Annotated in this window: 60 protein-coding genes and 3 pseudogenes (2 of these 63 only partly in view); 35 read left to right on the top strand and 28 right to left on the bottom strand. The window is 50.7% G+C overall.

Translation table 11 applies throughout. The features are described 5' to 3' along the window. Positions 1 to 2,483 carry the 5' portion of a transcription-repair coupling factor gene (gene mfd, locus AC27FC_RS07090; protein ID WP_094935718.1) on the bottom strand. It extends 964 nt beyond the left edge of the window, so the window shows 2,483 of its 3,447 coding nt (coding positions 1–2,483); it begins with the start codon at positions 2,481 to 2,483; its stop codon lies off the left edge, out of view. 149 nt (positions 2,484 to 2,632) lie between these two features. Continuing rightward, positions 2,633 to 3,706, bottom strand: a complete 1,074-nt coding sequence (locus AC27FC_RS07085; protein WP_094935719.1) for an acyltransferase family protein — start codon at positions 3,704 to 3,706, stop codon at positions 2,633 to 2,635. Positions 3,707 to 3,962: 256 nt separating this feature from the next. Between AC27FC_RS07085 and lolC the strand changes: the two genes are divergently transcribed. The 5 genes from lolC to cobB are packed head-to-tail and all read left to right on the top strand — an operon-like array spanning position 3,963 to position 8,901. Further along, positions 3,963 to 5,162, top strand: a complete 1,200-nt coding sequence (gene lolC, locus AC27FC_RS07080) for a lipoprotein-releasing ABC transporter permease subunit LolC (protein WP_032668182.1) — start codon at positions 3,963 to 3,965, stop codon at positions 5,160 to 5,162. Beyond that, the gene (lolD, locus tag AC27FC_RS07075; protein ID WP_094935720.1) at positions 5,155 to 5,856 is read left to right on the top strand and encodes a lipoprotein-releasing ABC transporter ATP-binding protein LolD; all 702 of its coding nucleotides are present in this window, start codon (positions 5,155 to 5,157) and stop codon (positions 5,854 to 5,856) included. Before lolC ends, lolD begins: the two co-directional genes overlap by 8 nt. Continuing rightward, complete coding sequence (gene lolE, locus AC27FC_RS07070) at positions 5,856 to 7,100, top strand: lipoprotein-releasing ABC transporter permease subunit LolE (protein WP_032657985.1); 1,245 nt, start codon at positions 5,856 to 5,858, stop codon at positions 7,098 to 7,100. Before lolD ends, lolE begins: the two co-directional genes overlap by 1 nt. 53 nt (positions 7,101 to 7,153) lie before the next feature. Continuing rightward, on the top strand, positions 7,154 to 8,065 hold the full coding sequence (nagK, locus tag AC27FC_RS07065) for an N-acetylglucosamine kinase (RefSeq protein WP_181594838.1): 912 nt from the start codon (positions 7,154 to 7,156) through the stop codon (positions 8,063 to 8,065). A gap of 14 nt (positions 8,066 to 8,079) precedes the next feature. Continuing rightward, positions 8,080 to 8,901, top strand: coding sequence for a Sir2 family NAD+-dependent deacetylase (gene cobB / locus AC27FC_RS07060; RefSeq protein WP_045888802.1), 822 nt, complete (start codon positions 8,080 to 8,082; stop codon positions 8,899 to 8,901). Between the two features lie 45 nt (positions 8,902 to 8,946). On the opposite strand, the gene AC27FC_RS07055 is transcribed toward cobB, so the two are convergent. Further along, positions 8,947 to 10,830, bottom strand: a complete 1,884-nt coding sequence (locus AC27FC_RS07055) for a methyl-accepting chemotaxis protein (protein WP_487159866.1) — start codon at positions 10,828 to 10,830, stop codon at positions 8,947 to 8,949. 283 nt (positions 10,831 to 11,113) lie between these two features. On the opposite strand from AC27FC_RS07055, the gene AC27FC_RS07050 reads away from it, so the two are divergent. Next, entirely contained in the window at positions 11,114 to 12,343 is a 1,230-nt protein-coding gene (locus tag AC27FC_RS07050; protein ID WP_094935723.1) for an EAL and HDOD domain-containing protein, read from the top strand. A gap of 46 nt (positions 12,344 to 12,389) precedes the next feature. Here AC27FC_RS07050 and potD read toward each other — a convergent pair whose 3' ends face one another. The 4 genes from potD to potA are packed head-to-tail and all read right to left on the bottom strand — an operon-like array spanning position 12,390 to position 16,198. Continuing rightward, positions 12,390 to 13,424 carry a spermidine/putrescine ABC transporter substrate-binding protein PotD gene (potD, locus tag AC27FC_RS07045; protein WP_094935724.1) on the bottom strand — a complete coding sequence of 345 codons (1,035 nt, stop codon included), beginning with the start codon at positions 13,422 to 13,424 and terminating at the stop codon, positions 12,390 to 12,392. Continuing rightward, positions 13,421 to 14,212, bottom strand: a complete 792-nt coding sequence (gene potC / locus AC27FC_RS07040; RefSeq protein ID WP_094935725.1) for a spermidine/putrescine ABC transporter permease PotC — start codon at positions 14,210 to 14,212, stop codon at positions 13,421 to 13,423. Before potC ends, potD begins: the two co-directional genes overlap by 4 nt. Next, a complete protein-coding gene (gene potB / locus AC27FC_RS07035) occupies positions 14,209 to 15,066 on the bottom strand; it encodes a spermidine/putrescine ABC transporter permease PotB (protein ID WP_033145229.1) in 858 nt (285 codons plus the stop codon). The genes potC and potB overlap by 4 nt, the downstream gene beginning before the upstream one ends. Next, the gene (gene potA / locus AC27FC_RS07030) at positions 15,050 to 16,198 is read right to left on the bottom strand and encodes a spermidine/putrescine ABC transporter ATP-binding protein PotA (RefSeq protein WP_172620541.1); all 1,149 of its coding nucleotides are present in this window, start codon (positions 16,196 to 16,198) and stop codon (positions 15,050 to 15,052) included. Before potA ends, potB begins: the two co-directional genes overlap by 17 nt. 237 nt (positions 16,199 to 16,435) lie before the next feature. Between potA and pepT the strand changes: the two genes are divergently transcribed. Next, positions 16,436 to 17,659, top strand: a complete 1,224-nt coding sequence (pepT, locus tag AC27FC_RS07025) for a peptidase T (protein WP_032665021.1) — start codon at positions 16,436 to 16,438, stop codon at positions 17,657 to 17,659. Between the two features lie 41 nt (positions 17,660 to 17,700). Here pepT and AC27FC_RS07020 read toward each other — a convergent pair whose 3' ends face one another. The 8 genes from AC27FC_RS07020 to rluE form a co-directional block, all read right to left on the bottom strand. After that, positions 17,701 to 18,822 carry a ribosomal protein uL16 3-hydroxylase gene (locus tag AC27FC_RS07020; protein ID WP_487159865.1) on the bottom strand — a complete coding sequence of 374 codons (1,122 nt, stop codon included), beginning with the start codon at positions 18,820 to 18,822 and terminating at the stop codon, positions 17,701 to 17,703. A 91-nt stretch (positions 18,823 to 18,913) separates the two neighbouring features. After that, positions 18,914 to 20,377, bottom strand: coding sequence for a two-component system sensor histidine kinase PhoQ (phoQ, locus tag AC27FC_RS07015; RefSeq protein ID WP_033145232.1), 1,464 nt, complete (start codon positions 20,375 to 20,377; stop codon positions 18,914 to 18,916). Beyond that, complete coding sequence (gene phoP, locus AC27FC_RS07010) at positions 20,378 to 21,049, bottom strand: two-component system response regulator PhoP (RefSeq protein ID WP_028019015.1); 672 nt, start codon at positions 21,047 to 21,049, stop codon at positions 20,378 to 20,380. A gap of 123 nt (positions 21,050 to 21,172) precedes the next feature. After that, the gene (gene purB / locus AC27FC_RS07005) at positions 21,173 to 22,543 is read right to left on the bottom strand and encodes an adenylosuccinate lyase (RefSeq protein WP_008500757.1); all 1,371 of its coding nucleotides are present in this window, start codon (positions 22,541 to 22,543) and stop codon (positions 21,173 to 21,175) included. Positions 22,544 to 22,562: 19 nt separating this feature from the next. After that, positions 22,563 to 23,192 carry a high frequency lysogenization protein HflD gene (gene hflD, locus AC27FC_RS07000; RefSeq protein WP_032657965.1) on the bottom strand — a complete coding sequence of 210 codons (630 nt, stop codon included), beginning with the start codon at positions 23,190 to 23,192 and terminating at the stop codon, positions 22,563 to 22,565. Positions 23,193 to 23,218: 26 nt separating this feature from the next. Continuing rightward, a complete protein-coding gene (gene mnmA, locus AC27FC_RS06995) occupies positions 23,219 to 24,331 on the bottom strand; it encodes a tRNA 2-thiouridine(34) synthase MnmA (RefSeq protein ID WP_032657963.1) in 1,113 nt (370 codons plus the stop codon). Positions 24,332 to 24,371: 40 nt separating this feature from the next. Further along, positions 24,372 to 24,845: an NUDIX hydrolase gene (locus AC27FC_RS06990; protein WP_033145233.1), complete on the bottom strand. Its 474-nt coding sequence runs from the start codon at positions 24,843 to 24,845 to the stop codon at positions 24,372 to 24,374. A 9-nt stretch (positions 24,846 to 24,854) separates the two neighbouring features. After that, positions 24,855 to 25,508, bottom strand: coding sequence for a 23S rRNA pseudouridine(2457) synthase RluE (rluE, locus tag AC27FC_RS06985; RefSeq protein ID WP_094935561.1), 654 nt, complete (start codon positions 25,506 to 25,508; stop codon positions 24,855 to 24,857). Between the two features lie 117 nt (positions 25,509 to 25,625). Between rluE and icd the strand changes: the two genes are divergently transcribed. Continuing rightward, positions 25,626 to 26,876, top strand: a complete 1,251-nt coding sequence (gene icd, locus AC27FC_RS06980) for an NADP-dependent isocitrate dehydrogenase (protein ID WP_032657958.1) — start codon at positions 25,626 to 25,628, stop codon at positions 26,874 to 26,876. Positions 26,877 to 26,997: 121 nt separating this feature from the next. After that, positions 26,998 to 27,846: a putative phage abortive infection protein gene (locus AC27FC_RS06975; protein ID WP_023315826.1), complete on the top strand. Its 849-nt coding sequence runs from the start codon at positions 26,998 to 27,000 to the stop codon at positions 27,844 to 27,846. A gap of 27 nt (positions 27,847 to 27,873) precedes the next feature. On the opposite strand, the pseudogene AC27FC_RS06970 reads toward AC27FC_RS06975, so the two are convergent. The 3 genes and pseudogenes from AC27FC_RS06970 to AC27FC_RS06960 all read right to left on the bottom strand — a co-directional run. After that, positions 27,874 to 28,827 (bottom strand): annotated as a pseudogene (locus tag AC27FC_RS06970) (tyrosine-type recombinase/integrase); the annotation flags it as partial. A 21-nt stretch (positions 28,828 to 28,848) separates the two neighbouring features. Beyond that, the gene (locus tag AC27FC_RS06965; protein WP_010433050.1) at positions 28,849 to 28,971 is read right to left on the bottom strand and encodes a hypothetical protein; all 123 of its coding nucleotides are present in this window, start codon (positions 28,969 to 28,971) and stop codon (positions 28,849 to 28,851) included. Between the two features lie 270 nt (positions 28,972 to 29,241). Next, complete coding sequence (locus AC27FC_RS06960) at positions 29,242 to 29,622, bottom strand: helix-turn-helix domain-containing protein (protein WP_048961968.1); 381 nt, start codon at positions 29,620 to 29,622, stop codon at positions 29,242 to 29,244. A gap of 106 nt (positions 29,623 to 29,728) precedes the next feature. On the opposite strand from AC27FC_RS06960, the gene AC27FC_RS06955 reads away from it, so the two are divergent. Genes AC27FC_RS06955 through AC27FC_RS06935 form a run of 5 tightly spaced genes read left to right on the top strand, consistent with a single transcriptional unit; the run spans position 29,729 to position 32,587 of the window. Then, positions 29,729 to 29,944 carry a helix-turn-helix transcriptional regulator gene (locus AC27FC_RS06955; protein ID WP_075210529.1) on the top strand — a complete coding sequence of 72 codons (216 nt, stop codon included), beginning with the start codon at positions 29,729 to 29,731 and terminating at the stop codon, positions 29,942 to 29,944. A 3-nt stretch (positions 29,945 to 29,947) separates the two neighbouring features. Further along, positions 29,948 to 30,502 (top strand): toxin YdaT family protein, encoded by a 555-nt coding sequence (locus AC27FC_RS06950; RefSeq protein WP_048962506.1) that lies wholly within the window; start codon positions 29,948 to 29,950, stop codon positions 30,500 to 30,502. Between the two features lie 54 nt (positions 30,503 to 30,556). Then, positions 30,557 to 31,363: a DUF1376 domain-containing protein gene (locus tag AC27FC_RS06945; protein WP_248175686.1), complete on the top strand. Its 807-nt coding sequence runs from the start codon at positions 30,557 to 30,559 to the stop codon at positions 31,361 to 31,363. A 2-nt stretch (positions 31,364 to 31,365) separates the two neighbouring features. Beyond that, on the top strand, positions 31,366 to 32,106 hold the full coding sequence (locus AC27FC_RS06940; RefSeq protein WP_048962510.1) for an ATP-binding protein: 741 nt from the start codon (positions 31,366 to 31,368) through the stop codon (positions 32,104 to 32,106). Positions 32,107 to 32,125: 19 nt separating this feature from the next. Continuing rightward, entirely contained in the window at positions 32,126 to 32,587 is a 462-nt protein-coding gene (locus AC27FC_RS06935; protein WP_196354583.1) for a PerC family transcriptional regulator, read from the top strand. Between the two features lie 209 nt (positions 32,588 to 32,796). Here the strand turns inward: AC27FC_RS06935 and AC27FC_RS06930 are convergent, their stop codons facing one another. The 4 genes from AC27FC_RS06930 to AC27FC_RS06915 all read right to left on the bottom strand — a co-directional run bounded on the left by AC27FC_RS06930 (position 32,797) and on the right by AC27FC_RS06915 (position 36,064). Beyond that, positions 32,797 to 34,920 carry a KAP family P-loop NTPase fold protein gene (locus AC27FC_RS06930; protein WP_048962514.1) on the bottom strand — a complete coding sequence of 708 codons (2,124 nt, stop codon included), beginning with the start codon at positions 34,918 to 34,920 and terminating at the stop codon, positions 32,797 to 32,799. Between the two features lie 207 nt (positions 34,921 to 35,127). Beyond that, the gene (locus tag AC27FC_RS06925; protein WP_157845156.1) at positions 35,128 to 35,274 is read right to left on the bottom strand and encodes a hypothetical protein; all 147 of its coding nucleotides are present in this window, start codon (positions 35,272 to 35,274) and stop codon (positions 35,128 to 35,130) included. 27 nt (positions 35,275 to 35,301) lie between these two features. Further along, the gene (locus AC27FC_RS06920) at positions 35,302 to 35,442 is read right to left on the bottom strand and encodes a hypothetical protein (protein ID WP_157845155.1); all 141 of its coding nucleotides are present in this window, start codon (positions 35,440 to 35,442) and stop codon (positions 35,302 to 35,304) included. Further along, positions 35,435 to 36,064, bottom strand: coding sequence for a DUF6338 family protein (locus tag AC27FC_RS06915; RefSeq protein WP_048962517.1), 630 nt, complete (start codon positions 36,062 to 36,064; stop codon positions 35,435 to 35,437). Before AC27FC_RS06915 ends, AC27FC_RS06920 begins: the two co-directional genes overlap by 8 nt. A gap of 224 nt (positions 36,065 to 36,288) precedes the next feature. Here AC27FC_RS06915 and AC27FC_RS06910 point away from each other — a divergent pair, with 224 nt between their 5' ends. From AC27FC_RS06910 to AC27FC_RS06890, 5 genes are all read left to right on the top strand, one after another. Beyond that, positions 36,289 to 36,522 (top strand): DinI-like family protein, encoded by a 234-nt coding sequence (locus AC27FC_RS06910; protein WP_048962519.1) that lies wholly within the window; start codon positions 36,289 to 36,291, stop codon positions 36,520 to 36,522. Positions 36,523 to 36,937: 415 nt separating this feature from the next. After that, positions 36,938 to 37,138, top strand: a complete 201-nt coding sequence (locus AC27FC_RS06905; protein WP_048962521.1) for a hypothetical protein — start codon at positions 36,938 to 36,940, stop codon at positions 37,136 to 37,138. Next, positions 37,129 to 37,497 (top strand): RusA family crossover junction endodeoxyribonuclease, encoded by a 369-nt coding sequence (locus tag AC27FC_RS06900; protein WP_023343840.1) that lies wholly within the window; start codon positions 37,129 to 37,131, stop codon positions 37,495 to 37,497. The genes AC27FC_RS06905 and AC27FC_RS06900 overlap by 10 nt, the downstream gene beginning before the upstream one ends. Continuing rightward, positions 37,497 to 38,516, top strand: coding sequence for a DUF968 domain-containing protein (locus tag AC27FC_RS06895; protein WP_196354806.1), 1,020 nt, complete (start codon positions 37,497 to 37,499; stop codon positions 38,514 to 38,516). Before AC27FC_RS06900 ends, AC27FC_RS06895 begins: the two co-directional genes overlap by 1 nt. Positions 38,517 to 38,525: 9 nt before the next feature. Further along, positions 38,526 to 38,873, top strand: coding sequence for an antiterminator Q family protein (locus AC27FC_RS06890; RefSeq protein WP_121425926.1), 348 nt, complete (start codon positions 38,526 to 38,528; stop codon positions 38,871 to 38,873). A 568-nt stretch (positions 38,874 to 39,441) separates the two neighbouring features. Here AC27FC_RS06890 and AC27FC_RS06885 read toward each other — a convergent pair. Continuing rightward, positions 39,442 to 40,368 carry a hypothetical protein gene (locus AC27FC_RS06885; protein ID WP_121425927.1) on the bottom strand — a complete coding sequence of 309 codons (927 nt, stop codon included), beginning with the start codon at positions 40,366 to 40,368 and terminating at the stop codon, positions 39,442 to 39,444. Positions 40,369 to 40,602: 234 nt separating this feature from the next. On the opposite strand from AC27FC_RS06885, the gene AC27FC_RS06880 reads away from it, so the two are divergent. From AC27FC_RS06880 to AC27FC_RS06850, 7 genes and pseudogenes are all read left to right on the top strand, one after another. Next, a complete protein-coding gene (locus AC27FC_RS06880; protein WP_023292747.1) occupies positions 40,603 to 40,818 on the top strand; it encodes a class II holin family protein in 216 nt (71 codons plus the stop codon). Continuing rightward, positions 40,818 to 41,354, top strand: a complete 537-nt coding sequence (locus tag AC27FC_RS06875) for a lysozyme (RefSeq protein ID WP_110973589.1) — start codon at positions 40,818 to 40,820, stop codon at positions 41,352 to 41,354. Before AC27FC_RS06880 ends, AC27FC_RS06875 begins: the two co-directional genes overlap by 1 nt. Next, a complete protein-coding gene (locus AC27FC_RS06870) occupies positions 41,351 to 41,869 on the top strand; it encodes a hypothetical protein (RefSeq protein WP_121425929.1) in 519 nt (172 codons plus the stop codon). The genes AC27FC_RS06875 and AC27FC_RS06870 overlap by 4 nt, the downstream gene beginning before the upstream one ends. 863 nt (positions 41,870 to 42,732) lie before the next feature. Further along, on the top strand, positions 42,733 to 42,960 hold the full coding sequence (locus tag AC27FC_RS06865; protein WP_487159859.1) for a hypothetical protein: 228 nt from the start codon (positions 42,733 to 42,735) through the stop codon (positions 42,958 to 42,960). 582 nt (positions 42,961 to 43,542) lie between these two features. Continuing rightward, positions 43,543 to 43,746, top strand: coding sequence for a hypothetical protein (locus tag AC27FC_RS06860; protein WP_023292741.1), 204 nt, complete (start codon positions 43,543 to 43,545; stop codon positions 43,744 to 43,746). Positions 43,747 to 44,178: 432 nt separating this feature from the next. Beyond that, a pseudogene (locus AC27FC_RS06855) lies at positions 44,179 to 44,541 on the top strand (terminase small subunit); the annotation flags it as partial. Positions 44,542 to 44,662: 121 nt separating this feature from the next. Continuing rightward, positions 44,663 to 45,019, top strand: a complete 357-nt coding sequence (locus AC27FC_RS06850; RefSeq protein WP_048979566.1) for a hypothetical protein — start codon at positions 44,663 to 44,665, stop codon at positions 45,017 to 45,019. Between the two features lie 179 nt (positions 45,020 to 45,198). On the opposite strand, the gene AC27FC_RS06845 is transcribed toward AC27FC_RS06850, so the two are convergent. After that, positions 45,199 to 45,639 carry a hypothetical protein gene (locus AC27FC_RS06845; protein ID WP_065419809.1) on the bottom strand — a complete coding sequence of 147 codons (441 nt, stop codon included), beginning with the start codon at positions 45,637 to 45,639 and terminating at the stop codon, positions 45,199 to 45,201. 379 nt (positions 45,640 to 46,018) lie between these two features. Here AC27FC_RS06845 and AC27FC_RS06840 point away from each other — a divergent pair. The 3 genes and pseudogenes from AC27FC_RS06840 to AC27FC_RS06830 form a co-directional block, all read left to right on the top strand. Beyond that, positions 46,019 to 46,189: pseudogene (locus tag AC27FC_RS06840) on the top strand (NADP-dependent isocitrate dehydrogenase); the annotation flags it as partial. 77 nt (positions 46,190 to 46,266) lie between these two features. Beyond that, positions 46,267 to 46,614, top strand: coding sequence for a DUF1304 domain-containing protein (locus AC27FC_RS06835; protein WP_094935562.1), 348 nt, complete (start codon positions 46,267 to 46,269; stop codon positions 46,612 to 46,614). Positions 46,615 to 46,688: 74 nt separating this feature from the next. Continuing rightward, positions 46,689 to 46,934, top strand: coding sequence for a DUF2543 family protein (locus AC27FC_RS06830; protein ID WP_058840812.1), 246 nt, complete (start codon positions 46,689 to 46,691; stop codon positions 46,932 to 46,934). A 290-nt stretch (positions 46,935 to 47,224) separates the two neighbouring features. On the opposite strand, the gene AC27FC_RS06825 is transcribed toward AC27FC_RS06830, so the two are convergent. After that, the gene (locus tag AC27FC_RS06825) at positions 47,225 to 48,724 is read right to left on the bottom strand and encodes an EAL domain-containing protein (RefSeq protein ID WP_033145235.1); all 1,500 of its coding nucleotides are present in this window, start codon (positions 48,722 to 48,724) and stop codon (positions 47,225 to 47,227) included. Positions 48,725 to 48,959: 235 nt separating this feature from the next. Between AC27FC_RS06825 and AC27FC_RS06820 the strand changes: the two genes are divergently transcribed. From AC27FC_RS06820 to AC27FC_RS06810, 3 genes are all read left to right on the top strand, one after another. Next, positions 48,960 to 50,480 (top strand): EAL domain-containing protein, encoded by a 1,521-nt coding sequence (locus tag AC27FC_RS06820; RefSeq protein ID WP_487159856.1) that lies wholly within the window; start codon positions 48,960 to 48,962, stop codon positions 50,478 to 50,480. Between the two features lie 113 nt (positions 50,481 to 50,593). Next, a complete protein-coding gene (locus AC27FC_RS06815) occupies positions 50,594 to 52,078 on the top strand; it encodes a sensor domain-containing diguanylate cyclase (RefSeq protein WP_370642431.1) in 1,485 nt (494 codons plus the stop codon). A 286-nt stretch (positions 52,079 to 52,364) separates the two neighbouring features. Continuing rightward, entirely contained in the window at positions 52,365 to 52,613 is a 249-nt protein-coding gene (locus AC27FC_RS06810) for a GlsB/YeaQ/YmgE family stress response membrane protein (protein WP_006174788.1), read from the top strand. A gap of 130 nt (positions 52,614 to 52,743) precedes the next feature. Here AC27FC_RS06810 and AC27FC_RS06805 read toward each other — a convergent pair whose 3' ends face one another. Beyond that, a complete protein-coding gene (locus tag AC27FC_RS06805; protein ID WP_029739841.1) occupies positions 52,744 to 52,842 on the bottom strand; it encodes a YoaK family small membrane protein in 99 nt (32 codons plus the stop codon). A gap of 45 nt (positions 52,843 to 52,887) precedes the next feature. After that, entirely contained in the window at positions 52,888 to 53,916 is a 1,029-nt protein-coding gene (locus tag AC27FC_RS06800; protein WP_196354805.1) for a sensor domain-containing diguanylate cyclase, read from the bottom strand. Positions 53,917 to 54,226: 310 nt separating this feature from the next. Between AC27FC_RS06800 and AC27FC_RS06795 the strand changes: the two genes are divergently transcribed. Beyond that, entirely contained in the window at positions 54,227 to 54,481 is a 255-nt protein-coding gene (locus tag AC27FC_RS06795) for a putative hemolysin (protein WP_023311246.1), read from the top strand. An 80-nt stretch (positions 54,482 to 54,561) separates the two neighbouring features. Further along, on the top strand, positions 54,562 to 54,867 hold the full coding sequence (locus AC27FC_RS06790) for a nuclear transport factor 2 family protein (protein ID WP_087822386.1): 306 nt from the start codon (positions 54,562 to 54,564) through the stop codon (positions 54,865 to 54,867). On the opposite strand, the gene AC27FC_RS06785 is transcribed toward AC27FC_RS06790, so the two are convergent. Then, complete coding sequence (locus AC27FC_RS06785; RefSeq protein WP_058840809.1) at positions 54,868 to 55,212, bottom strand: DUF488 domain-containing protein; 345 nt, start codon at positions 55,210 to 55,212, stop codon at positions 54,868 to 54,870. Positions 55,213 to 55,313: 101 nt separating this feature from the next. Here AC27FC_RS06785 and AC27FC_RS06780 point away from each other — a divergent pair, with 101 nt between their 5' ends. Continuing rightward, positions 55,314 to 55,618 carry the 5' end (the start) of a CTP synthase C-terminal region-related (seleno)protein gene (locus AC27FC_RS06780; RefSeq protein WP_048975694.1) on the top strand. Its footprint extends 403 nt past the window's final position, so only the first 305 of its 708 coding nucleotides appear in the window; the start codon lies at positions 55,314 to 55,316; its stop codon lies beyond the right edge, outside the window.

The raw sequence follows: 55,618 nt of genomic DNA, 5'->3' as shown, positions 1-55,618 counted from the left end.
CTGTCCGCGGCTTTCTGGATGTTTTCCACGTCATTGTAGAGGTAGTAGACCTGACCTCCGCGCAGCACTTCACGCAGAATGGCCTCCCGCACCACCAGATTATCGTACTCGCGAACAAAGGTTTTCACCGCCAGACGGCGCGCCGGCGGCGTGGCAATAATCGACAGATCGCGCATGCCGCTCATCGCCATGTTGAGGGTTCGCGGGATTGGCGTTGCGGTCAGGGTGAGGATATCGACGTCGGCGCGCATCGCTTTGATTCGCTCTTTATGACGCACCCCGAAGCGGTGCTCTTCGTCGACGATCAGCAGCCCCAGATCTTTCCACTTCACGTCGCTTTGCAGCAGCTTGTGGGTGCCGATCAGAATATCGATTTTGCCTTCGCTGGCCTGCTCCAGGATCTGCGTCTGCTCTTTAGTGCTGCGAAAACGCGAGAGCATCTCGATACGTACCGGCCAGTTGGCGAAACGGTCGCGGAAGTTATCGAAGTGCTGCTGAGCGAGCAGGGTGGTCGGCACCAGCACCGCCACCTGCTTGTTGTTTTCCACCGCAAGGAAGGCGGCGCGCATCGCCACTTCGGTTTTGCCGAAGCCGACGTCGCCGCAGACTAAGCGGTCCATGGCCAGCGGCTGGCACATGTCGCTCAGCACGGCGTTGATGGCCTGGGCCTGATCCGGCGTGGTTTCAAACGGGAAGCTGTCGCAGAACAGCTGGTACTGTTCTTTATCGTGCTTAAAGGCGAAGCCCTGTTTGGCCGCGCGCTGGGCGTAGATATCCAGCAGCTCGGCCGCCACGTCGCGCACTTTTTCCGCCGCCTTCTGGCGCGCGCGCGCCCAGGCATCGCCGCCCAGCTTGTGCAGCGGCGCATTCTCTTCGGCGCCGCCCGCGTAGCGGCTGATCAGATGCAGGGAGGAGACCGGGACATACAGTTTGGCGTCGTTGGCGTAGGTGAGCATCAGGTATTCACCTTTGATGCCGCCCGCTTCCAGCGTGGTCATCCCCTGATAGCGCCCAACGCCGTGTTCCAGGTGAACAATCGGCTGGCCCGGGTGCAGCTCGGCCAGGTTACGGATCAGCGTGTCCGGGTTGATGGTCCGACGGCTGTCCTGACGGCGGCGCGCGACGCGCTCGCCCAGCAGGTCGCTTTCGCAAATCAGCGCCAGGTTGTTGAGCGTGTCGATGAATCCGTGCTCGGCGGCGCCAATCATCAGATAACGACCGTTTCCGGTCGCTTCGCTCAAACGCAGGATGCGCTTCGGCGCCACCTTGATGCGTCCCAGCAGTTCACCTAACGCTTCGCGGCGGCCTTCACTCTCAACGGAGAACACCACCGGGCCGGTGAAGGACTCCAGGAACTTGCGCAGATTATCCAGCGGGGATTTCTGCTGCGCCTGAACGGCCAGGTCCGGCAGCGTCCGGAAGGCGAGGTTGGTATTGGCGGCCTTGTCGGCAAGCGAATCGGTTTTCAGCTGCATGCGCGGCCAGCGCTTCAGCTCGGCGTTGAGCTCGTCGGTGCGCAGCCACAGCGCTTCCGGCGGCAGCAGCGGACGCATTGGGTCAACGCCACGGTTTTCAAAACGGGCGCGGGTTTCGCTTTCAAAGCGGCTGGCGCTGGCGTCGATATCCCCGGTGTTGACAATCAGCGTGTTCGCCGGGAAGTAGCTGAACAGGGCAGGCAGCGGCTCGTTGAAGAACAGCGGCTGCCAGTATTCGATCCCGGCTGGAAGCGTGCCTTTACTGACCTGCTGATAAATATGTTCCGCGTCGCGCTTCACCTCGAACTTATCGCGCCACTGGCTGCGGAACAGCTCGATAGCGGTTTTGTCCGTGGGGAACTCATGCGCGGGCAGTAAATTGATCGACTCGACTTCCTCCAGCGTGCGCTGCGTGTCGGCGTCGAATACGCGCAGGCTGTCGATTTCATCATCAAAGAAATCCAGACGATACGGCTGGTCGCTGCCCATCGGGTAAAGGTCAAGCAGCGCGCCGCGGGTCGCGTATTCCCCGTGCTCCATCACCTGGTCGACGTGGCGATAGCCGGCACCGTCAAGCTGCGCGCGCAGGGCATCACGGGAGAGGCGCTGGCCTTTTTTCATCACCAGCGCGTGACCGTGCAGATAGCTGTGCGGACAGACGCGCTGCATCAGGGTGTTCACCGGCACAATCAGCACGCCGCGCTGCATGGTCGGCAGCTGATAGAGCGTCGACAGGCGCGAGGAGATGATCTCCTGATGCGGAGAGAAGCTGTCATACGGCAGCGTCTCCCAGTCGGCCAGGCTGAATACCAGGCTATCGGTGAACTGGCGAATTTCGTCGTGCAGGCGCAGGGCGTTTTGCATATCCGGGGCAACCAGAATCACCGGGCCTGGGTGACGCTCGGCGATTTCCGCCACCAGCGTGGCGCACGCCGCGCCCGTGAGTTCACCCAGCTGGCGCTGGTCGCCCGCTTTGACAGGCAAGGAATAACGATAGTGTTCAAGCATGGCTATGTCAGAGTCTCTTATGGATATACCAACAGTATTGGGGCATATCACTGATACGCAATGTCTTTATTATCCTCGATCGTTTTACATAAGCAAATCGTAACCGCACGGCGGGGCTAAACGCCCCCGAAACGGGGGCGGAGAGGGCATTAACGCGTTGAAGGTGACAGGGGCAGCGTAGACGGAGGAGAGAAGAAAACGTCTCCAAAAAGCGCGGTGGAGATTTTACGCACTCCGAGCCCGGCAAGGGTACAGATAAGCAGGCTGGCAAACGGGTAGACCAGCATCAGGGTGAGCTCTGCCCAGACCGGCCAAGAGGCGGCATTCATTTCGCCAATCAGGAACAGGCTAAAGGCCTCAATCAGGATGCGGTGGGTGGTATAAATCGCAATGGTATTGGAGCCAATCACATTCAGCAGATTGTTCGGGTTAACGGCGTAGCGCTGCTCAAGGCTGTAGAATAGCTTCATGATCAGCACAATCGACAGCAATGAGAGCAGCAGCGGAACGTTAGCAAACCACAGCACCACGGAGACGGCGGCGAAAGCCCCGGTTGCCAGCCAGATGCGGCGCAGGTTGACGCTTTTCATCCACGCCATCAGCGCTGCGCCATACCACGCCCCGAGGCTGTAGTAGATCATGTTGCGGACCACGCTGTTCATCCCCCACCACGGCAGCGGCATGAAGTTAATCGCGATGCTCGCCAGCGCCAGCAGTCCCAGAACCGGCAGCTTCCAGCGGCTCAGCAGTTTACACAGCGTGAAGTAGACCACCAGGGCATACAGATACCACAGGCTGGTGCTGGCGGTGATCATCCCCAGCACAAAGCCTGAGAACGAGTCGGCGTAGGCCGCGTTCGACGCGGTGGCAAGCTCACGCTCGGGCGCCAGCCAGGCGTTCAGGTGGGTCAACGCCTGCCATTGCAGGACGCCCCACAGCGCCAGGACCCAGACAATGCTCCAGATCCGCTTGTCGAGACTGGTTCGCCAGTCCACTTCGTCAATATAACGACGGATCAGATAGCCGGAGATAAAGAAGAAGACCGGCATACGAAACGGTGCGAGATAGAGGTTAAAATAGACCCAGCATTTGGCGAGAAGGCCGGAGAGCGGGTGTTGTAGCCCGATCAGATGCGGATAAAACGTGATAACCGAATGATAGATAACCACCAGGCAGATACACAGCCCTTTTATCTGGTTAATCCATAATGCTTTTTGCTTCATTATTCGCCACTACCTTATTGCCATAAACGAACGAGCAATTGTTGTAAAACGAAGCCGGGATGTAATGGGTAACAGTCTGTATCCGGTGGTTTTTCGGAAAAGGTGGAGGTTGCGAGGTGAGTATTCAGACAATAGCACTCTGATTTATCTGAATTTTTCGGAAGAATGATTACCAAAGCTTACTGTTTCAGTCATTTACGCTTAAAGGATTCGCTTATATACTCGTGGGTCTGCTATCAGCAAACAGACGGATTTCATGTATCAACCTGTCGCACTCTTCATAGGCTTACGTTACATGCGTGGGCGCGCCGCGGACCGCTTCGGTCGCTTTGTCTCCTGGCTTTCGACTATTGGCATTACGCTTGGCGTGATGGCACTGGTGACGGTGCTTTCCGTCATGAATGGCTTCGAACGCGAGCTGCAAAACAACATCCTGGGGCTGATGCCGCAGGCCGTTCTCTCATCATCCAACGGTTCGGTTAACCCGCAACAGCTGCCGGAAAGCGCGGCGAAGTTACAGGGCGTCACGCGCGTCGCGCCGTTGACGACCGGCGACGTGGTGCTGCAAAGCGCCCGCAGCGTGGCGGTCGGCGTGATGCTGGGTATCGACCCGGCGCAAAACGATCCGCTGACGCCGTATCTGGTTAACGTGAAGCAGACCGATCTGGAAGCCGGGAAATACAACGTGATTCTGGGTGAACAGCTTGCCGGACAGCTTGGCGTCAACCGCGGTGACCAGCTGCGCGTGATGGTACCTTCTGCCAGCCAGTTTACGCCGATGGGGCGCCTGCCAAGCCAGCGCCTGTTCAACGTGATTGGTACCTTTGCAGCCAACAGCGAAGTCGATGGTTACCAGATGCTGGTTAACATTCAGGACGCTTCACGCCTGATGCGCTACCCGGCAGGGAATATCACCGGCTGGCGCCTGTGGCTCGACGCGCCGCTGAAGGTCGATACCCTCAGCCAGCAAAAACTGCCGGACGGCACCAAATGGCAGGACTGGCGCGAGCGTAAAGGCGAACTGTTCCAGGCCGTGCGGATGGAAAAAAATATGATGGGGCTGCTGCTGAGCCTGATCGTGGCCGTGGCTGCATTTAACATCATTACCTCGCTGGGCCTGATGGTGATGGAGAAGCAGGGCGAAGTCGCCATTCTGCAAACCCAGGGGCTCACGCCGCGCCAGATCATGGCGGTGTTTATGGTGCAGGGGGCCAGCGCAGGCATCATCGGCGCGCTGCTCGGCGCCGTACTGGGGGCCTTGCTTGCCAGCCAGCTTAATAACTTAATGCCGATCATCGGCGCGCTGCTCGACGGCGCGGCGCTGCCGGTGGCTATCGAGCCGCTGCAGGTGGTCGGTATTGCGCTGGCCGCGATGGCCATTGCGCTGCTTTCTACGCTTTATCCTTCCTGGCGCGCTGCCGCCACTCAACCCGCTGAGGCTTTACGTTATGAATAAGATCCTGTTGCAATGCGACAACCTGTCCAAACGCTATCAGGAAGGCACTGTGCAAACCGACGTGCTGCACAATGTGAGCTTCAACGTGGGCGAAGGCGAGATGATGGCGATTGTTGGCAGCTCCGGCTCGGGCAAAAGTACGCTGCTGCACCTGCTGGGCGGGCTGGATACGCCAACCGAGGGCGACGTGATTTTCTCCGGCCAGCCGATGAGCAAAATGTCCTCCGCGGCGAAGGCCGAGCTGCGCAACCGCGAGCTGGGCTTTATCTACCAGTTCCACCACCTGCTGCCGGATTTCACGGCGCTGGAAAACGTGGCGATGCCGCTGCTGATTGGCAAAAAGAAACCGGCAGAAATTAACGCCCGCGCCAGCGACATGCTGAAAGCGGTAGGGCTGGGCCATCGCGGTAACCATCGTCCCTCTGAGCTTTCCGGCGGCGAGCGCCAGCGCGTGGCGATTGCCCGCGCGCTGGTCAACAACCCGCGTCTGGTGCTGGCGGATGAGCCTACCGGTAACCTGGATGCCCGCAATGCGGACAGTATTTTCCAGCTTCTGGGCGAGCTGAACGCCTCGCAGGGCACCGCGTTTCTGGTCGTAACCCACGATCTGCAGCTGGCAAAACGCATGGGGCGTCAGCTTGAGATGCGCGACGGCCATCTGAACGCGGAACTGACCCTGATGGGAGCAGAGTAATGGCGTCACCGTTATCGTTACTCATCGGTTTACGTTTTAGCCGCGGCCGCCGTCGCGGCGGCATGGTGTCGCTGATCTCCGTCATCTCGACCATCGGTATTGCGCTCGGTGTGGCGGTGCTGATTGTCGGCTTGAGCGCCATGAACGGCTTTGAGCGCGAGCTGAATAACCGCATTCTGGCGGTAGTGCCGCACGGGGAGATCGAGCCGGTTAACCAGCCGTGGACGAACTGGAGCGATGCGCTCGCCAAAGTCGAAAAGGTGCCGGGCATTGCCGCGGCCGCGCCCTACATTAACTTTACCGGGCTGGTGGAGAGCGGGGTAAACCTGCGCGCCATTCAGGTAAAGGGGGTTAACCCCGCCCAGGAAGCGCGTCTCAGCGCGCTGCCAAACTATGTGCAGAACGGCGCGTGGGCCAACTTTAAGGCCGGCGAGCAGCAGATCATCATGGGTAAAGGCGTGGCCGATGCCCTGAAGGTGAAGCAGGGCGACTGGGTGTCGATCATGATCCCGAACGCCAGCGCCGACCACAAACTGCAGCAGCCTAAGCGCGTGCGCCTGCACGTCACCGGTATTCTTCAGCTGAGCGGTCAGCTTGACCATAGCTTTGCGATGGTGCCGATGGAGGATGCGCGCCAGTATCTCGACATGGCCGACAGCGTGACGGGCATTGCCATTAAGGTGAACGACGTCTTTAACGCCAACAAACTGGTTCGCGACGCGGGCAGCGTGACCAATAACTATGTCTACATCAAAAGCTGGATCGGCACTTACGGCTATATGTACCGTGATATCCAGATGATCCGCGCCATCATGTATCTGGCGATGGTGCTGGTGATTGGTGTCGCGTGCTTTAATATCGTCTCGACGCTGGTGATGGCGGTCAAGGACAAGAGCGGCGACATCGCCGTGCTGCGTACGCTGGGGGCGAAAGACGGTCTTATTCGCGCCATCTTCGTCTGGTACGGTTTGCTGGCGGGGCTGTTCGGTAGCCTGTGCGGCGTGGTGATTGGCGTGGTGGTTTCCCTGCAGCTGACGCCGATTATCAACGGGATCGAAAAGCTTATTGGTCACCAGTTCCTGTCGGGTGATATCTACTTTATTGACTTCCTGCCGTCGGAACTGCACTGGCTGGACGTTTTTTATGTGCTGGTTACAGCACTTTTACTGAGTCTGCTGGCAAGCTGGTATCCGGCGCGTCGCGCAAGCCGAATTGATCCGGCGAGGGTATTAAGTGGCCAGTAATTACGTCATGATCTAGCGGCTTTCGGGCCGCCAGGTTAAAAGAGGAATGCGTTATGTATTACGGATTTGATATTGGCGGCACCAAGATTGCGCTCGGCGTGTTTGATAAAGACCTCAGGCTACAGTGGGAAACCCGCGTTCCCACGCCGCGCGAAAGCTACGACGAATTTTTAACCGCGATTGCCGCGCTGGTGGCTCAGGCCGATGAACGCTTTGGCGTGAAAGGCAGCGTCGGCATCGGCATTCCGGGTATGCCCGAAACCGACGACGGCACGCTGTATGCCGCCAACGTGCCTGCCGCCAGCGGTAAACCGCTCCGCGCCGATCTCTCTGCCCTCCTTGAACGCGACGTGCGTTTAGACAATGATGCTAACTGCTTTGCGCTCTCCGAAGCCTGGGACGATGAGTTCCGTCAGTATCCGCTGGTGATGGGGCTGATCCTCGGCACCGGCGTCGGCGGGGGAATTGTGATCAACGGGAAGCCAATCACCGGGCGCAGCTACATCACCGGCGAGTTTGGTCATATCCGTCTCCCGGTGGATGCCTTGGAAGTCGTGGGGCGCGATTTCCCGCTGACCCGCTGCGGCTGCGGCCAGCACGGCTGTATTGAGAACACCCTCTCCGGTCGCGGGTTTGCATGGCTTTACGAACACTTCTATCATCAGAAACTTGAGGCCCCTCAAATCATTACCCTGTGGGAGCAAGGGGATGCGCAGGCGTGCGAGCACGTCGAGCGTTATCTGGATCTGCTGGCGGTGTGTCTGGGAAATATTCTCACCATCGTCGACCCGGATCTGCTGGTGATCGGGGGAGGGCTGTCAAACTTTACCGCGATTACGGAACGGTTGTCCGGGCGTTTGCCCCGACATTTATTGCCGGTTGCCCGTGTGCCGCGTATTGAACGCGCGCGACACGGGGACGCAGGAGGCATGCGCGGAGCCGCATTCCTTCATCTCACCGATTAGTTTACGAGGTTTCTATGCTGTCGCGTCGCCAGGGTCGACTCAGCCGTTTTCGCAAAAACAAACGCCGCTTGCGTGAGCGCTTGCGCCAGCGGATTTTTTTCAGAGACAGAATAATGCCAGAAGCGATGGATAAACCCAGAGTGGTGGTGCTGACCGGGGCGGGGATCTCCGCCGAGTCAGGAATTCGAACCTTCCGCGCGGCGGACGGGCTGTGGGAAGAGCACCGCGTGGAGGATGTAGCCACGCCGGAAGGCTTTGCCCGCGATCCGGATCTCGTCCAGGCGTTTTACAACGCCCGCCGTCGTCAGCTTCAGCAGCCTGACGTCGCGCCGAATGCGGCGCATCTGGCGCTGGCGAAGCTCGAAGAGGCGCTCGGCGATCGTTTTCTGCTGGTGACGCAGAATATCGATAACCTGCACGAGCGGGCCGGTAACAAGAACATCATCCACATGCACGGCGAGCTGCTCAAGGTTCGCTGCGCCTGGAGCGGTCAGGTGCTGGACTGGCAAGAGGACGTGCTGCCTGAGGATAAGTGCCACTGCTGCCAGTTCCCGTCGCGCCTGCGTCCGCACGTGGTCTGGTTCGGTGAAATGCCGCTGGGAATGGATGATATCTACAGCGCGCTGGCGATGGCCGACGTGTTTATCGCCATCGGCACATCCGGTCATGTTTATCCGGCGGCGGGATTTGTCCACGAAGCGCGACTGCACGGTGCGCATACGGTAGAACTCAATCTTGAGCCAAGCCAGGTGGGCAGCGAGTTTGAAGAGAAACACTACGGTCTGGCAAGCACGGTCGTCCCGGAGTTTGTCGACAAGCTGCTGAAAGGGCTATAACGGCAATCGCGTGAAAAGGCACCCGTCCAGCGGGTGCCTTTTTATTTATGAATGGAAGAACGCCAGCGTCTTCTCGAGCGATTTAGCCTGCTCATCCAGCGAGAGCGCCGCCGCAGAGATCTGCTGAACCAGAGAGGCGTTCTGCTGGGTCGTGCTGTCCATCTGGTTAACGGCGGTGCTGACCTGGCTAATCCCGCGATTTTGCTCGTCCAGCGCCTGAACGATATCGTTGATGACCAGATGCACATGCGACACCGCTTCAATCACCTGTTTCATCATCACCCCGGTTTCATTGACCAGCTCAACGCCTTTGCTGACGCGCCCTGAGGACTCGGCAATCAGCTGAGAGATCTCTTTTGCCGCGTTAGCGCTTCGCTGGGCAAGATTGCGCACTTCCCCAGCGACTACCGCGAAACCGCGCCCCTGTTCGCCAGCCCGTGCCGCTTCAACGGCAGCATTCAGCGCCAGGATATTGGTCTGGAAGGCGATGCCGTCGACGATGCTGTTAATCTCGCCGATCTTACGCGCGCTCTCATCAATTTCCCCAATCACCACGACCACGTCGTTCACCAGCGTTTCGCCATGCCCGGCGAGGCTCGCGGCGCGATCGGTCAGCGTGGTCGCCTTGTGGGCGTTGTCGGCGTTATTCTTCACCGTGACCGAAATCTCTTCCATGCTGGCTGCCGTTTCAACAATCGCAGCCGCCTGTTCCTCGGTTCGCGAGGCGAGGTCCAGGTTGCCCGCCGAAATTTCGCTGGTGCCGCCGTGTACGGAGTGGCTGGCTTCGCTGATATTGTCGACGATGCGCTTGAGCTGCATCTGCATGGTGTGCAGGGCATAAAAAATGCTGTGGGTATCTCCGGAACGCACCGGGATGGTGTTGTTCAGATCTCCCCTGGCAACGGCCAGAGCGATCCCGGCGGCCTCCGAAGGTTCGCCCCCAACCGGACGGTCAACTTTGCGGGTGAAGATCTGTGCCATGACCAGGCTAACCGCCACGATGCTTAACACCATCATGATGATGGCTTTCAGTAAAAATGCGCGCGCTTCGGCCATCACTTCGCTGACCGGCGTGATAATGGCGAGTTTCCACGGCGTCTGGCTGTTACCGACGGCGATGTCCTGCCAGGTGATGAACACGTCCTCCTTCAGCAGCGGATCGTTGATGCGGGTGACGTCATGACCGGCAATCTGACCGGCGTAAGGCTTGCCCGCCGCGCGCTGGTCCGGGCTGGACACCACGTTATTACCCGCTGAGAGGAGCAGGGCATAGCCCGTGCCGTTCCACGGTTTAATCGCGCCGATCGTCGACTGCAGCGTGGCGAGAGAGAAGTCAGAGGTGACCGAGCCCAGAAACTGACCGTCACGCATGATGGGGGCGGCAATCGAGGTGAGCATCACGTCCACGCCGTTGTAGGGATAGATATAGGGCTCGATGATCACATCTTTATGGCGTTGTTTCGGCAGCAGATAATAATCGCCGCTGCCGGGCATTTCGATATCCGTCAGCAGGTGTAATGCCGGTTTGCCGGTGGCGTCCCGGTCAACGTAGCGGGCGTAGCGCCCGGCAGGATCTTCACCGCTTTGACCGGCCCAGACGGCATCTTTATCGTCGAACGCGTTAGGCTCAAAGGCCATCGACATGGAGAGAAACTGCGGGTGAGCCGAAAGGTAGTGGATGAGCAGCTGGTTCAGGCTCTGGCGATCGGTTACGCCCGCCTCGCGCAGCGCCAGGGCGCTGTTGCCCATATCCCGGGCGGCAGTCAGGGCAGAATCCAGCTGTTTACTGACCTGCAACGCTTGCACCTCGGCAATCTGGCGGATATGCTTTTTGGCCAGAACCTCCTGCTGGGCCATCCACTGCCACATCATAAACCCGATCGTTGCCGTAAAGCCCACCGTTACGGTGAGGAAAATGGACAATAGCATCAACGTCTTGACTCTTATTTTTTTCTTTGGACCACGGCGTCTTTCATTCTCATCTCCCGTAATATCGTGCATGTCGGGCAGGCACATATTCCTTATCGGATATTTTCTTTTCTTTCTGTAGAGCGCCAGGGATATTTAATTTAAATTTTGATTTGTAAATCCAGTTAATTAGTGTGGATGCTTTTATTTTGTGCATTCAATCAAAATAGTGCTCGATAAAGCTCGTTATCGTCGTGTAGAAAGAGGATGCTAATAAATATAAAGTTGTAGAGGAGGATGGGATATGTACGGATTTATTGCGCGACAACCCATTTTTAACCCTGAGATGAAGACGGTGGCCTATGAGCTGCTCTTCAGAGATGGGATGACAAACCGTTTTCCGGATGTGTCGGCGGAATATGCCACCTCCAGGATGATATCAGATCAGTTTTTATGCGTGCCGTCCCAGCGCATCGCCGGGGCACATACGTCGTTTATTAATTTCCCTTCGCGGATGGTCATAGACCGCAGTGGAGAAGCGCTGGATAAAGAGAGCGTGGTCATTGAGATCCTGGAAGATGCTGTGCCGGGAGCGGAGCTGTTGCAGGCCGTCAGGGAGATGAGTGCGGATGGTTATCAGTTTGCGCTTGATGATTTCACCCTTGCTCCAGAATGGGATGCTTTTTTACCCTATATTTCAATACTGAAATTTGACGTCAGAAATTATACCTTAGCGCAAATTAAACAGTATCTGAAAGAGCGTAAACATTTAACCGGGCATATTAAATATCTCGCTGAAAAAATTGAGACTAAAGAGGAATTCAGCCAATACAGGGAAGAGGGATTCTCGCTGTTTCAGGGCTATTTTTTCTGCCGTCCGGAGGTCATTAAATATAAACGGCTATCGCAAAATCAGCTGGCAATTTTTCGGCTGCAAATGGAGGTCGGACGCAATAAACCCGATTTTCGGATCGTCGAGTCGTTGATTAAAACCGATCTCACGCTGTCCTATAAGATTATGCGCTACATGAAGCACACCGCATTTAAACATATCGGTGCCTGTAATTTCAGCAAGTTAACCCTGAGCGAAGTCCTCAGATACCTCGGGGAAAACCAGCTGAGACGGTTTGTTGCCGTCGTGGTCCTCGCCAGTGCGGGCAATGACACCGTCAGCGAGCTTTACCCGCTGAGCATGATGCGCGGCAAGTTCTGCGAGCTGATCGCAGAGACGATGAACGAACCGACGCTGGCTGAAAATGCATTCATGTGCGGCCTGTTTTCTCTGCTCGATACCCTCCTCGAACAGCCGATGGCCGAGTTGATGAAGCAAATTGCGGTCCCGCAGAGCGTGAGCAATGCCCTGTGCCATCAGGAGGGACGGTTAGCCGATATGGTGAGCCTGTGCCGATACTATGAACAGCAGCAGTGGGACGAGGCGACCCGGGTTCGTCAGGCGCTGGGTCTGTCGGATGAGGATGTGGTTGAGGCGATGAGAAAGGCGACAATTTGGGCAGGGGAGAATGCGGTCAGTTAATCCTCCTCACGCCGCACGTACGGCGTGAGGAAGAACGCGATACCGTTTATCGGCCCGCTTTTAATTTCTGGTAATACTCTTCGTAGAGGCGGCTGGCGTCACCGACATCGTTCTGCCATTCACCTTTGCTGATGGTTTCGGCATCCGGATAGAGCGATTTATCGTTAGCCACTTCAGGCTTCAGCAGCCTGCGTGCGGCGAGGTTTGGCGTGGGGTAGCCAATCGTCTCGGCAACCTGTTTCGCCACGTCCGGGCGCAGCAGGAAGTTAATCAGCTTGTGCGCCCCTTCAACGTTTTTCGCGTTGGCGGGGATCGCAAGGCTGTCCATCCAGAAGATCCCGCCTTCTTTCGGCCAGACCACCTCAAGCGGCGTACCGGCCTGGCGGGCGACATACGCGGAGCCGTTCCACACCATCCCCAGGTTCACTTCGCCTTCCATATACGGGTTTGCCGGGTTATCAGAGTTGAACGCCGCCACGTTAGGCATCAGCTTTTTCAGCTCGTTATACGCCGCTTCAATCTCTTTGGGGTCCGTCGTGTTGCCCGAGTAGCCCAGCTTGCGCAGCGCGACCTGGAACACCTCACGCGCGTCGTCGGTTAACAGCAGGCTACCCTTGTATTCCGGTTTCCACAGGTCGGCCCAGCTTGTCACTGTTTTCGGATCGACGGCATCGCTATTCACGCCAATCGCGGTTGCTCCCCAGATGTACGGAATGGAGTAGTCGTTATTGGGGTCGAACGGCTTGTTGAGCATCTCTGGATCGAGGTTTGAAAAATTGGTTAGCTTCGTTTTGTCGATCTTCTGGATCATGCCCTCTTTGCGCATTTTGTCGACAAAGTAGGTGGAAGGCACGACCAGATCGTATGCGCCGTCTTTGTAGGTTTTCAGCTTGGCGTACATGGTTTCATTCGACTCGTAGGTCGAGTAGATAACCTTGATGCCCGTCTCCTTCGTGAACTGTTCCAGCAGGCCCGGCGGCACGTACTCGGTCCAGTTGTAGAAGTAGAGCGTTTTGCTGTCATCAGCGTGCGCGGTACCCATGCCAAGCACCAGTGCCGCAGCGGCGAGCATTTTTTTCATTTCATTGTCCCCTGAGATTTTGTTTTATCACGAGCAATAACCTGGCTGGCGATCACCAGAACCAGCGAAAACACCAGCAGAATGGTCGCCAGCGCGTTCACCTCCGGTGAGACGCCGACTTTCACCATTGAATAGATCTTCAACGGCAGAATTTCATAGCTCGGACCGGTGACGAAGGAGGACACGACCACGTCATCCATCGACAGGGTGAAGCTAAGTAGCCATCCGGCCGCCACGGCGGGCATCGCCAGCGGCAGGATGATTTTGCGCAGGATGATCGTCTCGCTGGCGCCCAAATCTTTCGCCGCCTCCAGCATGCGCACGTCGAACCCTTTCAGGCGCGCGAAGACGGTCACCACCACAAACGGCAGGCAGAAGGTGATATGTGAGAACAGCAGCGACCAGAAGCCAAGCTTTACGCCCAGCAGCATAAACAGCACCAGCAGCGAAATGGCCATCACGATGTCCGGCGACATCATCACCACAAACAGCATGCCGCTGACGAACGGTTTGCCGCGAAAGCGATAGCGGTACAGCGCCACGGCGGTGAGCGAGCCAATCAGCGTCGCGAAGGTGGCGGAGAAGATCGCCATCGTCAGCGAGTGCTGAGCGGCCTGCAGGAGGCTATCGTTGTTCATCAGCAGGCTGTACCAGCTGGTGGTAAAACCCTGCCAGTTAATCCCGAAGCGTGAGCTGTTAAACGAGTTCACGATCAAAATAACGATCGGGATATAGAGATAGGCATAAATGGCGGTCATAAAACCGCCGCGAAGCAGTCGACCGATCATTCGAGTTCCACCTTTTTATTCAGCAAGCGTGAGGCGCGCCAGTAGACCAGCAGCATCAGGCCCATGATCACCGTCAGCGTAATGCTGGTCGCGGAGCCGAACGGCCAGTCGCGGATGTTCAGGAACTGGCTCTTGATCACGTTACCGATCAGCAGGTTTTTCGCGCCGCCCATCAGATCCGACACGTAGAACAAGCCCATCGCCGGGAGCATTACCAGCAGACAGCCCGCGATAATGCCGGGCATGGTCAGCGGGATAATAATGCGGATGAAGGTCTGCAGCTTGTTAGCTCCCAGATCTTTTGCCGCCTCCAGCAGCGGTTTATCCAGCTTCTCGATGCTGGAGTAGAGCGGCATCACCATAAACGGCAGCAGGATATAGACCAGGCCGACAATCACCGCGCTCGGGGTAAACATGATGCGGATCGGCGTATCAATCACCCCCAGCCACAGCAGAAACTCGTTGAGATAGCCTTTAGTGCTAAGGAAGATTTTCAGCCCGTAGATGCGGATTAACGAGTTGGTCCAGAAGGGAACAATCAGTAAAAACAGCAGCAGGGGTCGCACCTTTTGCGGCAGGCCCGCGAGGAACCATGCGAAAGGATACCCCAGCACCAGACAGGCAAGGGTGGCAATCAGCGCCATGTTGAGCGAGTGCAGCAGCACGTCAAAATAGAGCGGATCGAGCAGGCGCGCGTAGTTGTCCAGCGTAAAGACCAGCGAAACGAAGCTAGCGTCGTCGCGGGTCAGAAAGCTGGTGGCAACGATCATCAGGTTGGGCAAAAAGACAAACAGCACAAGCCAACCGACGATCGTGGCAATCACCACATTCTGGAATTTACTTGTGTTCTTCATCAGCCAGCACAACCTCCCAGCTTTCTACCCAGTTGATAACCATTTTCTGGTCGAGAGAGTGGTCGAAGTCAGGATCGTCTTCGTTAAAGAACTCGCTGACCATCACCATCTTGCCGTTCTCCAGCTCGACGACGGACTCCAGCGTCATCCCTTTGTAGTTGCGCTCGCGGATATAGCCGATTAACCCTTCGGCCTCGATATTGCCGTGAATTTCATCGACGCGCAGATCTTCCGGGCGCAGCAGAACGTTGAGCTTTTGTCCCTTTTCGACGGGGAAATTCACCGTGATATTACACTCGCGTCCTTCGACGCTGGCGCGCACTCGCTGGTCGTCCAGACGCTCAATCACCGTAGCGTCGAAGATATTGATCTCGCCAATGAAGCTGGCGACAAACAGATTCTTCGGCTCTTCGTAGATTTCGCGCGGCGTGCCGTCCTGCTCGATTTTGCCGTCGCGCATCACCACGATGCGGTCGGACATGGTCAGGGCCTCTTCCTGATCGTGGGTGACGAAGACAAAGGTAATGCCGAGCTTGCGCTGCAGTGCTTTAAGCTCGTTCTGCATCTGCTTGCGCAGCTTGTAATCCAACGCGGAGAGGGATTCATCCAGCAGGAGCAGGCGAGGCTTGTTGACCACGGCGCGGGCGATGGCCACGCGCTGCTGCTGGCCGCCGGAAAGCTGATGGGGTTTACGCTGGGCAAACGTCTCAAGCTGCACCATGCGCAGGGCGTCGGTGACGCGCGGTTCGATCTCATTCGCCGGCGTTTTTTGCATCCGCAGGCCAAACGCCACGTTTTCAAACACGGTCATGTGCGGGAACAGGGCGTAGCTCTGAAAGACGGTATTGACGTGGCGATCTTCGGCAGGAACTTGGGTGATGTCCTGGTTTTCAAGATGGATATGGCCGTTATCGACGCTTTCCAGCCCGGCGATAAGGCGCAGTACGGTTGTTTTGCCGCAGCCCGAGGGGCCAAGCAGCGTCAGAAACTCACCGTCATTGATGGTCAGAGTGAGGTCGGAAATAACGTCTTTACCATCAAAACTTTTACGAATTCGTTCCAGTTGCACCAGCGGTGAACGTGAACGGGATTGTGTATTCAATTTTTGCGCTGTCCCATATAGACGCCTCAGGCAGCAGACTGAAGCGGGGTTTGTGTGTAACCACCTTGGTGACTCGTAATGAGGGCGGACATTCTACGGCAATCCCCTGCGAACGCCAAACCTTGTCACTGATTCATAAGCTACATTTACTAACGCATAACCATATAAACGGAAAATATTCTCGTTTGCGGGATAAAAGTGACCTGACGCAATATTTGCGTTTTGATGCTTACTGATAATGTTGTCACGAAAAGTGAGGGTGACTGCATGGATAAATTACTTGAGCGTTTTTTACAGTACGTTTCGCTGGATACCCAATCTAAACCGGGTGTTCGCCAGGTGCCGAGCACCGAAGGCCAGTGGAAGTTATTAAACCTGCTTAAAGAGCAGCTTGACGCCATGGGGCTGGTCAACGTCACGTTAAGCGAAAAAGGCACTGTGATGGCAACGCTGCCGGCGAATGTCCAGGGGGATATTCCGGCGATTGGCTTTATCTCCCATGTCGACACCTCTCCGGATTTTAGCGGTAAACATGTGAACCCGCAGATTGTGGAAAATTACCGCGGCGGCGATATTGCGCTGGGCATTGGCGACGAGGTGCTCTCGCCCGTGATGTTCCCCGTGCTGCACCAGCTGCTGGGCCAGACGCTGATCACCACCGACGGTAAAACGCTGCTGGGGGCGGATGACAAGGCGGGTATCGCGGAGATCATGACCGCGCTGGCGGTGCTGAAGGGCAAAAATATCCCGCACGGTGATATCCGCGTGGCCTTTACGCCGGACGAAGAGGTCGGCAAGGGCGCGAAGCACTTCGACGTGGAAGCTTTTAACGCGCAGTGGGCTTATACCGTCGACGGCGGTGGCGTCGGCGAACTGGAGTATGAAAACTTCAATGCCGCGTCCGTCACGATCAAAATTGTCGGCAACAACGTTCACCCCGGCTCGGCGAAAGGCGTCATGGTGAACGCGCTGTCGCTGGCATCCAGAATTCATGCAGAAGTCCCGGCGGAAGAGAGCCCTGAACAGACCGAAGGGTATGAAGGTTTCTATCACCTGACCAGCATTAAAGGCACCGTGGACAGCGCGCAGATGCACTACATCATCCGCGATTTCGACCGCAAAGCCTTTGAGGCGCGCAAGCGCAAGATGATGGAGATCGCCAAGAAGGTCGGTAAAGGGTTACACCCTGATTGCTATATTGAGCTGATCATTGAAGACAGCTATTACAACATGCGCGAGAAGGTGATGGCGCATCCGCATATTCTCGATATCGCCCAGCAGGCGATGCGCGATTGCGATATTGAACCGCAGCTGAAGCCGATTCGCGGCGGCACCGACGGTTCTCAGCTGTCGTTTATGGGGCTGCCGTGCCCGAACCTGTTTACCGGTGGCTACAACTACCATGGCAAGCATGAGTTTGTGACGCTCGAAGGAATGGAAAAAGCGGTGAAGGTGATAGTGCGGATAGCAGAGTTGACCGCGAAGCGGTAAGAAAAGCCCGGTAGCGAAGCGCCACCGGGCATTAAGGCGACTTAGTCCTCAAAGAACCAGTACCCGCTGTTGACCAGCGCGGCGAGCATCGCGAGGAAGGAAGGATCTTCCAGCGCATCGCCAAAGGTGTCGGCAGTCAGCACCAGATGGCTGGCAATGGCTTCCAGCGCCGGACGGTGCGGAGAGTCCAGCTTCTCGCCGTTAACGAACATCTCTTCACCAATGCGCAGCACGCGCAACCCGCCCAGACGCGTCAGCTTGTCGCCCTGCTGAAGCGCATCATAAATCTCGTCAGCCTGATAAGGTGGCTCCGGCGGCGCAACGTCCAGCTCATGACGAGACTGGCTGATAAACTCACCAAACCACTGTTTGAAATGTTCCGGCTCGTTGATCAAATCCAGCATCATGCCGCGCAGCTTATCGAGTTCTTCTGGCAGAATATCCGCCGGATGCTCGCGCGCAGGCACATCAGGATCGCTGTAACGATAGCTGCCCAGCTCGCGTTGCAGAACATAGTCGGCAAATCCGCTGATCATCTCGCGGCCGCTTGGCGCGCGGAACCCCACGGAGTAGTTGAGTGAGTTTTCCAGGGAGTAGCCTTCGTGAGGGAATCCCGGCGGAATGTAGAGAATATCACCCGGCTCCAGCTCTTCATCGATAATCCCTTCAAACGGGTCAACCTGAAGCAGGTCAGGATGCGGGCAGTGCTGCTTCATCGGCACTTTTTCGCCCACGCGCCAGCGGCGGCGGCCCGTACCCTGAATGATGAACACGTCGTACTGGTCAAGATGCGGACCTACGCCGCCGCCCGGCACGGAGAAGGAGATCATCAGATCGTCCATGCGCCAGTCGGGCAGGGCGCGGAACGGGCGCATTAAGGCGGCAGTGGGCTCGTGCCAGTGGTTGACCGCCTGCACCAGCAGCGACCAGTTGTTTTCACCGAGGTGATCGTAGCTTTCGAAAGGACCGTGGCTAACCTGCCATTTCCCGTCCTGGTGGCTGACCAGACGGCTGTCGACTTCGTTTTCCATGGCCAGACCAGCCAGCTCGTCAGGCGAGATAGGGTCGACAAAATTGCTGAATCCGCGTTTCAGAACCACCGGGCGTTTTTGCCAGTAACGTTCAATAAACTCGGGCCAGTTAAGCGTTAAGTGATAATCCATATTTTTTTATTCCGCAGGCTCTTACTGACTCGGATTATAACGGAAGCTCAGCCCCCCGGCTGCGAGATCCTCGCATTTTTCACATAACGGGTTAACTATCGTTCAATGTGGGCTGCTGGCGGCCAAAAATAACCTCCATTCTGGCGCCGCCCAGCAGGCTTTCGCTGGTTTCGATTTTCCCGTCGTACTGGTCGACAATCTCACGGGCGACGGCTAACCCGACGCCCTGGCCAGGACGTAGCGTATCGGCGCGCTGACCGCGATCGAACACCACATCGCGTTTATTTCGAGGGATCCCTGGGCCATCATCCTCAACGATAATATGCAGTTCGGTTTCCGTCTGACGCGCAGACACTTCCACGAACTCCAGACAGTATTTGCAGGCGTTATCCAGCAGGTTACCCATCACTTCCATGAAGTCATTTTTTTCACCCACAAAGCTTATCTCTGGCGAGATATCGAGGCTGATGTTCACCCCTTTACGCTGATACACCTTGTTGAGGGCGGACGTGAGGTTATCCAGAAGCGGGGCTACCGGGTGCAGCTCGCGGCTCAGAAGCGCGCTGCCGGAACGCATGCTGGCGCGGTGCAGGTAATAGCCAATTTGCTGTGAAATACGGCTGATCTGTTCCAGCATCACCGGCTCGGCATCATCGACGCTCAGCTTCGAACTGCGCATTGAACGCAGGGTACTTTGCATGACGGCCAGCGGTGTTTTCAGGCTGTGGGTCAGGTCGGTAAGGGTGGTACGGTATTTATCGTAGCGTTCGCGTTCACTTTTCAGCAGGCGGTTGAGGTTACGCACCAGGCTGGTGAGCTCACGGGTGGTTTCCGGGTTCAGCTTCTCGCGATGATGTTCTTCCAGCTCACGAACCTCTTTCGCCAGTGACTCAATGGGGCGCAAGCTCCACCACGCCGCTACCCACAGCAGCGGGATCACCAGCAGGAGATTCGCAGCCAGAACGTAGATGAACCAGCTCCAGACCATATAAGAACGTTTCAGCTCGACCGGAATGGTGTCGATCACCACGATGGTCAGCTGCGGCATGTTCAGCGTCGCCGGATAGAGGTTAATCGCGACGGAGTGCGTCATCTCCGTTTCGGCGTTGTCGGCGCGGATCTCGTTCAGCTTTTGCTGCAGGGAGCGATCTTCACGGATCAGCGAGCTGGTGGTGTTGAGATCGGCTTCAATTTCATGAAACCCGTTGGTTTTGAGCCAGTCCGGACGAATGCTTTTAACCAGCCAGGGGATATCACGCTGCGCCCACAGTAATTTCCCTTTTTCGTTATAAATCAGGGCCAGCGTTGGGCTCTGCTGGTTGAGGTTTTCCGGCATTTCGACGGTGATTCGGTTATTTTCCCATTTCGCCAGGGTATAAAACAGATTGCTTTCGCCGCGTAACAGTCGAAAGGTGGTTTTATCAAAGCTGACGCTGTAGCCCACCAGGGCGACCATGCCGTAGGAGAGCGACAGCACCAGCACGACGGCGGCTGTTGCCAGTAAGAAACGAACCCGCAGCGAGAGGGGCAGAATGTGGCGTAAAATCCCTCTCATTTAGCGTAATTCGAACAGGTAGCCCTGGCCACGGACGGTGGTAATCACATCCTGCGGATACTGCGCCTGAATTTTCTTACGCAAACGTCCCATCAGCACGTCAATGGTATGGCTCTCGCGCAGTTCAGCATCAGGATAAAGCTGGAGCATTAAGGAATCTTTGCTCACCACTTTGCCATTGTTACGGATCAGCGTTTCCATAATGGTGTATTCGAAGGCGGTGAGCTTAATCACTTCATCATTGATTGCTAATTCCCGGCGGGAGAGATCGACCTGGAATGGTGGGATGGAAATAACCTGTGAAGCCAGCCCGCTGTTGCGGCGTAACAGCGCCTGCATGCGCGCCGCCACCTCTTCAATATGAAACGGCTTGGTGACGTAATCGTCTGCACCCGCGCTGAGCACTTCGACCTTATCCTGCCAGCCTTCACGGGCGGTCAGAACCAGAACCGGCAGGGAGACATCGTGGCTGCGCCAGCGGCGAATTAACGACAGACCGTCTTCGTCAGGCAACCCTAAATCGACAATGGCGATATCCGGCAGGTGTTCATTGAGATAATAATCGGCTTCTTTTGCATCTTCAGCATCGTCCACCTGATGTCCCATCTCCTGAAGCTGAACCTTCAGGTGATGGCGTAGCAATGCGTTATCCTCAACAACCAGTACGCGCATCATCTCTTCTCCCTAAATAATTGGTATGAATAGTTTAACGCTGATTATGTTGTTGTGGGGATAAACATTGAGTAAACCGGGGAAAAGCATCCCCCTTTTCGGGCGAAAAGGGGGAGAGGGGCGTTACTTCAGCTCGTCGACCATGGTGATAGCGCGGCCAATGTAGTTCGCCGGGGTCATCGCCTTCAGGCGCGTTTTCTCTTCTTCCGGCAGCGCCAGACCGTCGATAAACTGCTTCATGCCTTCGGCGTCAACGCGTTTGCCGCGGGTCAGCTCTTTCAGCTTCTCGTACGGTTTTTCGATACCGTAACGGCGCATCACGGTCTGGATTGGCTCCGCCAGCACTTCCCAGTTGTGATCCAGCTCGTCCAGCAGACGGTCACGGTTCACTTCCAGTTTGCTCACGCCTTTCAGGGTGGACTGGTACGCGATCAGCGCGTAGCCAATGCCCACGCCCAGGTTACGCAGTACGGTGGAGTCGGTCAGGTCGCGCTGCCAGCGGGATACCGGCAGTTTGCTTGCCATATGCTGCAGCACGGCGTTCGCCAGGCCCAGGTTGCCTTCGGAGTTTTCGAAGTCGATTGGGTTCACTTTGTGCGGCATGGTGGAAGAGCCGATTTCACCGGCGATGGTTTTCTGCTTGAAGTGGTTCAGGGCGATGTAGCCCCACACGTCACGATCGAAGTCGATCAGGATGGTGTTGAAGCGCGCGATGCAGTCAAACAGTTCGGCGATATAGTCGTGCGGCTCAATCTGCGTGGTGTACGGGTTCCACTGAATGCCCAGAGAGGTCACGAACTCTTCGCTGAACTGGTGCCAGTCCACTTCCGGGTAAGCGGCGATGTGGGCGTTATAGTTACCGACCGCGCCGTTGATTTTGCCGAGGATCTCAACCTGCTCCAGCTGACGGTACTGGCGCTCCATACGGTACGCGACGTTCGCCATCTCTTTACCCATCGTGGATGGGGTGGCTGGCTGGCCGTGGGTACGGGAGAGCAGCGGAATGTCGCGGTATTCCACGGACAGCGCTTTTACCGCGTCGATGATTTTACGCCAGTAAGGCAGCACCACCTCTTTACGCGCGGTGGAGAGCATCAGCGCGTGAGACAGGTTGTTGATGTCTTCAGAGGTACAGGCGAAGTGAATGAACTCAGACACGGCATGCAGCGCAGGGACGCTTTCCACTTTCTCTTTCAGGAAGTACTCAACCGCTTTCACGTCGTGGTTGGTGGTGCGTTCAATGGTTTTAATGCGCGCGGCGTCTTGTTCGCTAAACTCGGCAACGATTTTATCAAGGTAATCGTTTGCCTTTTCGTCAAAAGCAGGAACTTCCTTGATTGCTGCCTGGGCGGCCAGCTTTTGCAGCCAGCGTACTTCAACCTGAACACGGAACTTCAGCAAACCATATTCGCTGAAGATCCCGCGCAGCGCGCTGACTTTATCGCCGTAGCGTCCATCGACAGGGGATACGGCGGTCAGTGAGGATAATTCCATAATTCGCAACTCCGGGAGGTTAACAATGAGCAAGAATTTGTTTTGCCTGAGTGGTCAGGCGATTACGAGAAAACATTAACTGCAGGCGGCCACCGCCCACCTGGTGCCACAGCACGGCGGCGCGGATACCTGCCAGCAGGGACGCGCGCACTTTTGCCTGTACCTGCGGACTTTGCAGCACGGCAGGGGATCCGGTGACCTGAATACGCGGCCCCAGCGGGCTGATGACGTCAACATAAATGCCGGCCATAGCGCTCAGCAGCGTTTCGGACTGCAGATCAAAATGGTCAAGTTGGCGCTGCAGCCCGGCAATACGATCGCCCAGGGTATTCATTGCGCCTTTTGCGGCGCTCAGCTTACGCTCCAGCACCATCAGGCTCAGCGTGTAGCGGGTCAGCTCCGCGTTTAATCCCTGACGGCTGCTGGCGTTAAGCACGCCGAGCAGGGTTTCAAGACCGAGACGAAGATTAGTTTCACTGCCGCCGAACACGCCCAGGGTCGAGCCGGGGTTGAGATCGATAACGCTGTTCAGTGAAACGTGCAGGGCATCTGCGTCGCAATGACCCTGATGCGCCAGCTGTTGCACCAGACGGGCTGACTGGCAAATTCCCGCCAGCGCCAGGGTGATGTCATAGTAGTTCTTCGCCACACGCTCTCCTTTATGTGTGAATCGTATTAAACAGCAGGCAGCGGCAGGCGCTGTTCAATGATCCCGCCGCCCAGACAGATTTCGCCGCTGTAGAAGACAGCAGACTGACCCGGGGTGACGGCCGCGACCGGCTCGTCGAAACGCACGTCAATGCGATCGTCATCAAGCGCGGTAATGGTGCAAGGAATATCGGTCTGGCGGTAGCGTGTTTTCACCGTGCAGCGCAGGGTGCCTTTCAGCGGCTCACGATCGACCCAGTGAAGCTGCTGCGCGATAAGGCCAACGGACATCAGACGCGGATGATCGTGACCCTGGGCAACAACCAGAATATTGTTTTCGACGTCTTTGTCGACAACATACCATGGATCTTCGCTACCTTCTTTGGTCCCGCCAATACCCAGCCCTTTACGCTGGCCGAGCGTGTGGTACATCAGCCCCTGATGCTGGCCAATCTCTTCCCCGTCGACGGTGACAATTTTACCCGGCTGAGCAGGCAGGTAACGTCCCAGGAAATCGCGGAATTTGCGCTCGCCGATGAAGCAAATGCCGGTAGAGTCTTTTTTCTTCGCGGTGATGAGGTCCAGCTCTTCGGCGATTTTACGCACCTGCGGCTTTTCCAGCTCGCCGACCGGGAACAGGCTCTGGGCGATTTGCTCGTGGCTCAGCGTATAGAGGAAGTAGCTTTGATCTTTGTTGCCGTCCAGACCGCGCAGCAGCTGGCTTTTGCCATTCACGTCTGCGCGACGCACGTAGTGACCGGTCGCGATGTAGTCAGCGCCCAGATCTTCCGCGGCGAATTCCAGGAAGGCCTTAAATTTGATCTCTTTGTTGCACAGAATATCCGGGTTCGGCGTGCGGCCCGCTTTGTACTCTTCCAGGAACAGTTCAAAAACGTTGTCCCAGTATTCTGCGGCAAAGTTAACGGTGTGCAGTTCAATGCCGAGCTTATCGCATACGGCCTGCGCGTCGGCGAGATCCGCTGCGGCGGTGCAGTATTCCTCGCCATCATCTTCCTCCCAGTTCTTCATGAACAGGCCCTCCACCTTATAGCCCTGTTGCTGTAACAGGTAGGCGGAAACGGAGGAATCGACACCGCCGGACATGCCGACGATCACTTTTTTCTGGCTGTTATCTGACATGGAATACTCACGACATTGAACTTCAAGGCGGCGTATTCTATCACGCCCCCCCACCATTGACACCCTCTGTAAACGGCCAGTTAAATGCGCCGATGACGTCCAGCGGTAAGCGGCCAGCAGACTGCCAGCAGCGAATGCTTTCCGCAACCAGCGGCGAGCGCAGGTTTGGCGCGTTCAGGATCTCGTCGGCGGTGACCCAAAGACAGCGATCGATATCGTCATCCTGCGGCTCTGTGGCGCACGTTTCGCTAAGCTCAACGGCGAATAAAAAGCGCAGAAACGGGGTGTGATCCGGCGCGATCCACTGGTGCATACGGATGAAGTGCTGGGGCTCAGCGTGAATACCGGTCTCTTCCCACAGCTCGCGTTTTGCTGCCTGCAGCAGGGTTTCATTGGCTTCAAGGTGTCCGGCAGGCTGGTTCCACAGCGCTTTGCCGTTAATGCTCTCTTCAACAACAAGGAATTTACCCCTGGCGTGGACCACGCAGGCAACCGTGACATGAGGTTTAAACATAGTGACTCCTTAAGGGGTGACGTCGCGCCATTCGCCGTTTGCCAGCGTTTCCAGGGTGTAGCTGCCCATGGCGTAGCGAATGAGACGCAGGGTAGGGAAGCCGACGTGTGCGGTCATGCGGCGAACCTGGCGGTTGCGGCCTTCATAAAGGGTGATTTTGAGCCAGCTTGTCGGGATGGATTTGCGTTCGCGAATCGGCGGGTTGCGCGGCCACAGCCACTCCGGCTCATTCACGCGTTCAATACCTGCGGGCAGGGTTGGGCCGTCGTTCAACGTCACGCCGCTGCGTAGTGCTTCTAGTGTCGCGTCATCCGGCTCGCCTTCCACCTGGACGAAGTAAATTTTGCCGGTGCGTTTGCCCGGCTGCGTGAGCTTTGCCTGCAACGCGCCGTCGTTGGTTAAGACCAGAAGGCCTTCGCTGTCGCGGTCCAGGCGCCCGGCCGCGTAGACACCCTGAACAGGAATGTAGTCCTTCAGCGTGCTGCGCCCGGCTTCATCGGTAAACTGCGGCAAAACATCGTAGGGTTTATTGAACAAAATAACCCGCTTCGGCTGGGTTTCCTGCGGTCTTCTGGCGGCTTGTCGCGAGCTGAATCGCTCAACCCGGTGTTTTGTAAAAGAAGTTTTCTTCATGGTATTTTCAGGCGTTATCAATTGCCGCATTATAGCCTAATAACGAAGACCTTTCATGGCGCAGGACAATCAGGTACTATCGAAGGGCTCATTACAATTTATTAACATAAGATCAGTAACAACCAGAAGCGCTCGAAGGAGAGGTTAATGGAAAGCAAAGTAGTTGTTCCGGCGGAAGGTAAAAAGATCACCCTGCAAAACGGCAAGATTAACGTTCCTCACAATCCGATTATCCCGTTCATCGAAGGTGACGGTATCGGTGTAGACGTTACCCCGGCGATGCTGAAAGTGGTTGATGCCGCTGTTGAGAAAGCCTACAAAGGCGAGCGTAAAATTTCCTGGATGGAAATTTACACCGGTGAGAAATCTACTCAAGTTTATGGCCAGGACGTCTGGCTGCCAGCAGAAACGCTGGACCTGATCCGCGACTACCGCGTTGCTATTAAAGGCCCACTGACGACGCCAGTTGGCGGCGGTATCCGTTCCCTGAACGTGGCACTGCGTCAGGAGCTGGACCTGTACGTGTGTCTGCGTCCGGTTCGTTACTATCAGGGCACCCCAAGCCCGGTTAAGCACCCTGAACTGACCGATATGGTTATCTTCCGCGAAAACTCAGAAGACATCTACGCGGGTATCGAATGGAAAGCGGACTCAGCTGACGCAGAAAAAGTGATTAAATTCCTGCGCGAAGAGATGGGCGTGAAGAAAATTCGCTTCCCTGAGCATTGCGGTATCGGCATCAAGCCATGCTCTGAAGACGGTACTAAACGTCTGGTGCGTGCGGCCATCGAATACGCGATCACCAACGACCGTGACTCTGTGACTCTGGTTCACAAAGGCAACATCATGAAGTTCACCGAAGGCGCGTTCAAAGACTGGGGCTACCAGTTGGCGAAAGAAGAGTTCGGCGGTGAGCTGATCGACGGTGGCCCATGGCAGAAGATTAAGAACCCGAACACCGGCAAAGAGATCATCATTAAAGATGTGATCGCCGATGCGTTCCTGCAGCAGATCCTGCTGCGTCCTGCAGAATACGACGTAATTGCCTGTATGAACCTGAACGGTGACTACATCTCTGACGCCCTGGCAGCTCAGGTTGGCGGTATCGGTATCGCCCCTGGCGCGAACATCGGTGACGAGTGCGCCCTGTTCGAAGCGACCCACGGTACTGCACCTAAATACGCGGGTCAGGACAAAGTGAACCCAGGCTCTATCATCCTGTCCGCAGAGATGATGCTGCGTCATATGGAATGGTTCGAAGCCGCAGACCTGATCGTTAAAGGTATGGAAGGCGCGATCAACGCGAAAACCGTCACCTATGACTTCGAACGTCTGATGGAAGGCGCTAAGCTGCTGAAATGCTCAGAGTTTGGCGACGCGATTATCGCGAACATGTAATCCACTTGGTGGATTAAACATGAACGGGAGCCACTTGGTTCCCGTTTTTATTATTAGCTTTCTAACGGTTATCAAAATTTTATCAAAATAAGTTATCAAAATAACAAGGTTAGGGATTGATATGTTACGTGCTTTGACGCTTATTAGTGTGGGACTGCTAATTAGTTATGGTTATAGTTATCTTTTAATGAATGATATTTGGCCGTTTACTGGTATGAATTTGGAACAACGAGGTTCTTTTGGCGACTCATGGGGAACATTTACTTCCATCTTTTCGGCATTAGGATTTTGTGGGGTGATATGGACAATCAAATTGCAGTTAGATGCTACTAATAAAATTGAAAACGACTCAAAATTAAGGGCGGAATCTGAGAAGCTCAGAGATTTTGAAAACTCATTTTTTAATATGTTATCTATCTTGCAAACGATTATAAATGATATGAAAGTCCCTGCTGGGAAGCAAACAAAAGAGCGTGAGGGGAGAGCAGTATTCACTTATCATTATAGAAGATTTAAATCTCATTGTGAATTAACCTATAATATAAATACAATATCTGATTTAAACCATTCAATGTTTGTGTTAGAAAATGAGCTGTTTTTTTATTCTGAAAAATTCTGGGAATACTTTAAACACCGCTCTAGTAATTTCTCGCATTATTATAGGTATATATATAATCTTTATAAATTCATTCATGAATCATCGATTAAAGATTCCGACAAGAAAAAATATGCAAATATTTTGCGCGCGCAAATATCAAATTATGAACTTATGATATTATATTACAATGGCATTTCTAAGCACGGTTCCAAGTTCAAAATTTACATTGAGGAATACTCTCTTTTTGATAATTTACCTGTGGACCGACTTGTAAGTGATGTCCATGTATTATTTTACGACATTAAGGCTTGGGGGGATAATGTTGATGCGCTGGCATTGTTCACTAAATGCAAGTTAAAAAATATTATCTAGATAGTGGGCATTTCAAAATGCCCTTAGTCATAATCCTACAAAAGTCCATGCCTTACCTCGGTCATCATGATAGCGAGCTGTCTGATTAGGCGATTTATGCCCCAGAAGTTTTTGCGTATCGATGCCCTGAGCTTCATAAAGACGCTCCGCTAAAGATCGTTGTTCGTGGAACGTTGCTGGTGTTCCATCCCCCCAATTTATTTCTGCTTTATCACGGGCCTTACTGAAATTCATTGTTATTGTGTTCGACTTCACCTGCGCACCTCGTTCGGCCATTGAGGTCGCCCGGAAGAAATGGATAAGGTATGGACTCACTGCATAGTCACGGCAACGCGCAACTACATCCCTCAAACTCCAGTCAATCGCGTTAAGTCTAAGAGATAGTGGGATCGCTAGCTTGCTTCCAGTCTTTTCCTGAACAACATGAAGATGGTCATCCCAAATATCGCTAAACTTCATGTTGGAAATATCCCCAAGGCGTTGGCCAGTAACGAGAGCCAATAGCATTGCATTGCCCATGTATTGATGGCGGGCATCAGCTATCTCGAAAATCTTTTGCCATTCGTCGAGGTTAAGACGTTGTCGGGTAACCCGCCGGCGCGGTTGTTTTGTAGCAAGAGCCGGGTTATAACCCGGCGGTACCTCGCCATAATGCTGTGCTTCTTTGAACACATCAATTAACACTGAGCGTATGACCTGAGCCATTCGTGGCTGGCCCTCTGCAACATAGGACTCCAGTATCTGGGCAACATCCCGAACATCGACGGACGAAATCAATTTCATTCCCACGCTCTCACGAAGTAGGGCTACTGGTTTAGCCTTTTGCTTATGAGTGTTCAGCTTGATATCACCGTTCTCCAGTCTTTCATCCTGAATTATCCAATAACGATCTAACCACGTATTTGTTGTTATCGCCTTTCCTTTGCTGGAGGCGATTTTGTCACTGATAGCCAAAACCTGCCTGGTGCGCTGTTCAGCTAACGATTAGGGCAAAGAACGAGCTCATGCTTTTAGCTCTGGATTGCCTTTTTGGGCCAGTAAGTAGCAAAGCTTACGAACCAGAACTTCAAACAGATTTAAGCGAACGGCTTGGCAGCCAGCTTTTTTGCGTGCGAAATCGATCATGGTTAACTCCTGTGTGCCTTTAACGCCAGGCTGGCGGAACGGTAAACCTGCTGCGCGATTGTCTTGCCATCTCATCCGGTGTTTCGTATGCCGCCGGCAGCTACTTCGTGGGCGTCCTGCCTTGATGACGTTGCTGTGTTTATAGTTAAACCCATACTGTGATTTAATGTCAACACATGATGTGTTTTTGTGGGTGGAATTTTCAGGGACGGGGATTTATGGGCACAAAAAAACCAGCCTGCAGGCTGGTTCAGTAGACTCTATGGCAATCTAGTCTTCTGCAGATTTGAAGCGACCTCGAAGATACTTTTCAACATACTCATCAATTTCTTTCAAACGAACTTGGAACAAATCGATCATTCGTTCTTGCTCGGCTTCTGGCAACTGATCAAACAAGTCGAGCAGTCTCCTATGCTGAGGAGAAAGCCACTCTTGAGTAGATTCAGGTCCAAAAACAAGTTCTGCCGGAGGGATCCTCAATGCTTTGGCCAGCGCTATAGCATCATCAATACCAATAGCTCTGCTTGCAGATTCATAGTTGCCTATACGTGATTGAGCCCACCCACACAATTCTGCGAGTGTCTTTTGAGATAAGCCTTTTTGCTCTCTGGCCTGCTTTAGCCGCGCAGCAATACGTTCATTTGTATTCATAAAATCGTTTTACCACGAAGCGTGTTATTGCTCAAAAACATATTGTGTTGACAATGAAACACGATGCGTGTTTAAATCCGGTCTATCGATAACCAAGAGGTCCAATATGAACAAAATAGCGAGCGAGAGACTATCTCTCGGTTTAACACAGGAACAGCTAGCTCTGATGTTCGGGTGGCGTCAATCCCGTATCTCTAATTATGAAAATGGGACTCGCAAGCCAAACCTGAATGATTGCCGACGTATTGTAGAAAAATTTAATGAACTCGGGTCTCAATGCACTCTCGATAGTGTATTTCCACCAATCCTCCCTAAGGAGTGAAGAATGCAATACATAACGTATGAACATCATATCAACATGACCAATGTTTCTTTGAAATCCGAAAATCATTTCCATATGAAACGCAGGGGGCAAATTAGCTGCCGACGAATATTTGAAGCAGTGCGGGAGTGGGAATCTATTTTGCCCGGCCAGGCGCAGGAAACAATCGCTCAGCTGGTGGCTGAAAAGTGGGCGAAGGAAGGGGGCCGTGGTATCACGCTTAATAAGCAGAATTTATTCCGATATCTGAAAAACGAAGGTGGCTCGGAAAAATACACCGCTTACGTCATGCAATTGTCGGTGGCAATCGTCGCCGCTATGCCCCTTGAGATCGCCCGAAAGCATGGCCTAAGTAATGCCAGAACGGAAGCCGAGCTTGTGGCGAGCTCAATCAAAGAATGCAGTGAGGCGCATCAGGCTAAGTTACTTGGCGCCCCCCTTCAAAAGCTTGAAAAAGAGATTCGTGAAGCAGCAATCGCTTTGTTCAATATGTTACCTGCCGACGCGGCGGGACCACTACTGGCGAGCATCAGCGCCGTAGCGCCGCAATTGTTTTAATCGAGTTTTGAGCAATAACCATTACGTGCCGGGAAACCGGACAAGGGAGTAACCATGGCAGCGCTGCCTTACATGCAACTTTATATTGCTGATTACCTGGCGGACACCATGCATCTGTCTACAGAAGAGCATGGCGCATACCTGCTGCTGATGTTCAATTATTGGCAAACAGGTCGCCCGATCCCCAAAAACCGCCTCTCGAAAATAGCACGGCTAAGCAACGACCGTTGGGATGCCGTTGAGCCATCGTTGAAAGAGTTTTTTAACGACACTGGCACCGAATGGTTGCAGGAGAGAATTGAGCGGGATCTGGAGGCTGTGAAAAATTCAATCAGTCAAAAGTCGGCCGCAGGTAAAGCGTCCGCCCAGGCCAGAAAGGCCAAAAAAGGAGCAAGCACCCAACAAAACAGTAACGAGCGTTCAACGGGTGTTAATGCTCCGTTTGAACAGAGCAGCAACGGCAACTCAACTAATAAAGATACAGATACAGATACAGATACAGATCTAAAAGAGAAACAAGAGAGAGAGTTAAGCGCGCAAGAATCATTTTTGCCGCCAATCGGCAAATTCCCGATTACCGATGACTGGATGCCGAGTGATGACTTTGTCGGGCAAGCCGCACAGTGGGGAATTAATCTCGGTGACCGCCCTGGTTATACCCCAGTGGAACTTCAGCAGTTCCGCGATTACTGGAAGTGCGAAGGGAAGGTAAAACACCACCTGCAGTGGGAACAGACTTTCGCCTCGAGCCTGAAAACATCCCGAGCCAAAACCTCAACCTCTGGGGCATCTTCTCGCCGTCAGGCAGGCTTTGGCATTTCACAACCAGACACTGAGATCCCACCGGGATTCAGGGGGTAACTATGAAATCGACGCACGATTTGCTTGGTCGTCTCCGCAATATCATGCCTGCAGGTGTCCAGCCGAAGTTTACCAGCAGTCAGGAATTGATGGCCTGGCAGCAGGAAGAAGGCCGTAAGCGTGCAGTAGAGCTGGAAAAACTAAATCAGCGGGCGCGAGCGGAGAAGATATTTGGGCGTTCAGGGATATGCGATCTGCATAAGGGGTGCACTTTCTCAAATTATCAGGTGAGCAACGACGGGCAAAAGCATGCTCTCACCATGGCAAAGAGCTATGCCCATAACTTCGGGTCTGGTTTCACTAGTTTCATTTTCAGCGGGAGCTGCGGGACCGGGAAAAATCATCTTGCTGCAGCAATCGGTAATTACTTGTTGCAACGTGATCACTCCGTTCTGGTGGTTACAGTACCTGACCTGATGTTGCGCGCTCGTAAGTGCTATGACGAGGGGCAATCAGAGTCCGCGCTGTTGGATGACCTGTGCAAAGTAGATTTACTGGTTCTTGATGAAGTCGGCGTCCAAAGAGAAACGCGAAACGAATGGGTTTTACTCAATCAAATTATTGATCGTCGTATGGCGGCGATGAAACCAGTGGGCGTCCTGACTAACCTAAATTTTGATGAATTATCGAAGACTCTTGGTGAGCGGGTAATGGACCGCTTAACCATGGATAACGGTATCTGGGTGAACTTTGTTTGGGGAAGTTATCGCAAAAACGTAACCCATTTACGGGTTGTTAAGTAATCAAATCGAGTATTGACCAATGACCAAAACATTAACCCAAAAAGAGCAGGTGGCGGTGTTTGTGCACTACCAACCGAACTGCGCCGTTGGCGATGTATCCGGAGCGCTGGATATGGCTGGCGGGACAGCGGGCAGACTTCTGCGTGAGCTGAGTGACGAAGGCGTGATTATTCGCTTACGTGACAGCGTTCAGTACACATACCGGGCGGTACCGCACGCAGATTTTCCAGACATAATCCTCCTGCGCAGGGTTGAAAAAAGTGATCCGGTCAGGATGCAGGCTGCCGAGCAGAAAGCGAAGGAGCTAGAGGAGAGGGGGCTTTGGCGAAGGGCAGCAGAAGTATATTCGGACATGTTTGGTATCGCCGGTAGTGTTGTTGAAGTAGCCCGTATTGCCAAGCGTTGTAAATACTGCCTGCGCCAGGCGGGTAGGATGCGGGAATGGCGGGTCAAGATCAGATGCGGGAATGGCCAACGATAAGGTCATGCATACACTACCCCATTACACGCAGCACGAATGTGAGTCTACATAAGGCCACACCAAAAAAGACATAGCTATAGAAAAAGCGTATTTTGCGATAATGCACTATTGTTGCAGTTAATATAATAGCCAAGCCAACCAAGTATCATTGGTTGGCTTGATGTGAGAAATATTTTTAGCATATCCCAATATGCCATTAGTGCTCATCGTTACCAGTTATCAGACTTTGTAGCATCACGAAGATAATATTTACCCCCATCAAGAATGCTCTTTAGTGCAGCCTGTACTGGGTAACTATAATCGGTAATATCTAACAACCCAACCTTATTTTTTAGTTTTTCTAAATCGATAATATCACCGAAATTGCTTTCATCAATTTGCGCATAAGGCCCGTTAACTGAATCACTGCCTGCACGCTTAAGTACCTCAGCAATTCTAATAATTCCATTTTTTTTATTTATTAAATTATCTATAAATTGAGCTGCCAAATGTTTAGATGATCTCCTTAACTCCAAAAATATATGCGATTCAAGATGGTTTTTAATAAATCTTTTTGTTGTAAGTGCGTCAAGAGCGTTATGTTGATATGTTATCTCTAATTTATCAAGTAACTCTTGAGTGATCCATGGATTACTTTCATCAGTACCGTTGAGTTGACGTCTAACTTTGTATAATACATCAGCCCCCAGAGGGGTATTTTCTTTTCTAGATATTATGCTTTTGATTAGTTCGTTTTTGTTGGTACTTTCTGAAATGACTTTATTTGTCAGCCAATTCATTTTTCGGTATAAATCTGAAGATAGAAATCCGTAATTAGACTCCTGTGATATGATAAGTTTTTCTGAGAATAGAAATTTATCATATATACATTTCAAAATATCAAAGGCATCATCATCGATAATGTTGGAATAGTTAGTCATCATTTCAAAAAAACGATCTTCAGCGTTGCTTGATTCAACGTCAATTAGGAACTCAGATCTAGATATTTCACCTCGAATAAATTTAATGATGTCCTGATCTGATAAATATCCAATAGGAGTTTCATAATGAAATGCAACATGTAAGCGTTGAGGCGCAGACACTCTTCCTGCATAATCAGGGTTTGTAACCCCATAATGCGAGTAGCCTCCAGAGGCAAGCAAAGGGAACACTTCACCTAGAAGATTAATCATTAATCTCCGATCTTTATCATTGAAAATTTGAAGATGATGATTTCTTTCATTATCGAATGTTTTGACGATTTCTTCCGGCTTTTCTAACAAAAGTCCATCATTGGTAAATCTCTTTCCAATATATGCTTCAGGATTGTTTTTTATGTGTTCATATAGGCTGTTTGATTTTATTGCTATTAATGATAAAGCAAACAGATCTGAAAAACATACCTGACCTTCTACTTGTGCTAAAATAAATCTCAAATGGTTAAAAAGTTTTTTTATTTCCCTTGGGTTCTTAATTAAGTGTTTGAAGTAATTGTGAAATATCCAACTTAAGCGCTCTTGATCATTTTCAAAATTTTCTGTGAGTTTATTTTCGCTAAGGTTAGAGAATTCAATTTCTGCAAGCTCGGTTATACTACTCTCTGAAATAACTGGAAGTGGTACCCGTAACTGAACAATCTTATTGATGTATTGTGCGGAGTTTTCTATGCCATTTTTTTTAAGTACTTCAGTTAGATAATTGGGATCAAATGCAAGCAGGAATGAAGTGCCAGGGAAGTCCGCTACTGCTTTAACCAATCGTAATACCTGAAATGTCTCAGTCGGTGTTAATCTATCAATGTCATCGATAATTATTATGATTGGATAAGGAAGTTTTTGTATTTCTTTAGATACTTTATTTTTTTTACTTAAAAGATCTAACTCTTTTAAGTCTTCGGTTTTTTTTGTAGCGCTTGAAAATTTTGAAAATACTTTTTCTAGGATAGATGCCCATGGTTCAGTTCCAGGGACAAGTTTTGCAATATTAAATAAACTTGCATATTTTACCAACTCTTTCGAGACTTTAAGTGCTAAGGATGTTTTATCCTTAAGGTTTAACTGTGCTGAGAAGCTGACCAGAAAATCTTGTATTAAAGATTCGGGATTGCCCGCTAACCAAGGGTTATATTCAATGATAGCGGGGTAAGTCTCCTTTTCCTGTAAGGCACCTTTAATTAAATTTATTACTGATGTTTTGCCATTTCCCCATTCACCCTCTAATGAGACAGTAAGACATTCATCTTCACAATTAAGTAGAAGTACATTTGCTAGTCCGTTTGCAAAACTGAGTCTATTTAGAAGGTCGGGATCATCAATTCCGCCATAAATGGGTTGATCGTTATGATATTTGCTCATGTTTGTCTCTTCGAACAGGAATATAATGTTGAATTTTTGTGATAATTGATAAATCAAATCGTAATTCAAGTCAAGAGAAATTCAAAGCAGGAAGTATTTCAGACATCTGTTTCACTCGCATGATGAAAAAAAGTTCCTAAAGCAAACATCTCATTGTTTGCTGTTACCAAACCCAGAAGATAAAAAGCCCCAAAAGGGGCTTGGCAGTTATGGCTTCTTAGGTGGTGGCGCTGGTTGCGTAACTTGCTTAGGTGGCTTGTAACCTTCGTTAATAGGCTGAGATTTAGGTTGGTAACCGTAGTCATTTTCTTTCGGACGGTAACCTTCATTTTTGAATTTTCCGTTATTTGTCATGTGATTTCCTTTTTTAAATATGATAGTTCAAGGTTTCTTCGGTGGAGGGGCTGGTTGTGATGTCTGCTTAAGCGGTTTGTATCCACTATTTACATCTTGTTTTGGTTGGTAGCCTTTATTGTTAGGCTGATAACCATCTTGAGCTATAGGTTTCTTAGTTTCACTCACTATTATCTCCTTCTTGACTATTTTCACTAGGGTTAGTGAATCTGAAAAATTCAATGTGCTCAATATCTTTTGAAAGAATCAAAATGCCAAGCGTATCTGTTCTTGCCCTTTCAAACCCCCCATCTGCGTTGATCACCCAATTTTCTTCAAGGTATAGCTGCTCTGGATTAGGAGAACTTGATGAAAATGAGTCAGCAGAATATTTGCCAGCTATTTTATTTCCATCTTTAAGAGTAACTATAACCCATGATGACATTCTTAGCCCGAAATAATAATCCCAAGCCCGCCCTGTAGGATGTGGAAGCAAATTACATAGCCACTTCCACGATCGCATCCATACAAATAATAAAGTCAAGATGATAGGGCTAACAAAGAGAACACACAAATAGAAAAGCATGTATGTGATTAAATGAGTGGCACCATATTGCGATTTTTCAAATAAATATATAGGTATTAGCCATATTGCATAATTGATGCAGCTATATGTTACAACCTCAATAACTGTCTTAGACGTATCAAGTTGAACATTGGGATGTAGTACACTGTACAGCTTCATACTTAGAAAACCCGGAATAACGAAGGCTATGAAAATGACCAATTTATTTGTATCCCAAATATCCATGTATTTCTTTCCTTACACAATAATTCCGTAAATGGATTATGCCACTTATCACTTGCCAGAAGCATGGAGATTATCACCATCTTGAAAGAATTTTTACTCTTGCGGAGTCCCAAGGGTGATGTAGTCTCTACTCGTTTGTTTGACAATTCGTGCTGTTAAGCCGTTGATCAAACTTCTCCATAAGTGTACTGTATAAACATACAGCTTTTGCGGTGGAGGCGCTTATGAAAGTTGAATTAACCATTGATCGTACTAAAGAACTTCCAGAGGGTGCAGTCCCGGCACTTGAGAGAGAATTATTAAAACGGATCCAGAGTCAGTTCGGTAACTGCAGTCTGATTGTGCGTCGCGCAGGTTCCGATGGGTTAAGTGTTTACGGTGGCGAAAAAGAAACTAAGAAAAAGGTTGAGGAAATCCTCCAGCAGACCTGGGAAAGTGCAGACGACTGGTTTTATTGAAACAGCATGCAGAAATTTTCCAGTTTGGAGGGGAGATCGGTGAAACAAAAAGAAGAATTACCAAATAAGGGCTATGCGGTCATCAGGTGCAACGATGGGGTTATCGTTGCGCGACTGCACTCATTTCCTGATAGTGGTCGTGCACTCATGTACAGACGCGGGGATGAGGTGTCATTCATGCCGTTACAGGATGATGAGATAGTAGGAACACCGACACTCTTTACGCAGATGCTTGAACGGGCTGGTTATCGCGTTTCCAAGAATTCTGTTACACTCCCGTCATAGGCCTGAACACCCTATACCTGCTGCGCCACTGGAGAGATACCATGGCGCAAATACCAAACCAGAATAAATCCTTACTGACCCTTCAAAGGGCCAGCAATTTTCTTTTGATGTCACTCCTGCAGGAGGCGGCATGAAGAAAAGCTGGTTCACTTACACCGGGCTGACAACCGAAGAAGCCAATGAGCTGGTGGCGCGCTATAAGTCCAAAGGGGTTCCCGTCGAGAAAAGCCTCGATATTGACCCTCGTCTTTGGATAGTCAGCGCATTACTACCTCAGCAAAAATCCTCAGCTAAGACAGCGCAAAGCATGCGTTCTCGTGCATGGGGGTGATCGTGACAGTGTACAACATCCTCCCGATGGGTAAGCCACGCATGACGCGTGCAGACAAATGGAAAAAGCGCCCTGAAGTTATGCGTTACCGGGCCTTTTGCGATCACGTCCGGCTGCTGGGCATTTACATGCCAGAGTCAAATTCGCACGTTACCTTCGTTCTTCCGATGCCGAATAGCTGGAGCAAAAAGAAGCGCGCAGAGATGAACGGGCAGCCCCATCAGGGTAAACCCGATCTTGATAACCTGATGAAGTCTCTGATGGATGCGCTCTTCGAGGACGACACGCATATCTGGGATTCAAGGATAACAAAGCTCTGGGGCGAGAACGGGCAGATCATTATCAGGGAGAGCGAGTGATGCGTGCGCTTCTTCGACCTGTGATTGCTAGGGAGCTGGGTGTCGTACTTTTGAAGCCAGGAAGAGAGCTGATGGAGTTGTTCACCGCAGGAAGAGTGTTAATCGAGCGCCAGCCAGAAAGTATGGCCGGGTATCAAACTGGTCGCGTTTCGGACGCGCGGCAGCCACTGGCTGAAAACGAGCAGCTGCGAAGCTTCTTTCTGAATGAAAAGGTGCTGACTGCAGCTGGCGGTATTAGCGGGCTTGATTACTGGTTGCTGAAGCACGGCGCCGGACATTGCCAGAACGCCCACAGTGATTACCACTATCACGAACTAACCATCATGCACCATGAGCCTGGATCCATCCTTCTTTGTGGCTCTTGCGATAACCAGCTTCGAGAGCAGTGTACCGAGGAACTAGCAGAACTGGCATGGAGAAACGTAATTGCCTTTGTTCTGGATTCGGTTCGTATTTCACTCGCTATCGACAAAAGCCGCGAGATTTCTCTCGCTGAACTCTGCTGGTGGGCAGTTCGTAAAGGGGTTACGGATGCACTTCCAGAATCATGCGTTCGTGAAGCGCTTCGTTTACCTCAAGAAAGCAAGATCGGTCGCGAAAGCGATATTACGCCTTCTGTGCCGGCCAGCAGCATCCTTAGGAAATTAGTTTCAGCGGTCGACCTGCCTGATGCGCTGACAGAACCCCTAGTAGGTGTGATGGTGGATCCGGCGCCGCCTCAGTCTTTCATGCGTCGACCAAAGCGTCTTCGCTGGGAAAGTCGCGATTATCTGAATTGGGTGAAAACACAGCCCTGTGAATGCTGCCAGCAGCAATCAGACGACCCACATTACTTAATCGGATGGGGGCAGGGTGGCATGGCGACAAAAGCGCATGACATTTTCTCCATACCACTTTGCCGAAAGCATCACATCGAACTGCATAACGACCGACTGGCATTCGAGCGCAAATATGGCTCGCAGCTGGAAATGATCATTAGAGTGCTGGACCGGGCCTACGCGCTCGGCGTTCTGGCGTAAGGAGGACTTATGAACGATATGTATGAATTAATGGACCGTTGGGGTGCTTGGGCTGCAGATGAACATAATGGCGTTGACTGGCAACCAATCGCTGCCGGATTTAAAGGACTTCTTCCACACGGAAAGAAATCACGAAATCAGTGTGATGATGATACAGGTATAATGATCGATGGTTGCGTTGCTAGACTGAGGAAGTTTAAGCCTGATGAGTATGAATTGATCATTGCCCACTTCGTGGTCGGTATTTCGCTAAGAGCAATAGCTAAAAGGCGTAATTGCTCTGATGGAACAATAAGAAAGGAATTACAAACAGCACTCGGCTTTATCGATGGATGTATATCTATGATAAATTATTAACATCTTTTTTTGATCTAAATTGCAGGTAGCAACCTCATTGATACCTGCTTATTTCTGTTTTAGAAGGATTTTGATGTTCATTCTTATTATTGTTAGACAATGAATCAGGAAGCATATTGTAAGTATGGCAAGCCAAACACATAATAAACAAGCGTAGAGGTTAGTTGACAATCCTATTGTAAATTGAAGTATGGCTGTGATAAATGAAAGAAGAATTGATGAGTTTATAAATGAGGATAGGTTGTCTAATGGCTTGAATAAGTTTTTTTCACTTATGTCCGCCTCATCTACCTCATAAGCTTCACAGAATGAAGCTTTATATTCAGGTGTGGCGAAAACTTTATCTCTTAAGTTGACTATTACGAATGTATGTAAACTGAGAAGGAATGAACCAACAGAGATAAATCCTGAGAATAAATATCCACGAAGGTTTTTATGGTAGAAATCAAAAAAATTATCACTGACTACTGGAGTATGTCTATACAGGAAGAATAGCCCTGTGAGACACAGGGCGGAAATGATAATTAATAAAGCGTATTGCACGCCTATTTTCTGCCTAACGACCGCATCAGTTAAAGACATTTTTATTTTTCCCTTTCAACATTTCGTCTTTTATTATAGCGAATACTTTGCTTTTGAGGTAGTTCGTGTTTGTGATTCCATCTGTTTCCTTAGCTATACTATCGAATTCGTAAGTCTCAAGAAAAGTAGGGCAATTCATAAAATCGACTACTTTTTCAATGCCTGAATGATCTACAGCTCTTACTCTTGCTTTTACGATACCGGTTACATTTTTATAAATATCTGCGAGATGCTGTGATAACGGGGTTGTTCTTACTCGGCTTGCAGATTCAATATTGAAGTTAATATCTGTAGTATTAATGAAAGGTGAAAGTGCAGTCATTGGACCTGATTTGAAATCTACATGATCAAATTTAAAAGTAGCTTGTTTTATCTCCTTAAATGCACGCAAAATTGATGAAATGTCTTTTTTGCTGGTAATTAAGCTGAACTCGAATCTGGCTTGATATTTTTCATTTATTTTTCTTACTAAATCTGGATCTGGAGATTTCCCTAAAAGATCTATCTCCTCACTGCATTTACTTCGGATAAATTCATTGCTTATAGTCTGTAAGTGCGTAAATACGCCGTTTAGCGAGCAAGAACCATGATGATACATATATAAGCCTTTAAGATTAGACTTTTTTATACAAAAGAAATTAAAGCTGACTAGTTTGTCGCCTTTGGTTAAGTCCTCTACTTTAAGTTTGAATTTTCCCTTGGAAAATTGCGCTAAACAGTTTTTTTTCTGATTTCTGAAGGTTACAACCAAGCCACTGTAAAAACTCTTATCATCAGATATAAGGATTTGACGAGAGTAATCAGTTCGGTTGTGAATACGAGAAGAATTTTTTATGAAATCAGACATTACATCCGAAGTATTTATGTTTTTATTATTGTTTTTTATAGTAAATCCAATGCTCTTAATTCTCATTTTCATTCCTTTAGGTGATAAGCGCTGTGTGGCATTAGTGAAACAAACACATGATATGAAAATGCTAACGCGTACGCAAAATATATCGTAGTCTGTTAAGAGTGGTTTCTATGCCATGGACTTAAAACGATATCTGGGTCTCATTTTACAGAGGCCTCAAGCTTTTTAGGGCTACCTTCGGGTGGCCTTTTTGTTTCCTACAAACAAGCACCCGCAACTGAGCGAGGTGAGAGTATGTATCGAATGGACAAAATAACTACTGGCATTTCCTACGGCGCATCGGGAGGTAGTGCCATTTACTGGTTTAGAAGACTTCTTGACGGTTACTCCCCAGAGCAGTGGGCGGCTATAGGTGTGATCGGTAGTTTACTGTTCGGCTTGCTCACCTTTCTCACCAACCTCTATTTCCAAATCAAAGCAGACCGTCGAAGAGCTGCGCGAGGTGAATGATGTCTAATAAATCAAAACTCAGCGCAGCAGTGCTGGCACTAATCGCATCAGGTGCATCTGCTCCACTCATTTTTGACCAGTTCATCAGCGAGAAAGAAGGCAATGTGCTGGTGGCCGTTGTTGATCCGGGTGGGGTCTGGTCTTTATGTCACGGCGTGACCGTTATCGATGGCAGGCGTATTGTTAAGGGCATGACGGCCACTGAGGAACAATGCCGGAAGGTTAACGCTATTGAACGCGATAAAGCATTAGCCTGGGTTGATCGCAATATCAAAGTGCCTCTGACAGAGCCACAGAAGGTGGGTATCGCATCCTTCTGCCCGTATAACATCGGCCCCGGTAAATGCTTCCCATCGACCTTCTATAAGCGCATCAACGCAGGTGACCGTATCGGTGCATGCGAGGCAATCCGCTGGTGGATTAAGGACGGTGGACGTGATTGCCGCCTGACTAAAGGCCAAAAGAATGGCTGTTATGGGCAGGTTGAGCGGCGCGAACAGGAAAGTGCGTTGACGTGCTGGGGGCTCGACCAATGAAAATTAATCCGGGTCTTATCGGCGTTGTCGTTATTGCTGGCCTTTCGGTCGCTCTCGTTAAGAGTTGCTCCGACGCCAGTAGCCTTCAGAGCGATAACGACATTCTGCGAAGTGACAACTCTTTGCAGGGGCAGGTAATCGCCACCCAGGCATTCAACTTCAATCGATTCAATCAGGTTGCAGAACATGCCAATAGGCTTAACTCCCTTATCGACACCAGCACCGAAGAAACTGTAATCGAATACCGGGAGATTCTCCGCCGTGAAAAAACCTGTGATCTGCCTGTTCCTGCTGATATCGCTGGTGGGTTGCTCGAATACGCGTACCGTTTACGTTCCAGCGCAATGCACGCCGATACCGACGGACCTGACTCAGCCGATGATAGTGCCGCTGCCGCCAGCTCAATGACGTACTGCCAGGCAGTCTTGTGGATTAAGCCTCTACTGGCCGTGATTGAGAAGGGCAACAATAACTTCGCAGGTATAAGGCAGATAGAGCTGGAAAGGAAAAACTAGGGATGGCTCGTCCTTGAGCACACGGGTATTTCTGAACGACGGCTTTACCTGACATAGCAAAGCACCTTTAAATTCTAGAAAAGACTCAATATTTAACAAGCGAAGCGCATCAATCCGAAAAAAAGCCCCCACAAGGAGGGCTACGGGAGTCTCAGTTTCACATGCTCTTTTATCGATGTTTCCCTGGAGTTGGCATTCTCCGCATCAGAGTCTTGGATATCCTGGCATGGACCCAGAGATCAACAAGCGTAAGCGTAAAGAATTAAGATTTAACTTAGGCAGGTTGATTGGTGTTAGGTGCCAAGTTATCTATCTGTTCACGATATCGATGTTGAGAACCGCCAGACGAAGAAAGACATACTGGCACATAACACAGCGTGGCATGCGAACTGCCACAAGGAAACCAGAGCCTCGCAATATCGGGGCTTTTTGTTGAAGGGTTCTGGAGCATAGGATTGACAGAAAATTTGCTGAGGGAAGATTGAACCACTTCATACTTTAAGGATATATCCTACCTGATGGGCAGTTAAATTATTACCATCTCCAGTGCTGCATAACGCAGCGATTCTCTGGGGATATTAGAATGGCTTTGTATTACGTGAATACCAACAAGCAGTCCAATGGTGACAATGAAGTTCATGTTTCTGGTTGTACTTATTTGCCGTCAGAATTGAACAGGAGATATCTTGGTAGCTATGACTCCTGTTCTCCTGCTGTGACGGAGGCTAAACGCCTTGGTTACAATGCAAATGGATGTTATTTCTGCTGTAAGCCTTGTCACACAACCTAACTAAACCAAATCCCAAACCTATCGAAGGTCGCCAATGGCGGCCTTTTTTATTACCAGAAGAAGGAGAAGAAGCATGTTAACAGTAAAAGTAATGTCGCCTGGTGGCGGCGAAGAGATTCACGACGGTTTGAGCGTAGGATTCAATCCAAAACAGCAAAGCATTGCAGTATCTGGTATGGACCAGAATATCTTCTTCAAAGAGGGAGAGGTTGCCTACGTGATGAACCAGAACGGGAAGACGGTATCTCGTTACGAGCATATTTACCGTCAGGAAGTGCTGCATAACGACGTGGAATCGTAGCCATTACAAAGCTCACCTGCTGGTGGGCTTGATAATGGATATCCCCTACAGCGGATAATCAACCAAATATCCTCAGTAAGGGGTAAGCATTACAGCAGACATTCACTGAGTGCCTGTGATAATGCTTTCAGTAGAGTATACGTTGCCTTAAAATAAAGTTTTTATAACTGTATGATAAGGACGCTTATGTTGTATTTTCTAGTGTGGGAGATTTACTCCGCTGATTGGATTTTAGTAAAGAAGGGGAATGTCTTCCTTCGATTAGAAGAGGGGCAGGATATAGACTCTCAGGTTTTGTTAACTGAGATGGGTATTGCTGAAGCAAACAACGTCAGCCGTCGCCAGTGTGTTGTTACCTCAATCCAGTCAATCCAAAAACTCGAAGCATAACTTTATCCTCATTGGCCACTGGCATCCGCTGGTGGCATTTTTAATGCGCATCGCACGTGCATATCAAAGAAAGTCTTTCAGCTGTGAGCCTGGGCAAACCGTTAACTTTCAGCGGCTTTGCCGTGCATTAGAGCTTTACAAAACAGCATTCAGAATTATCCTAATAGCTCTTTAATAAAAGGAGTTAGGTGTATGAGAATCCTCTGGGCTATTTGTGTTGTATTCGGGGCTATTGGTTTTGTTCAAGGTATCGTTGGGGTTTTCGGCGCTGTCAGCGCGCCTCAGCAAGCAGCAGGAGCAGCCATGGGAGTTGCCTGGGCAGTAATTCCTTACTGCATTGTCCGAGCCATACAGCAGATGCGGCCGCAGGAAGTAGTGATTAAAAAAGAAGATTGATTGTCATTATCCATATCAAACCAAGCCTCGCCTTAGCGGGGCTTTTTAATGTACATCGTACGTGCAGGTCGAAGAAGGTCTTTCAGATGTGAGCCTGGCCACTGCTGCGAAGCCGCGCTGCATGATATGACCTACATTCAGCAATGCAAAATAGACGTTTAGATGTCTAAATGAATGTTGGTGAATGCATGCAAATGATAATCAATGTCATTATGGGTCCTTTCCGGCAATCCGCCTTGTTACGGGGCGGCGACCTCGCAGGTTCTCGCTATTTATGAAAATTTTCAGGATTTTGCCTTTTCCGTTCTTCTTCTTGCTAAGTATCTGTCTTTGCTGGGTATAACCCACCACAAGAAAGGAAGTTTTAAAGCCTGGTAGTAGTCATTTTACCCGGCATGGTTTCCTTACCCTGTGTTTCGCCTGGAGTTCGTCATGGAGGTCAATAAAAAACGCCTTTCAGAGATTTTTGATGTCAGCATCCGCACGATCCAGAACTGGCAGGATCAGGGAATGCCAGTTGCGCGCGGTGGTGGAAAAGGTAATGAAGTGCTTTATGACTCTGCCGCCGTAATCGAATGGTATTCCGCCCGTGACGCAGCGATAGAAAACGAAAAGCTGCGCAAAGAGGTTGAACAGCTGAGAGTTGATTCAGAATCAGACCTTGTGCCTGGCACGATTGATTATGAGCGCCATAGGCTTACCCGAGCCCAGGCTGATGCTCAGGAACTAAAAAATGCAAAAGAGTCCGCTGAGGTGGTGGAGACCGCATTCTGCACGTTCGTGCTGTCGCGGATATGCACTCTTTATAAGAAGTTTCCAGCTGATCAAACTACCTGGTCGTGACAACTGTCACATAAAACCTTGTTGTTTCAGGGCTAATACCTCTCTAAGATTGATTAAAAAGCGAGGTGTTAAAATGAAAGTAAGCATAAGAAGTATCCATAATCATGGGGATGCGAAAGAGGAATACGTTGTTTTAGATGTGAATGAAGACTGCAAATTACAATATTACATGTTGCAAGATACTACCTACACGAATAACGGTAATATTTCTTCAAAACTGAGGCATTCTTATTGGTTGCCTTCTTATGATGCGAAAAAAGGTGATGAAATAATTATTAATACTCGGTCAGGTAAAAATCTGATACCAGTTAGAGAAAAAGGTGGGAAAAAATTCACCTTCTATTGGGGGTTAAATTCGGCGGTTTGGAATGATGAAGGGGATTGTGCTGTCTTATTTGAGATAAATACTTGGAAGTCAAAGGGCGTATAATTATTATGGGTCTATACGATTTTATCGTTGTCGGGGGTTATTCCCCCATTTTTCCCTAATGATTCCCCGTATAAATTTTAAACATTGAAAACCAGCCGTAAGAGGCTGGTTTTCAATGTTTTTTTTGGTCGGCACGAGAGGGTTTGAACCTCCGACCCCCGACACCCCATGACGGATAACTATGGATTTTTCAGTAGTAGTTCATGAGCTTTAGATAACCTTCCTTCGATGGCTTTATATCTCGTGCCAGCCATCACCCCTTCACCCAATTGAAGCCCATTTTCATTATAGAACTTTCTAATCGAGCTAATGTATTTCTCAATGATTTCTATTTCTAAAGAATAGTTTTTGTCCTTCCTGGCTAAAATTGCTACTCTCTCAAAGTAAAATGGGGCAGCCACTAAGCCAACTAAATCCATTTTTTTTAGCTCGGATTCGCAGCAACGCATCATCGTGTGCAAATCATTTTTATGTGTTTGAGCTAAGTTGTAAGTCTCTGTTCCATCGACAAGAAGCTCTCCGTTTGTACTTTCGGTCAAAAGCTGGCCGCTGGATTTTCCGAGGAAAGCAAATTCGTCATCAAAAGCCTTATCAAAAAAATCTTTATGGAACAAACCCATAACTTATCACTCGATATGAATAAATATTAAGTATTTATAGATCATCTTCTACGTAAAATGAATGGTATCTTCGCTAAAACCTTCGCCATTGTGACCTTTCGATAAACGTAAGTCATTGATTAATTTTATGTGAAAATTACGGTTTAGTGGCGAAAAATCAATGTATGCATTTGATTATTATGGATAACATGAGTGATTCAAAAACACCTTTGATTTAGCGTACTCAAGAGGAAGATAATTTCTTCAACTGAAAAATGGTTATCAAAACCCAAAAATAATTAAATACAATCAACTGGTTAGCCTGCGGCTAAAAATGTGTGACGAGAGCATTATTTCTGATGTTTATACTTAAAAATCAATGCGTCATGATTGAATTCATGAAATACTGCTGCGTCATATGGAATGGTTCGAAGCCGCAGACCTGATCGTTAAAGGTATGGAAGGCGCGATCAACGCGAAAACCGTAACCTATGACTTCGAACGTCTGATGGAAGGCGCTAAGCTGCTGAAATGCTCAGAGTTTGGCGACGCGATTATCGCGAATATGTAATCCAGATTCTGGGTTAAACAAGAGCGGGGGCCTGAGGGTTCCCGTTTTTTTTGCCTCTGCCTGCGGGAGACAACACGATGTTAGCCACCGTCCTTATCGCTGTCGTTGTATTCATCCATCTTTATATTCTTGTGCTGGAAATGTTCCTGTGGAATACCAAAACAGGGCATAAGGCCTTTAATCTGCGTCCTGATTTTGCGCGCGAGACCCGCGTGCTGGCCGCGAATCAGGGGCTGTATAACGGTTTTCTGGCGGCCGGTCTGCTCTGGAGCCTCTGGCTCGGGGAAAAGGGGATTCAGGTGGCCATCTTCTTCCTTACCTGCGTGCTGATCGCCGGACTCTTTGGCGCAGCCACCGCCAGCCGAAAAATTTTGTATGTACAGGCCGCGCCCGCTCTCGCAGCGCTGCTTGCGTTACTCATCTGAAGCAATGCTTTGGTTGAGATAGGGCGTCCGATATACTGATGGCTTTACCCTTACAGGTTAGCGACGAGACTGTTATGAACAACGATATCCCACTGAAATATTATGACATTGCCGATGAGTACGCGACGGAAGCCGCTGAGCAGGTCGCTGAGTCAGAGCGCGACGCGCTGGCACATTATTTCCAGCTGCTGCTCACCCGTTTATCGAATAATGAGGAGATTAGCGAGGAAGCCCAGCAGGATATGGCCACTGAGGCCGGGATCCGTGCGGGTCGCGTTGATGATATTGCGAACTTCCTCAATCAGTGGGGAAATGAATAGTCTGCTTCAAAAACCGTTATGCTGATGCTTGGCGATACAGCTCAGCATCACGCTATCGGACCACATGCATTTTTTCCGCAGAATATGCGACGCGGGGGCGTCGATAAACAGCGCGAAAATAACGGTCAGACAAAAGAGTACCACTGGGAATAGTAAGGATAATTTCACGTTTTTAACCAAAATAAGAGTGTGCTTCAGGGTAATCTACCGTCTGAATGTGACGACTATATGTTTTTGCGTAAAAAATAGAAATGCCCGACTGGAAAAAAACGGACGCGCAAGGCTTCGGGTTACGGTGCGACCCCGGTGAGTCGCTTCGCCAGCTCGCTCCGGGTGAGTGCTTTTGAAAAATACCATCCCTGAATCAGCGCATCGGGATATCTGCTTGCAATAAAGCGATATTGAATTTCATTTTCCACGCCCTCGAAAACAAGCGTTTTATTCAATCTTGCAAGGGCATCGCAGAAGATTGCAAAGATGTTTTGCTTATAATGCTCGCTGATGCCGTCCACCAGCGACTTATCAATTTTGATTTCATCATATTCAAGCAGCGAAAGGCGGGCGAGGTTCGAGTTCTGCACGCCAAAATCATCTATTGATATTTTAACGCCGAGCGATTTCAGCTCCTGACAGAATCCCTCGAGGATATCTGCCGTGGAAACGGCTTTCTCAGAAAGTTCGACCTTCATCAGGGAAAGGGGAAGGTGATTGGCAAAACACGCACGACGCAAAATGGTAATGAACTGTCCATCTTCAATTTCCTTGTGCCCAACGTTTATTGAGACTATCAGCTGGTGTTTTATCGCCAGAGGGGCAATTTCGGAAAGGGATTTTTCGATAATATTACTGTAATATTTTTTATACAGACCGATCTTCTTAATTAATGGGATAAACAGCTCCGGAGAGACGTCCCCGTGTTTTTGGTCGCGCCATCTCGACAGAACTTCTACACCCACGATTTTTTGATCGTGAATGCGAATAATAGGCTGATAGTTAACGCTTATGGTATTCGTGAGGACGGCTTTTATCAGCGTACGTTCCAGAGAAAAACGGTCCTCATAGATACGGAAGATAAATAACGTTATCGCAATCCAGATAAAACAGAGAATGACCGCGAGAAGCGCAAAGATAAACGGAGGTAACGAGGCCAGCCCGGCGTCGTGATGCTTCACGATGACGCACAGGTCCCAGAAGGCGCTGCACTGTGTCAGGGTCAGGGTAAACAACGTCGAATGCAGCCAGCTCTGCTGATTTAGCTCCGTGGCGGCCGAAAAAAAGACTCTGCCGAAGTCTTTGGTGGTAGCACTGAGCGAATAGCTTGCGGTGACCGGGGTGAATTTATCGTAAGCATAGCGGGAGGTGAAGATAATAATATTATTATAAATTGCCGCATTACCCGTGAAAAAGTCTTTTCTCGAAAACTGGGCCAGGAGAAAGCCCCTCGGCGTTTTATGCAGTTCTGCAGGAAGTGCAACGGGCGTCGCGAGTTTCCCCCAAAAAGCGGTACAGACTATTTTTCCCTTCTCAATAAAGCCGATATCGGCAAAATAAAGATTATTAAGCTTAATTTGTCTGTAGCGATCGAGGCTGGTTTTATCGCATCCCTGCGTCGTGATGCTTTTGAGACCCAGCGCCACGCTTTGGGACACGTCTTCTGAATAATGTAAAAGGGTACGGGATATTTCACGCTGTTTGCTCTTCTGCTGACCAATGATTACAGCATTGACCGCATAAAGAGACAGGAAGACCAGAAGCGATGAAACAATAGCAACGGCAATGAGCTTTTTCATTTTCCAGTTATCCAGTCCGCTCCCTGATTTCACAAATCTTAACACAGCCAGGGCAAGGAACAAGCCTGATAGTCACGTCATGTGAGTAAATGCCGGCAGGTGAACTCATACGAAAGTATCAGTTTTTTAAGACAATTCTCAGCTAAGCTATTTTCATTGTTATAAGCAATACCGGGTTAGCACAGGCTCTTCTACCAGAACATCCATGCTTGTTTTTTCTATTAAGGAAAACATCGTGCGCAACGTGATGATCCCTATTCTTAGCGCTCTGTTTCTTTTTCTGAGCGGCATTTTGATTATTAACTGGCAGCTATGGCAGATGGCGAAGCTGAGTAATAGTCATACCGCCACGGCCAGCACCCAAAAAATAGAAAACATTCTGGCTGAAGCAGTCAGTGCGGCCAGCACGGCAAAGCACGTTGCGGCTCAAGGGTGTACCAGTAGCGGACAGCTGGCGCTGGGGACAGAGGCAGCGCTAAAACCGCATCTGCGCGCCATCATGATCGAGCTGCAGGGGAAAATCATCTGTACTTCCCTTCCCGGGAATGGCGTGTTGATTATTCATCCTGAGACGTTACCTGCCGAAAAATTGATGCTGTTACCCGGCAATCGACTGGTGAACGGCATTCCGGTGCTTATCTTCCAGATGCCCATCGCGGGAGGGCGCGTCATTGTCAGCATCAGTGACGCGCATTTGCAGGACGTCATTGCAAGCGCATCGAACAGCGTGGATCTGGGGCTGGTTGTCGGCGAAAGCATGCTTGTTCGCAACGGCGATGTGAGGGGCTGGAAAGCGGCCTCCTGGACGGGGTCGCTTAAGGCATCAACGCAATTTCCCTTTAGCCTTGCCTGGCAACCTCCTGCCTTTTTCAGCCTGACGCGGCTTTTGCAACAGGGATGGAGCCTGATACTGCTTATTCTCGCGCTATCGGTGGCGGTGGGTATTTTGATCCGCCGATACAAGGGGAAAAGTACCTCATTTGAAGACGATTTGCGTAAAGCGATTTTGCAGGGGGAGATCGAGCCTTATTACCAGCCGATCGTGAACGGCGATACCGGCGGGCTGTACGGCGTTGAGGTCCTGGCAAGATGGAAGCATCCAAAGTCAGGCTTTATCCCGCCGGATGTCTTTATTCCTATTGCTGAACGTAGCGGGTTGATTATTCCGCTGACCAAAGGATTGATGGCGAAAGTGGTGACCCAGCTTAAGCCGCTTTTGCCTAAGCTACCGGACGGGTTTCATATCGGGGTGAACATCAGCGCCAGGCATATTAATGCGCCTTCATTTATCGGTGACTGTCGCGTTTTCGGGAAGGGGTTTCAGGGTAAAGAGGTCGAACTGGTTCTCGAGGTGACCGAGCGTGAACCGCTGGTCGATAATCCTCACCTCGTGGAGAACCTTAACATGCTGCATAACGCCGGCTTTGTTATTGCCCTGGATGATTTTGGTACGGGTTATTCCGGGCTGTCATGCCTTAATGCGCTGGCCATTGATTATATTAAAATTGATAAAAGCTTTGTGAACCGGGTTTCAGAGGAAAAAGACTCAACGATCCTGCTGGACTGCGTCATTGACCTGGCGAAAAAACTCTCATTGCGCATTGTCGCTGAAGGCGTAGAAACAAAAGAGCAACTGGAGTATCTCAACCGTAATGAGATAACCCTGTTACAGGGATATTATTTTGGTAAGCCCGTCTCCTATATCGATTTTATTAAAGTCATTTTATCTAAACCCAGGGAGACTGTTAGTTTGTAAAACGAAATAAAGACGAGCTTCTGTTGTATGCTTAAGTGCAATTCATTTTCCTCTTATCCCGAGCTTTGTTACAGTGACAAGAGTTGTCAGCCAGGGATGTCAGGCGTGATAAGGTGGAAAAGCTCGTGCATGTGAAAAATACTTTTTACACAACAACCATTACCGTCATCATTGTCTCATTGATCATCTCGCTGTCGCTTGCCGTCCAAATTGCCACGTCCAGACAGCAGTCAATTCAGCAAATTAATACCAGCGTTGCTAACCTGAGCCATACCCTTGATGTCTACACCGAGGGGATCATGCGCCAAAGCGAAATGTTAATTACTACCGTTTCCGACATAATCGAAATTTATGGCATGACGCCGCAACAGGCGACCAATATTCAGCGGATGATAAATAATCAGGATAATCTTCTTACCCAGATTAATAATGTGGTTGTTTACGACGCTCAGGGCGATATCTTTACCGCGTTGCACGAAACTTTTACAGGCCCACGCAAAGGATCGGACAGGTCATTTTTTATCTATCACAAGGAAAATAAAAATCAGCAGATTTTTATTGGTGAGCCCGTGGTCAGCAGAACCAATGGCAAATGGGTCATTACCATTAGTCGTCGCCTTGAAACCCACACCGGGGCATTTAACGGTGTCGTGGTGGTGACGCTGGGTATCGAGAATTTTCTCGCGCTTTACGGGCAGATTAATATTGGTCACCTGGGCGTCATTGGCTTAACGACACAATCCGGCGTGCTGCTGGTCCGTCACCCCTTTAAAAATACCTACGTCGGCACGATTTTTTCTGATTCACCCCTCTTCAGGAAATACCTAAAGGTACAAAATACCGGGATAGCCAGTTCCGTCTCGCGGTTTGATAAAATCGAACGCATTTACGCCTATGAGAAAAACCGACGCTACGGGCTGGTGACCACCGTGGCCGTCAGCATTGATGAAGCCCTCGCACCGTGGCGCAAGCAGGCCATTCAGCTGGCGCTGCTCATTTTCGTTTTCACTGCGATACTTATCGTCGCGTCATACTTCCTGTATTCCGACTTATCCAGAAAAACCAGAGATAATAAGGCGCTGAAGATTATCGCTTCCGAGGATGCGTTGACCGGGCTGTATAACCGTCGCATTTTTGATGAAAGAATCCTCTCGGAAATCGCGACTTGTGCCGCGCATGACGCAGCAATTTCGATACTGATTGTGGACGTGGACTACTTCAAAAAATACAACGATAACTACGGCCATCCGGAAGGGGACCGGTGTCTGACGCTGCTGGGAAACAGTCTCAGGGAGAGCCTTACCCGTGATAATCAGATTGTAGCGCGCTACGGCGGAGAGGAGTTTGCGCTGATATTGCCTGATACGGATATCCAGGAGGCGCTTCGACTGGCGCAGACGATCATTCGCAACGTGTTCTCCCTGCAAATCGCGCATGATTTTAGCCCCTTCGGGCGGGTGACGGTAAGCGTCGGGATTTCCACCGCGCGTGCGGTCGACATCGCGGGCAGCCAGCAGAATATCATTATTGCCGCTGACCAGGCACTCTACCAGGCAAAACGCGCAGGACGTAACCGGTACGCGTTTGTTGGGGTATGAACAGAAAAAAAAAGCCCACTCAGGAGTGGGCAAGAAATACTGGAAGCAATGTGAGCAATGTCGTACTAAATACCTGAGTGTTACGCTCAACTATTCAGTGTTGAGAAAGATAATCTTTCTCAACAAAAGATGCAACCCCACAGTTTATGCGGCAGGCTCTTTTTGTTGGTGAATAATTGCGCACTCTCTCATTGTGATGCCTATCACAAATTTCCTTTCTGAAATCCTGTGCTATTCTTTTTTGTGTCGTTGATTTAATGACAAAAACCATACAGAGAGGAAAGTTATGGGAATTTTATCCTGGATTATCTTTGGGCTTATTGCGGGTATTCTGGCGAAGTGGATCATGCCGGGCAAAGATGGCGGTGGGTTTATCGTCACCGTAATACTGGGTATTATCGGCGCGGTAGTCGGCGGCTGGATCAGTACGCTGTTCGGTTTTGGCAAAGTCGATGGCTTTAACTTCGGCAGCTTTGCCGTCGCGGTCATCGGTGCGCTGGTTGTTCTGTTTATCTACAGAAAAATCAAAAGCTAAGGCTTACAAGCGTGAAAAAAGGCTGCCAGATGGCGGCCTTTTTACGTAGTGGCGTTTACCACCAGCCAAGCTGCGTGCCGGCAAACGCCGCGATGGCAACGATCAGCATAACGAGGGTCGTTTTTCTCATTTATGCCCCAGGCGCCGCGTAACCACCGACAAAAAACCATGCTAAAAAAATCACCGCCGTTATAAAAATAACGACCGGGAAGAGGATCCCTATTCTCATATCATCACCTGTTTCGGTTTTTGTAACGCCGTAGAGTGTACGGGGTTAATCCATAGTGAGAAAGCGTGTTTTGCTTTTTCCTTTCTTATCCTGATACATCGCGATATCCGCGTCGCGTAATGCGCCGTCCGGATCGGTTACCCGAGGGTCCACTTCGATAACGCCGACGCTGGCTCCGGGGTAAATGAGGTTGACGCTACCCAGCCAGTATTCACCGGCAATACAGGCGCTGAGGCGCGTTTTGAGCAGCGTGACCTGCGCGTTATCTCCTTCGCTGTGGGATGTGCTCAACGACGCCACCAGAAACTCATCGCCGCCCAGCCTGCCAATGATATCGTCCTGCTGTTTTTCTTCCGTCAGACGCTTGCCCACTTCAATCAGGAACTGGTCGCCAGCCTCGTGGCCGTAGCGATCGTTAATCAGCTTGAAATCATCCAGATCGATGAACGCGATGACGGTGTTACGTTTAAGGTGACGCGCCAGGGAAAACAGCGTGGTCAGATCTTCAAAAATGGCGCGACGGTTGGGTAAACCGGTAAGGGCATCCGTGTAAGAGTGCGCGATGAGGGCCGCGTTGGCTTCGCGAAGCTGGGTTACCAGCGACTCTTTCTGAATGGACTGGGCAATCAGACCGGCGAATAACTTCAGGACCTGTTCACCGCGCTCGCTAAGCGGCTTTCTGGCCGTGCTGGTGGCACAAAGCGTTCCGTAGAGTGAACCATCCGCAAGATGGACAGGAATACTCATGTAGGTCGTAATGCCGAGCGCTTTCGCCGCCTCGCACTCCGGCCAGCGTTCGGGAACGTCGTTGCTGAATACGGTGTCGCTATCCAGCGCGCGCTTGCACAGTGTTTCATCCCATGGGACGCTCAGCCCCTCAGGAATTGTCATCTGCTTGCTGTTGCGGGCGTAGAGGATATGCTGCAGTCGGGCTTCGATATCTACCTTGGTGAGGTAAGTCGACTCCATGTCAGTCACAATCTCCAGCATCTCCAGCAGCTGGCGAACGAGACCTTCAAGGGATTGTTCAGTGGCGAGGGTTTCTGAAACACGGGCAAGGATAATATCCGACATGACGTAGAATGACTCCCAGGCAGAAGACGTCTGCATCTGCATGTTATGCTGAATTTTTAGACTTCAGGCATAGTAAAACATGAATATAAAAAATTTAATATATGCAGGGAGAGGGCAGCAGCAGAGAAAAAAAGGCCCCGTTGTTGAGACCGGGGCAAAGACATCTTGATTACGGAATGATGTTCTCTGGTCATATCGAGAACATGCCACACTATAGTGTTGAAAAGTGCAGTTAAAATGGAGAAATCATGGAGAAAGGGGCGATGACCCGTTAACCTTAGACTGTCATGATGTCACAAGGATCAATGAGATGAGATTTCTGCTTCTGGCGCTGGCGCTTCCCCTGGCTGCCTGCACCGCGAAAACAACCCCACCCGATGCCCCGAAACCACCGCACGCTATCGGTATGGCGAACCCGGCCTCCGTGTACTGCCTGGAGAAAGGTGGGGAACAGATCCCGGTTCAAAGCCCGCAGGGCGTACGCACGGAGTGCAAACTACCGGGGGGCGAAGTGATTGATGAATGGACGCTCTACCGTCGCGATCGTCCGCAACCCACCAGGTGACAGACGTATATTGCCTGCGATACACTTCTCTTTAGGATTATTCTTAGCCAGTCCCTGGCTATCGTTACCGTGAGAGAAGTATGTTTCAGCTTAAACCGGGCAGCATGGCGATGATCATCGGTGCCCGCACGGCGTCAGGCCGTCGCAATATTGGTAAATCTGTTGAGCTGTTTGGCCTGTGTCAGCCCGGCCTGCGTTTCGTTAACCCGGTCAACGGCGTGATGACGCAATTACCCTCTACCGCCGATCGCGCGCTTTGGCTGGTGACAGGTGATGTTTACGCCTTTGACAATCAGCACGGCTTTGCCTTTGTCCGCGCCGAACATCTGATGCCGCTCACCCCCGATGAAGCGCCGCAAATGCTTGACGAGCTGGCGATCGGCTGATCAGAGATGGCGCAGCCAGTCGGCTAATACCAGGGCGTGATTTTGCTTCGTGTCTTTGGCAGCAAAGAGCAGGGTGACGGTCTGCCTGTTCGCCAGCGTCGCCAGACGCATTCCCTCGTCAGCATGCTGCGCCAGCTCTTCCCGATAGGCTTTGCTGAAGGCAGCGAAATCAATGGTTTCGCTATGAAAGGCCTTGCGTAATTCATTCGAGGGCGTGAGCACTTTGCACCATTCATCATAGGCGAGGTCCGTTTTTTTAACCCCGCGCGGCCACAGCTTGTCCACCAGCACTCGATAGCCGTCGTCCGGACCAGCCTGCTCGTATACGCGTTTGCATTGAATCATAATTCCACCCTCCCAATTTAAGGTATTGTGATAATTGCAGAAGATCGGTAGTCTGAGGTTCCTTATGTTATCTGATAATACTCTGGCATAAGGAACCTTTCATGGAACACCTCCCGGTTAAAACGACGCTGCGCATTGCGCTGGTTGGCGATTACAATCCCAGTGTTATTGCGCATCAGGCGATCCCGCTGGCGATTGACGACGCCGCCGCAGTCCTTGACCTCACCGCCGATTACGACTGGCTTGCCACCACGGAGCTGACAAGCCCTGAAGATCTGGTGGGCTACGATGCCATCTGGCTGGTGCCTGCCAGCCCCTATAAAAACACCGAGGCGGCCTTTATCGCCGCGCGCTACGCCCGTGAAAACGGCGTACCGTTCCTGGGCACCTGCGGCGGATTCCAGCA

It is taken from the genome of Enterobacter sp. C3_dUdeg, assembly GCF_057536195.1.
Note: the sequence above shows the minus strand (reverse complement) of the source record. Positions and strands in the feature narration are given on the sequence as shown.

Bases quoted from the DNA above. Each gene is read 5' to 3' on its own strand.
- AC27FC_RS07020 (WP_487159865.1), bottom strand. From the start codon at position 18,822: ATGGATTATCACTTAACGCTTAACTGGCCCGAGTTTATTGAACGTTAC.
- AC27FC_RS06890 (WP_121425926.1), top strand. From the start codon at position 38,526: ATGAACGATATGTATGAATTAATGGACCGTTGGGGTGCTTGGGCTGCA.
- AC27FC_RS06830 (WP_058840812.1), top strand. From the start codon at position 46,689: ATGAACAACGATATCCCACTGAAATATTATGACATTGCCGATGAGTAC.
- nagK (WP_181594838.1), top strand. From the start codon at position 7,154: ATGTATTACGGATTTGATATTGGCGGCACCAAGATTGCGCTCGGCGTG.
- icd (WP_032657958.1), top strand. From the start codon at position 25,626: ATGGAAAGCAAAGTAGTTGTTCCGGCGGAAGGTAAAAAGATCACCCTG.
- AC27FC_RS06825 (WP_033145235.1), bottom strand. From the start codon at position 48,724: ATGAAAAAGCTCATTGCCGTTGCTATTGTTTCATCGCTTCTGGTCTTC.
- AC27FC_RS06895 (WP_196354806.1), top strand. From the start codon at position 37,497: ATGCGTGCGCTTCTTCGACCTGTGATTGCTAGGGAGCTGGGTGTCGTA.
- rluE (WP_094935561.1), bottom strand. From the start codon at position 25,508: ATGCGGCAATTGATAACGCCTGAAAATACCATGAAGAAAACTTCTTTT.
- AC27FC_RS06885 (WP_121425927.1), bottom strand. From the start codon at position 40,368: ATGAGAATTAAGAGCATTGGATTTACTATAAAAAACAATAATAAAAAC.
- potC (WP_094935725.1), bottom strand. From the start codon at position 14,212: ATGATCGGTCGACTGCTTCGCGGCGGTTTTATGACCGCCATTTATGCC.
- AC27FC_RS06790 (WP_087822386.1), top strand. From the start codon at position 54,562: ATGTTTCAGCTTAAACCGGGCAGCATGGCGATGATCATCGGTGCCCGC.
- AC27FC_RS06975 (WP_023315826.1), top strand. From the start codon at position 26,998: ATGTTACGTGCTTTGACGCTTATTAGTGTGGGACTGCTAATTAGTTAT.
- AC27FC_RS06960 (WP_048961968.1), bottom strand. From the start codon at position 29,622: ATGAATACAAATGAACGTATTGCTGCGCGGCTAAAGCAGGCCAGAGAG.
- AC27FC_RS07055 (WP_487159866.1), bottom strand. From the start codon at position 10,830: ATGCTATTGTCCATTTTCCTCACCGTAACGGTGGGCTTTACGGCAACG.
- AC27FC_RS06935 (WP_196354583.1), top strand. From the start codon at position 32,126: ATGACCAAAACATTAACCCAAAAAGAGCAGGTGGCGGTGTTTGTGCAC.
- mnmA (WP_032657963.1), bottom strand. From the start codon at position 24,331: ATGTCAGATAACAGCCAGAAAAAAGTGATCGTCGGCATGTCCGGCGGT.
- AC27FC_RS06795 (WP_023311246.1), top strand. From the start codon at position 54,227: ATGAGATTTCTGCTTCTGGCGCTGGCGCTTCCCCTGGCTGCCTGCACC.
- AC27FC_RS06845 (WP_065419809.1), bottom strand. From the start codon at position 45,639: ATGGGTTTGTTCCATAAAGATTTTTTTGATAAGGCTTTTGATGACGAA.
- AC27FC_RS06800 (WP_196354805.1), bottom strand. From the start codon at position 53,916: ATGTCGGATATTATCCTTGCCCGTGTTTCAGAAACCCTCGCCACTGAA.
- AC27FC_RS06875 (WP_110973589.1), top strand. From the start codon at position 40,818: ATGTCTAATAAATCAAAACTCAGCGCAGCAGTGCTGGCACTAATCGCA.
- AC27FC_RS06900 (WP_023343840.1), top strand. From the start codon at position 37,129: ATGGGGGTGATCGTGACAGTGTACAACATCCTCCCGATGGGTAAGCCA.
- AC27FC_RS06930 (WP_048962514.1), bottom strand. From the start codon at position 34,920: ATGAGCAAATATCATAACGATCAACCCATTTATGGCGGAATTGATGAT.
- AC27FC_RS07050 (WP_094935723.1), top strand. From the start codon at position 11,114: ATGTACGGATTTATTGCGCGACAACCCATTTTTAACCCTGAGATGAAG.
- AC27FC_RS06810 (WP_006174788.1), top strand. From the start codon at position 52,365: ATGGGAATTTTATCCTGGATTATCTTTGGGCTTATTGCGGGTATTCTG.
- AC27FC_RS06880 (WP_023292747.1), top strand. From the start codon at position 40,603: ATGTATCGAATGGACAAAATAACTACTGGCATTTCCTACGGCGCATCG.
- AC27FC_RS06865 (WP_487159859.1), top strand. From the start codon at position 42,733: ATGTTAACAGTAAAAGTAATGTCGCCTGGTGGCGGCGAAGAGATTCAC.
- phoP (WP_028019015.1), bottom strand. From the start codon at position 21,049: ATGCGCGTACTGGTTGTTGAGGATAACGCATTGCTACGCCATCACCTG.
- potB (WP_033145229.1), bottom strand. From the start codon at position 15,066: ATGAAGAACACAAGTAAATTCCAGAATGTGGTGATTGCCACGATCGTC.
- AC27FC_RS06805 (WP_029739841.1), bottom strand. From the start codon at position 52,842: ATGAGAATAGGGATCCTCTTCCCGGTCGTTATTTTTATAACGGCGGTG.
- lolD (WP_094935720.1), top strand. From the start codon at position 5,155: ATGAATAAGATCCTGTTGCAATGCGACAACCTGTCCAAACGCTATCAG.
- lolE (WP_032657985.1), top strand. From the start codon at position 5,856: ATGGCGTCACCGTTATCGTTACTCATCGGTTTACGTTTTAGCCGCGGC.
- AC27FC_RS07085 (WP_094935719.1), bottom strand. From the start codon at position 3,706: ATGAAGCAAAAAGCATTATGGATTAACCAGATAAAAGGGCTGTGTATC.
- AC27FC_RS06990 (WP_033145233.1), bottom strand. From the start codon at position 24,845: ATGTTTAAACCTCATGTCACGGTTGCCTGCGTGGTCCACGCCAGGGGT.
- AC27FC_RS06905 (WP_048962521.1), top strand. From the start codon at position 36,938: ATGAAGAAAAGCTGGTTCACTTACACCGGGCTGACAACCGAAGAAGCC.
- AC27FC_RS06850 (WP_048979566.1), top strand. From the start codon at position 44,663: ATGAAAGTAAGCATAAGAAGTATCCATAATCATGGGGATGCGAAAGAG.
- AC27FC_RS06910 (WP_048962519.1), top strand. From the start codon at position 36,289: ATGAAAGTTGAATTAACCATTGATCGTACTAAAGAACTTCCAGAGGGT.
- AC27FC_RS06925 (WP_157845156.1), bottom strand. From the start codon at position 35,274: ATGACAAATAACGGAAAATTCAAAAATGAAGGTTACCGTCCGAAAGAA.
- AC27FC_RS06945 (WP_248175686.1), top strand. From the start codon at position 30,557: ATGGCAGCGCTGCCTTACATGCAACTTTATATTGCTGATTACCTGGCG.
- phoQ (WP_033145232.1), bottom strand. From the start codon at position 20,377: ATGAGAGGGATTTTACGCCACATTCTGCCCCTCTCGCTGCGGGTTCGT.
- pepT (WP_032665021.1), top strand. From the start codon at position 16,436: ATGGATAAATTACTTGAGCGTTTTTTACAGTACGTTTCGCTGGATACC.
- AC27FC_RS06915 (WP_048962517.1), bottom strand. From the start codon at position 36,064: ATGGATATTTGGGATACAAATAAATTGGTCATTTTCATAGCCTTCGTT.
- AC27FC_RS06785 (WP_058840809.1), bottom strand. From the start codon at position 55,212: ATGATTCAATGCAAACGCGTATACGAGCAGGCTGGTCCGGACGACGGC.
- AC27FC_RS06940 (WP_048962510.1), top strand. From the start codon at position 31,366: ATGAAATCGACGCACGATTTGCTTGGTCGTCTCCGCAATATCATGCCT.
- AC27FC_RS06955 (WP_075210529.1), top strand. From the start codon at position 29,729: ATGAACAAAATAGCGAGCGAGAGACTATCTCTCGGTTTAACACAGGAA.
- lolC (WP_032668182.1), top strand. From the start codon at position 3,963: ATGTATCAACCTGTCGCACTCTTCATAGGCTTACGTTACATGCGTGGG.
- potD (WP_094935724.1), bottom strand. From the start codon at position 13,424: ATGAAAAAAATGCTCGCCGCTGCGGCACTGGTGCTTGGCATGGGTACC.
- AC27FC_RS06950 (WP_048962506.1), top strand. From the start codon at position 29,948: ATGCAATACATAACGTATGAACATCATATCAACATGACCAATGTTTCT.
- AC27FC_RS06835 (WP_094935562.1), top strand. From the start codon at position 46,267: ATGTTAGCCACCGTCCTTATCGCTGTCGTTGTATTCATCCATCTTTAT.
- AC27FC_RS06870 (WP_121425929.1), top strand. From the start codon at position 41,351: ATGAAAATTAATCCGGGTCTTATCGGCGTTGTCGTTATTGCTGGCCTT.
- cobB (WP_045888802.1), top strand. From the start codon at position 8,080: ATGCTGTCGCGTCGCCAGGGTCGACTCAGCCGTTTTCGCAAAAACAAA.
- purB (WP_008500757.1), bottom strand. From the start codon at position 22,543: ATGGAATTATCCTCACTGACCGCCGTATCCCCTGTCGATGGACGCTAC.
- AC27FC_RS06965 (WP_010433050.1), bottom strand. From the start codon at position 28,971: ATGATCGATTTCGCACGCAAAAAAGCTGGCTGCCAAGCCGTTCGCTTA.
- AC27FC_RS06860 (WP_023292741.1), top strand. From the start codon at position 43,543: ATGAGAATCCTCTGGGCTATTTGTGTTGTATTCGGGGCTATTGGTTTT.